Origin of the sequence: Deinococcus sp. (assembly GCF_025362455.1) — a bacterium.
GTDB lineage: Bacteria > Deinococcota > Deinococci > Deinococcales > Deinococcaceae > Deinococcus.
On the sequence record NZ_JANYGJ010000107.1, the window covers coordinates 1 to 51,016 of the forward strand.

At 66.6% G+C, this 51,016-nt stretch carries 52 protein-coding genes and 1 tRNA gene; 20 read left to right on the plus strand and 33 right to left on the minus strand.

From position 1 onward, the window contains the following. From Q0R23_RS08195 to Q0R23_RS08240, 10 genes are all read left to right on the plus strand, one after another. A partial coding sequence (locus tag Q0R23_RS08195; protein ID WP_293911998.1) for a methyl-accepting chemotaxis protein occupies positions 1–742 on the plus strand: 742 nt, incomplete at its 5' end. A gap of 95 nt (positions 743–837) precedes the next feature. Further along, positions 838–3,669 carry a response regulator gene (locus tag Q0R23_RS08200; protein WP_293911999.1) on the plus strand — a complete coding sequence of 944 codons (2,832 nt, stop codon included), beginning with the start codon at positions 838–840 and terminating at the stop codon, positions 3,667–3,669. Positions 3,670–3,880: 211 nt separating this feature from the next. After that, entirely contained in the window at positions 3,881–4,654 is a 774-nt protein-coding gene (locus Q0R23_RS08205; protein ID WP_293912000.1) for a response regulator, read from the plus strand. A gap of 62 nt (positions 4,655–4,716) precedes the next feature. Continuing rightward, positions 4,717–5,235, plus strand: a complete 519-nt coding sequence (locus tag Q0R23_RS08210; protein WP_293912001.1) for a hypothetical protein — start codon at positions 4,717–4,719, stop codon at positions 5,233–5,235. Between the two features lie 276 nt (positions 5,236–5,511). Next, positions 5,512–6,078 (plus strand): bifunctional pyr operon transcriptional regulator/uracil phosphoribosyltransferase PyrR, encoded by a 567-nt coding sequence (gene pyrR / locus Q0R23_RS08215; RefSeq protein WP_293912003.1) that lies wholly within the window; start codon positions 5,512–5,514, stop codon positions 6,076–6,078. Beyond that, on the plus strand, positions 6,075–7,010 hold the full coding sequence (locus Q0R23_RS08220; protein ID WP_293912005.1) for an aspartate carbamoyltransferase catalytic subunit: 936 nt from the start codon (positions 6,075–6,077) through the stop codon (positions 7,008–7,010). The genes pyrR and Q0R23_RS08220 overlap by 4 nt, the downstream gene beginning before the upstream one ends. 396 nt (positions 7,011–7,406) lie before the next feature. Then, positions 7,407–7,913 (plus strand): hypothetical protein, encoded by a 507-nt coding sequence (locus Q0R23_RS08225; protein WP_293912006.1) that lies wholly within the window; start codon positions 7,407–7,409, stop codon positions 7,911–7,913. Then, positions 7,910–8,587: a metallophosphoesterase gene (locus Q0R23_RS08230; protein WP_293912007.1), complete on the plus strand. Its 678-nt coding sequence runs from the start codon at positions 7,910–7,912 to the stop codon at positions 8,585–8,587. Before Q0R23_RS08225 ends, Q0R23_RS08230 begins: the two co-directional genes overlap by 4 nt. 31 nt (positions 8,588–8,618) lie before the next feature. Beyond that, a complete protein-coding gene (locus tag Q0R23_RS08235) occupies positions 8,619–9,872 on the plus strand; it encodes a dihydroorotase (RefSeq protein WP_293912008.1) in 1,254 nt (417 codons plus the stop codon). Positions 9,873–9,888: 16 nt separating this feature from the next. Continuing rightward, positions 9,889–10,377 (plus strand): DinB family protein, encoded by a 489-nt coding sequence (locus tag Q0R23_RS08240; RefSeq protein WP_293912010.1) that lies wholly within the window; start codon positions 9,889–9,891, stop codon positions 10,375–10,377. A gap of 271 nt (positions 10,378–10,648) precedes the next feature. On the opposite strand, the gene Q0R23_RS08245 is transcribed toward Q0R23_RS08240, so the two are convergent. From Q0R23_RS08245 to Q0R23_RS08295, 10 genes are all read right to left on the minus strand, one after another. Next, positions 10,649–11,938: an SPFH domain-containing protein gene (locus Q0R23_RS08245; RefSeq protein WP_293912012.1), complete on the minus strand. Its 1,290-nt coding sequence runs from the start codon at positions 11,936–11,938 to the stop codon at positions 10,649–10,651. 166 nt (positions 11,939–12,104) lie between these two features. Then, positions 12,105–12,617, minus strand: coding sequence for a hypothetical protein (locus Q0R23_RS08250; protein WP_293912013.1), 513 nt, complete (start codon positions 12,615–12,617; stop codon positions 12,105–12,107). A 225-nt stretch (positions 12,618–12,842) separates the two neighbouring features. Next, a complete protein-coding gene (gene pdxH, locus Q0R23_RS08255; protein WP_293912014.1) occupies positions 12,843–13,499 on the minus strand; it encodes a pyridoxamine 5'-phosphate oxidase in 657 nt (218 codons plus the stop codon). Positions 13,500–13,698: 199 nt separating this feature from the next. After that, positions 13,699–14,538: a DNA-formamidopyrimidine glycosylase gene (locus Q0R23_RS08260; protein ID WP_293912015.1), complete on the minus strand. Its 840-nt coding sequence runs from the start codon at positions 14,536–14,538 to the stop codon at positions 13,699–13,701. A 309-nt stretch (positions 14,539–14,847) separates the two neighbouring features. Then, a complete protein-coding gene (locus Q0R23_RS08270) occupies positions 14,848–15,255 on the minus strand; it encodes a hypothetical protein (RefSeq protein WP_293912017.1) in 408 nt (135 codons plus the stop codon). Positions 15,256–15,390: 135 nt separating this feature from the next. Continuing rightward, positions 15,391–15,873 carry a GNAT family N-acetyltransferase gene (locus tag Q0R23_RS08275; protein ID WP_293912019.1) on the minus strand — a complete coding sequence of 161 codons (483 nt, stop codon included), beginning with the start codon at positions 15,871–15,873 and terminating at the stop codon, positions 15,391–15,393. Positions 15,874–15,979: 106 nt separating this feature from the next. Further along, positions 15,980–18,937 carry a GAF domain-containing protein gene (locus Q0R23_RS08280; protein ID WP_293912021.1) on the minus strand — a complete coding sequence of 986 codons (2,958 nt, stop codon included), beginning with the start codon at positions 18,935–18,937 and terminating at the stop codon, positions 15,980–15,982. A 13-nt stretch (positions 18,938–18,950) separates the two neighbouring features. Further along, the gene (locus tag Q0R23_RS08285) at positions 18,951–19,196 is read right to left on the minus strand and encodes a hypothetical protein (protein WP_293912023.1); all 246 of its coding nucleotides are present in this window, start codon (positions 19,194–19,196) and stop codon (positions 18,951–18,953) included. Beyond that, on the minus strand, positions 19,196–19,888 hold the full coding sequence (locus Q0R23_RS08290; RefSeq protein ID WP_293912025.1) for a response regulator transcription factor: 693 nt from the start codon (positions 19,886–19,888) through the stop codon (positions 19,196–19,198). The genes Q0R23_RS08285 and Q0R23_RS08290 overlap by 1 nt, the downstream gene beginning before the upstream one ends. A 178-nt stretch (positions 19,889–20,066) precedes the next feature. Continuing rightward, positions 20,067–20,447, minus strand: a complete 381-nt coding sequence (locus Q0R23_RS08295) for a S1 RNA-binding domain-containing protein (protein ID WP_293912026.1) — start codon at positions 20,445–20,447, stop codon at positions 20,067–20,069. A 126-nt stretch (positions 20,448–20,573) separates the two neighbouring features. Here Q0R23_RS08295 and Q0R23_RS08300 point away from each other — a divergent pair, with 126 nt between their 5' ends. Beyond that, on the plus strand, positions 20,574–21,257 hold the full coding sequence (locus Q0R23_RS08300; RefSeq protein WP_293912027.1) for a septum site-determining protein MinC: 684 nt from the start codon (positions 20,574–20,576) through the stop codon (positions 21,255–21,257). Between the two features lie 332 nt (positions 21,258–21,589). On the opposite strand, the gene Q0R23_RS08305 is transcribed toward Q0R23_RS08300, so the two are convergent. After that, the gene (locus Q0R23_RS08305) at positions 21,590–22,351 is read right to left on the minus strand and encodes a DUF4388 domain-containing protein (RefSeq protein WP_293912068.1); all 762 of its coding nucleotides are present in this window, start codon (positions 22,349–22,351) and stop codon (positions 21,590–21,592) included. 305 nt (positions 22,352–22,656) lie between these two features. On the opposite strand from Q0R23_RS08305, the gene argC reads away from it, so the two are divergent. Next, complete coding sequence (gene argC / locus Q0R23_RS08310; protein ID WP_293912028.1) at positions 22,657–23,724, plus strand: N-acetyl-gamma-glutamyl-phosphate reductase; 1,068 nt, start codon at positions 22,657–22,659, stop codon at positions 23,722–23,724. A 12-nt stretch (positions 23,725–23,736) separates the two neighbouring features. On the opposite strand, the gene Q0R23_RS08315 is transcribed toward argC, so the two are convergent. The 3 genes from Q0R23_RS08315 to ilvD all read right to left on the minus strand — a co-directional run bounded on the left by Q0R23_RS08315 (position 23,737) and on the right by ilvD (position 27,326). Continuing rightward, positions 23,737–24,594 carry a hypothetical protein gene (locus tag Q0R23_RS08315; protein WP_293912030.1) on the minus strand — a complete coding sequence of 286 codons (858 nt, stop codon included), beginning with the start codon at positions 24,592–24,594 and terminating at the stop codon, positions 23,737–23,739. Positions 24,595–24,646: 52 nt separating this feature from the next. Continuing rightward, the gene (locus tag Q0R23_RS08320) at positions 24,647–25,564 is read right to left on the minus strand and encodes a restriction endonuclease (protein ID WP_293912031.1); all 918 of its coding nucleotides are present in this window, start codon (positions 25,562–25,564) and stop codon (positions 24,647–24,649) included. 67 nt (positions 25,565–25,631) lie between these two features. Continuing rightward, a complete protein-coding gene (gene ilvD / locus Q0R23_RS08325) occupies positions 25,632–27,326 on the minus strand; it encodes a dihydroxy-acid dehydratase (protein ID WP_293912032.1) in 1,695 nt (564 codons plus the stop codon). Positions 27,327–27,662: 336 nt separating this feature from the next. Between ilvD and Q0R23_RS08330 the strand changes: the two genes are divergently transcribed. Next, on the plus strand, positions 27,663–28,181 hold the full coding sequence (locus tag Q0R23_RS08330; RefSeq protein WP_293912033.1) for a hypothetical protein: 519 nt from the start codon (positions 27,663–27,665) through the stop codon (positions 28,179–28,181). 38 nt (positions 28,182–28,219) lie between these two features. Here Q0R23_RS08330 and Q0R23_RS08335 read toward each other — a convergent pair whose 3' ends face one another. After that, positions 28,220–29,452, minus strand: a complete 1,233-nt coding sequence (locus Q0R23_RS08335; RefSeq protein WP_293912035.1) for a cytochrome P450 — start codon at positions 29,450–29,452, stop codon at positions 28,220–28,222. 202 nt (positions 29,453–29,654) lie between these two features. Beyond that, complete coding sequence (locus Q0R23_RS08340) at positions 29,655–30,362, minus strand: aspartate/glutamate racemase family protein (protein ID WP_293912036.1); 708 nt, start codon at positions 30,360–30,362, stop codon at positions 29,655–29,657. A gap of 46 nt (positions 30,363–30,408) precedes the next feature. Here Q0R23_RS08340 and Q0R23_RS08345 point away from each other — a divergent pair, with 46 nt between their 5' ends. From Q0R23_RS08345 to Q0R23_RS08355, 3 genes are all read left to right on the plus strand, one after another. Next, the gene (locus Q0R23_RS08345) at positions 30,409–30,933 is read left to right on the plus strand and encodes a hypothetical protein (RefSeq protein ID WP_293912037.1); all 525 of its coding nucleotides are present in this window, start codon (positions 30,409–30,411) and stop codon (positions 30,931–30,933) included. 23 nt (positions 30,934–30,956) lie between these two features. Beyond that, positions 30,957–31,397 carry a hypothetical protein gene (locus Q0R23_RS08350; RefSeq protein ID WP_293912039.1) on the plus strand — a complete coding sequence of 147 codons (441 nt, stop codon included), beginning with the start codon at positions 30,957–30,959 and terminating at the stop codon, positions 31,395–31,397. 104 nt (positions 31,398–31,501) lie between these two features. Further along, the gene (locus tag Q0R23_RS08355; RefSeq protein ID WP_293912041.1) at positions 31,502–31,651 is read left to right on the plus strand and encodes a hypothetical protein; all 150 of its coding nucleotides are present in this window, start codon (positions 31,502–31,504) and stop codon (positions 31,649–31,651) included. 58 nt (positions 31,652–31,709) lie between these two features. Here Q0R23_RS08355 and Q0R23_RS08360 read toward each other — a convergent pair whose 3' ends face one another. The 14 genes from Q0R23_RS08360 to Q0R23_RS08425 all read right to left on the minus strand — a co-directional run bounded on the left by Q0R23_RS08360 (position 31,710) and on the right by Q0R23_RS08425 (position 42,669). Then, positions 31,710–32,708 carry a lipocalin family protein gene (locus Q0R23_RS08360; RefSeq protein ID WP_293912042.1) on the minus strand — a complete coding sequence of 333 codons (999 nt, stop codon included), beginning with the start codon at positions 32,706–32,708 and terminating at the stop codon, positions 31,710–31,712. A 69-nt stretch (positions 32,709–32,777) separates the two neighbouring features. Beyond that, positions 32,778–33,476: a metallophosphoesterase family protein gene (locus tag Q0R23_RS08365; protein WP_293912044.1), complete on the minus strand. Its 699-nt coding sequence runs from the start codon at positions 33,474–33,476 to the stop codon at positions 32,778–32,780. Positions 33,477–33,492: 16 nt separating this feature from the next. Next, the gene (locus Q0R23_RS08370; RefSeq protein WP_293912045.1) at positions 33,493–33,849 is read right to left on the minus strand and encodes a hypothetical protein; all 357 of its coding nucleotides are present in this window, start codon (positions 33,847–33,849) and stop codon (positions 33,493–33,495) included. A gap of 64 nt (positions 33,850–33,913) precedes the next feature. After that, entirely contained in the window at positions 33,914–34,276 is a 363-nt protein-coding gene (locus tag Q0R23_RS08375; RefSeq protein ID WP_293912046.1) for a phosphotyrosine protein phosphatase, read from the minus strand. Between the two features lie 2 nt (positions 34,277–34,278). After that, positions 34,279–34,566, minus strand: a complete 288-nt coding sequence (locus Q0R23_RS08380; RefSeq protein ID WP_293912047.1) for an antibiotic biosynthesis monooxygenase family protein — start codon at positions 34,564–34,566, stop codon at positions 34,279–34,281. After that, positions 34,563–34,964, minus strand: a complete 402-nt coding sequence (locus tag Q0R23_RS08385) for a hypothetical protein (protein WP_293912048.1) — start codon at positions 34,962–34,964, stop codon at positions 34,563–34,565. Before Q0R23_RS08385 ends, Q0R23_RS08380 begins: the two co-directional genes overlap by 4 nt. Before the next feature lie 102 nt (positions 34,965–35,066). Next, positions 35,067–35,636 carry a DUF5655 domain-containing protein gene (locus tag Q0R23_RS08390; RefSeq protein ID WP_293912049.1) on the minus strand — a complete coding sequence of 190 codons (570 nt, stop codon included), beginning with the start codon at positions 35,634–35,636 and terminating at the stop codon, positions 35,067–35,069. A gap of 302 nt (positions 35,637–35,938) precedes the next feature. After that, a complete protein-coding gene (locus Q0R23_RS08395) occupies positions 35,939–37,522 on the minus strand; it encodes a 2-isopropylmalate synthase (RefSeq protein WP_293912051.1) in 1,584 nt (527 codons plus the stop codon). A 189-nt stretch (positions 37,523–37,711) separates the two neighbouring features. Then, complete coding sequence (locus Q0R23_RS08400) at positions 37,712–38,227, minus strand: YsnF/AvaK domain-containing protein (RefSeq protein ID WP_293912053.1); 516 nt, start codon at positions 38,225–38,227, stop codon at positions 37,712–37,714. Between the two features lie 292 nt (positions 38,228–38,519). Further along, complete coding sequence (locus Q0R23_RS08405) at positions 38,520–39,398, minus strand: DUF2382 domain-containing protein (RefSeq protein WP_293912054.1); 879 nt, start codon at positions 39,396–39,398, stop codon at positions 38,520–38,522. Positions 39,399–40,141: 743 nt separating this feature from the next. After that, positions 40,142–40,867, minus strand: a complete 726-nt coding sequence (locus Q0R23_RS08410) for a DUF4388 domain-containing protein (protein WP_366520406.1) — start codon at positions 40,865–40,867, stop codon at positions 40,142–40,144. 134 nt (positions 40,868–41,001) lie between these two features. Further along, on the minus strand, positions 41,002–41,346 hold the full coding sequence (locus tag Q0R23_RS08415; RefSeq protein WP_293912055.1) for a hypothetical protein: 345 nt from the start codon (positions 41,344–41,346) through the stop codon (positions 41,002–41,004). Between the two features lie 5 nt (positions 41,347–41,351). Further along, positions 41,352–41,768: a YbjQ family protein gene (locus tag Q0R23_RS08420; RefSeq protein ID WP_293912057.1), complete on the minus strand. Its 417-nt coding sequence runs from the start codon at positions 41,766–41,768 to the stop codon at positions 41,352–41,354. A 97-nt stretch (positions 41,769–41,865) separates the two neighbouring features. Beyond that, complete coding sequence (locus tag Q0R23_RS08425; RefSeq protein WP_293912070.1) at positions 41,866–42,669, minus strand: [LysW]-aminoadipate kinase; 804 nt, start codon at positions 42,667–42,669, stop codon at positions 41,866–41,868. A gap of 182 nt (positions 42,670–42,851) precedes the next feature. On the opposite strand from Q0R23_RS08425, the gene Q0R23_RS08430 reads away from it, so the two are divergent. Next, positions 42,852–43,295 carry a response regulator gene (locus Q0R23_RS08430; RefSeq protein WP_293912058.1) on the plus strand — a complete coding sequence of 148 codons (444 nt, stop codon included), beginning with the start codon at positions 42,852–42,854 and terminating at the stop codon, positions 43,293–43,295. 24 nt (positions 43,296–43,319) lie between these two features. Here Q0R23_RS08430 and Q0R23_RS08435 read toward each other — a convergent pair whose 3' ends face one another. Further along, positions 43,320–44,183 (minus strand): hypothetical protein, encoded by an 864-nt coding sequence (locus tag Q0R23_RS08435; protein WP_293912059.1) that lies wholly within the window; start codon positions 44,181–44,183, stop codon positions 43,320–43,322. 182 nt (positions 44,184–44,365) lie between these two features. Here Q0R23_RS08435 and Q0R23_RS08440 point away from each other — a divergent pair, with 182 nt between their 5' ends. After that, complete coding sequence (locus tag Q0R23_RS08440) at positions 44,366–44,725, plus strand: helix-turn-helix domain-containing protein (RefSeq protein ID WP_293912060.1); 360 nt, start codon at positions 44,366–44,368, stop codon at positions 44,723–44,725. A 99-nt stretch (positions 44,726–44,824) separates the two neighbouring features. On the opposite strand, the gene Q0R23_RS08445 is transcribed toward Q0R23_RS08440, so the two are convergent. Both Q0R23_RS08445 and murJ read right to left on the minus strand, forming a co-directional pair. Then, positions 44,825–45,520, minus strand: coding sequence for a hypothetical protein (locus tag Q0R23_RS08445; RefSeq protein WP_293912062.1), 696 nt, complete (start codon positions 45,518–45,520; stop codon positions 44,825–44,827). Positions 45,521–45,639: 119 nt separating this feature from the next. Then, positions 45,640–47,241: a murein biosynthesis integral membrane protein MurJ gene (murJ, locus tag Q0R23_RS08450; protein ID WP_293912064.1), complete on the minus strand. Its 1,602-nt coding sequence runs from the start codon at positions 47,239–47,241 to the stop codon at positions 45,640–45,642. Between the two features lie 223 nt (positions 47,242–47,464). Between murJ and Q0R23_RS08455 the strand changes: the two genes are divergently transcribed. Both Q0R23_RS08455 and Q0R23_RS08460 read left to right on the plus strand, forming a co-directional pair. Next, positions 47,465–47,554: transfer RNA gene (locus Q0R23_RS08455), tRNA-Ser, on the plus strand. Positions 47,555–48,003: 449 nt separating this feature from the next. Next, a complete protein-coding gene (locus tag Q0R23_RS08460) occupies positions 48,004–50,724 on the plus strand; it encodes an EAL domain-containing protein (protein ID WP_293912066.1) in 2,721 nt (906 codons plus the stop codon). Positions 50,725–51,016 lie beyond the last annotated feature (292 nt).

Consider the following 51,016-nt stretch of genomic DNA (forward strand, 5'->3'; position numbering starts at 1 on the left):
AACCCGCCGCGTCGCCGCCCAGGTCCAGGGCGTCATCACCGGTATGCGCGAGATGAACACCGCCGCCCAGCAGAGCGCCGAGGTGGCCCGGCAGTCGCTGGCCGCCTCCCAGCAGGGCCGCGAAGCCGTGCTCGGCACCCTTGACGGCATGCAGAACATCCGCCGCGAGGTCCAGGGCGTGGCCCGGCGCATCAAGACCCTGGGTGAGAGATCGCTGGAAATTCAGGAGATCGTGGACACCATCTCGCGGCTCTCACGCCAGACCAACCTGCTGGCGCTCAACGCCTCGATCGAGGCGGCGGGCGCAGGCACGGCGGGCACCCGCTTCGCCATCGTCGCCGACGAGGTGCGCAAACTGGCCGACTCCTCCGCCGAGGCTACCGGGCGCATCGCCTCGCTGATCCGCACCGTCCAACTGGAGATCAGCGAGGTGGTCACCAGCGTGGAAGACGGCACCCGCGAGGTCGAGCAGGGCTACAAGGTCGCCAGCATGGCCGGAGAGCGTCTGGGTGAGCTGGGCCGCCTGTCCGCCGAGGCCGCCCAGTTCGCGCAGGCCATCAGCGCCGCCACCGGGCAACAGGTGAGCAGCATCGAGCAGATGGGCAGCGCGGTCTCGCAGATCGGTGAGGTCGCCGAACAGTCGCGTCTGAGCGTGCAGCAGGGCCGCGAAGCCGCCGAGCGCCTGTTGCCCCTGACCCGGCAGCTCGACGACAGCCTGGCCCGCTTCCAGCTCCCGACCTGAGCCGCACCGACCCCTGAGCCGCACTGACCTGAGCCGCACTGACCTGAGCCGCAGCAAGCCGTATCAAGCTGAGCCGCACCAAAAGGACACCGCCTATGACGCTCTTCCCCGACGCCAATCCGATGCACCCGGACGCCGAGATGCTGGCCACCTACCTGCAAGACGCCCGCGAGGTCGTATCTGGGCTCGAAGAGGGCGCCGTGGACCTGTGGCTGCCCGACACCCAGTCGCAGGCGATCTCGCACCTGTGGCTGCTGGCCCACCGCCTTCAGGGCACGGCGGGGCTCTACGGCCATCCGCAGACCGCCGCCCTGGCCGGACTGCTCGAACGGCTGCTTCAGGGCCGCAGCGAGCTGGCCGAGAGCGCCGTGGTGCTGGTCACTGAAATTACCGAGCGGGCCTGCACCTGCTTTCACGAGGCGCTCGCCCGCCTCTCGCACGGCAAAGACGAGGGCAACGTGGGCCTGACCTTCGCCGAGCTGGGTGGCCCGGCCTCGCTGCTGAAGCTGCTGCGCACTCACCCCCGGCCCCGCCAGGAGCGCCCGGCGGCAGTGCTCAGCCAGGAAGAAGCGCCTCAGGAGAGTTTCGCCCACGCCAACGCCGACATCTGGGAGGATTTCGGCCCGGAGGCCAGCGAGCTGGTCGCGCAGCTCAGCGACAACCTCAGCGCCAGCGAACCCGACCTCCAGACGCTGTTCCGGGCGGCCCACACCCTCAAAGGCAGCAGCGCCATGATCGGGCTCTCCAGCCTGGCCGACACCGGGCACGCCCTGGAGGATCTGCTGGCCAGCGTGCGCGAGGACGGGATGACCTTCGCGCGGGCGCTGCCGCTGCTGCGCGAGGGCCTGGCGACCGCCCAGGACGTGCTCTCCCACGCCGAGGGCCAACTGGAGGCCGAGCCCACCGCCCGCATCGCCTCGCTCAGAGGCAGCGTGGCGGCGCTGCTGAGCGGTCAGGTGGCCGAGCCGACGCTGAGTACGCCGGATACCCAGATGGCGGCCCCCACCCGCCTGAGCATCCGGGTAGGCAGCGAACAGCTCGACAGCATGCTCGGCCACGTGGCCGGACTGGTCTCGGCCCGGTCGCGCCTGAGCAGCTTCGGCGTGCGCCAGCAGGCCCTGGGCGTGAGCCTGGATGACGCCCACATCCGCGTGCAGGGGACCATTCGCAACTTCGAGGAACGCTACCTCAACCCCGACCTGATGCCCCAGAACGCCAACCAGCAGGGGAACAGTCAGCAGGAGACCAGTCAGCAGGCCAGCAGCACCGAGATGCCCGGCGAACTCGACAGCCGACTCTCGGACTTCGGGGCGCTGGAACTCGACACCTACACCGACCTGAACATCCTGGCCCGCGCCGTGACCGAGCTGAGCGCCGATTTGTCTGAAATTCGCGCCCAGAGCCTGGAAGCCAGAGCGACGTTTACCGAGGAACTCACCGCCCTGGAAAAGCTGATTCGCCAGCTCCGCGCCGATCTCAGCCGCGCCCGGCTGCTGCCGCTGACCCGCGTCCTCGCCCCGCTGCAACGCTGGGCCGAGCGCCGGGATGATCTGGAGCTGCACATTTCGGGCGAGGACAGTTTCATCGACGCCCAGCAGGCCGGGCCACTCGGCGAGGCGCTGCTGCACCTGCTGACCAACGCCGCCGTCCACGGTCAGCAGGGCGCCGAGGCCAGAGCCCACAGCGCTAAGCCCGCACCGCTCCAGATTCGCCTGGCCCTGCGCCTGAGCGGCGGCAGCCTGGACGTCAGCGTGGCCGACGACGGCGCGGGCCTGAACCTGGGTGCCCTGAAGGAACGCGCCCTCCAATCGGGCCACCTCAGCGCCGCCGAACTGGCGGTGGCCACGCCCGCGCAGCTCGCCGAACTGGTGTTTTTGCCGGGCCTGAGCACCGCCCAGTCGCTGACCCAGGAGGCCGGGCGCGGCGTGGGCATGGACGCCGTGCGGGCCGCTATCCGGCGCCTCGGCGGGCGCGTGAGCCTGGTCAGCGCTGCGGGCCAGGGCACCACGGTACATCTGCGCATTCCGCTCTCGCAGCAGATCGGCGACGTGCTGCTGATTCAGGTGGGCCGCCTCCAGGTCGCGGTGCTGGCCTCGCAGGTGACCAAGCTGAGCGCCGTGGTGGGCGGCGGGCCTCCGGGCGCGGTGGACCTGAATACCCTGTGGAACGAGCCCCCGGCCAGCGGCGAGCGCTACCTCGCCACGCTGAGCCTACCGGGCGTCGCGGACGAACACGGAGCACAGGAAACCCTCGACATCCTGGCGGACCGCTTTCTGAACATCGAGGAAGTGGTGCTCAGGCCCGCTGGCAGCCTGTTGGGCGCCCTGGGCTACCTGGGCGCCCTGAGCACCATCAACGACGCCGCCGGGCAAGCCGTGGCGGTGCCGGTGCTCGATCCGGTGGGCCTCTCGGCGCTGCGTGGGCAGCCGCTGCGCCCGGCCAGGCTCAGCCGCGCCGCCCCGGTGGGCGCCCGCATCCTGCTGGTCGACGACAGCCTGAGCGTGCGGCGCCACGTCAGCCGCTCGCTGGAACGCGCCGGGTTCACGGTGCTCACCGCCAGCGACGGCCAGGAAGCCCTGGAGAGGTTGCTGTCGGGCGAGGTCGCCGATCTGGTGCTGACCGACCTGGAAATGCCGCGCCTCAACGGCTTCGAGCTGATTCGGGCGCTGCGGGCCAGCCCGGTGACAACGGGCCTGCCGGTGGTGGTCATGTCGACCCGCGCCGGGGAAAAACATCAGCGACTGGCGCTGGACCTGGGCGCCAACGACTACCTGGCCAAACCCACCGGCGAGCGCGTGCTGGTGCGCCAGCTCAGCGCCCTGCTGAGTCAGGCCCTGCCGGGCGAGGCCGTCGCGGCACCGGCAGTCGCGGCGTCGGCAGTCACGGCGTCGGTGGTCGCCGCGCCGTTGACGGCAGGTGACGATTGACTGTGTTTATGTCAACGCCTGTGTTTACATCAACGCCTGTGTTCAAGTCAACGACTATGTTCATGTCAACGATGTCCTGGCCACCGTCGCGGGCTTTCGTCGTCGCCTGGCCACAAGGCGGGCCGATGATCGCCGAACCCCCCACCCCCAACACCGCTCATACTGACCAGACCGACACCGACTGGCCCGCACGCCTGGCCCTGGAGACCTCATGAATCCAACCGACGCTCACCTGACGCAGCCCCCCCACTTCACTACCGTGCTGGTGGTCGACGACAGCGTGAGCGTTCGCAAGGCGCTGGAGCGCATTCTGACGCCGCACGGCTACCACGTGCGCATGGCCGACAGCGCCGAGCAGGCCCTGACCATGCTCTCTCCGGTGCCGGACCTGGTGCTGGCCGATATTCTGATGCCGGGCCTGAGCGGCATAGACCTGGCCCGCAGGCTGCGCGACGAACGCCCGGAGGTGCCGGTGCTGCTGATGAGCGGCGTGGTCGATGAGATCACCCAGCAAGACGCCCGCCACGTCGGCGCCCATCAGGTGCTCAAAAAACCCTTCACGCCCAGCGAGCTGCTGCCCGCCATCGAGCCGTACAAGCGCGTGCCTGAGCAGCTTCAACCCAGCGAATTCGAGTACGGCGACGAACCGGTGCGCGTCACGCAGACCTCACACCTGGGCGGCCTGGACCGTCTGCCCGGCCTGCTCTCGGCGGCGCTCTACAGCTCAGACGGCGAGGAGCGCGAGTACCAGATTCGCCCGCTGGAGGCGGTTCTGGGCACCTACGCCCGCTTCTTCGTCACGGCGGGCATCACCGCCGCCAGCCACGTCGAGGCGGGCAAGATGCAGGCGGTGCATCTCCAGTTCGAGGAGGGCGTGCTGTCCTTTGTGCCGCACCAGCACGGGTATCTGTACTGCCTGTTCAACTCGCTGGAAGCCAGCAAGCAGCTTCTGGTCTGGCAGGCGTCGGGCGTCTGGCTGAATTGATGTGGCTCAGAAGGCGGTGGGCGACCCTCCCCGCCACGGCACTGAGTCTGAGTTTGGGGAGCATGAGTCTCGGCGCCCCGGTTGCCAGCCTGCCGGAGACGCTGCCGGGGTTCGTGCCCGCCCAGGCAGCAGGCACAGGCGGAATCCTCGATCTGGCCGCCAGGAGCGCTGACATGACGTGCCAGATCTACCGCAGCTTTCAGTACTCCAACCCGGCGGTAGCCAGCGCCTCGCTCAATACCTGGCTGGGCGGCCTGGGTATGGAGAGCCAAACCATCAAGAGCAGCGGCGCCGAGATTCTGTGGCTGGCCAGAGGAGAGCTGGGCCGTGTGTTCGGGCGCTGGCAGGCCGATCAAGGAGGCACCGGCTCCGGACAGTTAGACCTGTGCTCGGATCAGGCCCAGTTCGCCGTGGACACCAACCAGACTCAAACACTCTCGTCGGGCACGACCAGCACCACCCGCGTTCCCATCTTTCTGATCGCCGGGGCGATGGCGCTGCTGATTCGCTTTCTGAACAAGATCGTGGACGGGATTCGCTTTGTGGTGGGCGGAGCCATGCGGCTGTTCAAAAAAAGCTGAAACCGTCTGTCGATACGCACCCGCTCCCCGGAAGGCGGGTGTTGCGCCGCCGTTCTGACGCCTCACCTGCGCTATGCTACTGGTCGGTCTGAATGCGCCCACGCGACGCCGATGTCCAGGCTCCTCCACAACTCAGGCTCTTCCACAACTCAGCCCCTTCCCTGCGGCCCTGTGAGGCCACCCTGGTCCTGTGAGGCCCGAAAGGAGCACCATGAACGACGAACCTTCAACCTGCCGCCACGACGCCGTGGACGGCCCGTTTTTTTGGGTCACGGTATGAAAGCCTCGATTCTCAGTGCCGAGGAGATGCGCCGGGCGCTGACCCGCATCGCGCACGAGATTCTGGAACGCAACAAGGGCGCCCAGAACCTGGCGCTGATCGGCGTGCATACAAGGGGTATCCCGATTGCCGCCCGGCTGGCCGCCAAGTTGCAGGAACTCGAAGGCGTGGCCGTGCCGCTGGGCCGCCTGGACATCACGCTCTACCGCGATGATTTAAGCGAAATCGCCCGTCAGCCGATCATCCGCGAGACGGAGGTGCCGTTCGACCTGGCCCGTCGCCGGGTGATTCTGGTCGACGACGTGCTCTACACCGGGCGCACCGTGCGGGCCGCGCTGGACGCCCTGATCGACCTAGGCCGCCCGGAAGGCATTCAGCTCGCGGTGCTCATCGACCGGGGCCACCGCGAGCTGCCGATCCGCGCCGATTACGTGGGCAAGAACCTGCCGACGGCCAAGACCGAGCTGGTGAAAGTCAGGCTCGAAGAGACCGACGGCACCGACAGCGTGGAGCTGTGGGACATCGACGAGCTGAGAAATGACGGGCTGAGGGCCGAGCAATGACCGCCGCGACTGGACCCCGCCCCCGCCACCTGCTCGACTTTCAGGACTGGAGCGCCGAGCGCCTGAGTGCCCTGCTGGACAATGCCGACACCATGAGTCAGGTGCTGGACCGGCCCGTCAAAAAGGTGCCCGCGCTGCAAGGGCTGAGCGTCTGCACGGCCTTCTTTGAGAACTCGACGCGGACCCGCATCAGCTTCGAGCTGGCCGCCCGGCGAATGAGCGCGGACGTGGTGAGCTTCGCGGCAGGGGGCAGCAGCGTTTCCAAGGGCGAGAGCATCCGCGACACCATCGAGGTGCTCACCAGCTACAAGGTGGACGCCTTCGTGGTGCGGCACGCCTCAGCGGGCGCGGCGCATCTGGTGGCCCGCTACAGCGGCAAGCCGGTCATCAACGCGGGCGACGGACGCCGGGCGCACCCCACCCAGGCGCTGCTCGACGCCTACACCATCCGGCGCGAATTCGGCAGCCTGGAAGGCAAAACGGTGGCGATCATCGGGGACGTGCGCCACTCGCGGGTGGCCCGCAGCAACGCCGAGCTGTTGCCCAAGCTGGGCGCCAGGGTCGTGCTGTGCGGTCCAGCCACCCTGCTGCCCCGCGAGCTGGCAGCCGACGGCGTGACCCTGACCACCGACGCCCGCGAAGCCGTGCGGGGCGCCGACGCCGTGATGGCCCTGCGACTCCAGCAGGAGCGGATGGACGCCGGGTACGTCGGCAGCTTGCAGGACTACGCCGCGCAGTATCAGGTCAACGAGACGCTGCTGAGCTACGCCCCCGACCACGCCATCGTCATGCATCCGGGGCCGATGAACCGCGACGTGGAGATCAGCTCGGACGCCGCCGATGGGCCGCGCAGCCGCATTCTGCAACAGGTCGAAAACGGGCAGGCGGTGCGGATGAGCACCCTGTATCACCTGCTGGTAGGGCGGGCGTGATGGAGTGAGCAGCATGAAACGGGCACAGGTAGTGCTCACGGCGGTCCTGACTCTCCTCTGTTGGCAAGGAGCGAGTGGGTTTGCCGGGCCGGTGCTCAAACCGAACCGGGAAAGTGTGCTCGTCTCAAGGTACGTGACTGATCTCATTCGTGTGGCTGAACGGCACAGGCGCACCACCGGGCTCCGCCTCGTCCGGGTTGATTGCCGGGAGAGCCTGCTGGGCGCCTCACCGCCCTCCGGACTGGGCCTGAAGCGCTGCACGCTGACCCAGAGCAAGACGAGTATCAGCGTGGCGCTGGTGACTGGGCGACGAGCCGAAGTCAGTTTCACGTTTCCCAAAGATGACCTGTTTCTTCCGGTACCGCCCCTCCCAGCACTTCCAGTCGTGAACCCTTGATGGCCTCACCTGGCCCCCGTCCACGCGACGCCCTTCAGGTCGGTATCCGACTCTTCCGTGAGGCGGCGATGTCCACGCTCACGCTCGAACAGCTCGCGCTGAGGCATGGGTTCACGCCGGGCGTGCGGCAGGGTGAGTTCGCCCACTTCGCCCACGCCAACGTGCCCGACGCGGCGCTGCGGCCCTCGCGCAACTTCTTTCACTTCTTTCTGGAGTCGCAGCCGTACCGCGAGCCCGCTGACCGGAGCCGCTACTACTCGCTCTACACCCGCTTCGAGTCGCTGCACGCCGAGCTGGCGAGCGAACTGAGAGCCGAATTCGGCCTGCCACGTTTCTCCGGACGCTACGGTACGCCGGGCTATCCGCTGGCGCTGACCGGCAGCGACCATCTGGCGCTGTGGCACCTGGGCCGCTGCTACCTGAGCCTGGAAACCGACCTGGCGAGCTACCACGACGCCTTCAACGTGGAAGTGTTTATCGGGTTTGTAGAGGACGTGACATGGTGAGCGGGCCGCGTCCGTCTATCGTGGTGCCCGACCTGCACGGTTGTCCGCACTTTCTGGAGTGGATCGGCAGGGCGTTTCCGGAGCGTTCGTATATTGTTCTCGGCGATCTGATTCACCGGGGGCCGGACTCGCGGACGTGTCTGCAAGGCGTCCTGGCACTGGCCGAGGCAGGCCGGGCCGTGCTGCTGGAAGGCAACCATGAATTCTGGGTCCGTGACGAGGGCCTGAGTTTAGAAGCTAAGGCGCGTGAACTCTGGTTTCGTCAGCACGAGGCCAAAGTCGCCGCGCAGTACCGGGCGGCAGGCGAAAATCTGAATCACTTCATCGGCGATATGGAGCGCTTCGCCGCCCTGGCGCTGCCCTACCACACCGAGGGCCAGATGCTGTGCGCCCACGCCGCCCGCCCCAGCTTCGGCACGTCACCCGCGCCACTCGACAACGGCCACCTCTGGGACGACCCGGAACTGGGCGTGCATCCGCTGCCCACTAACCTGTTCCCCGATCTGACCTACTCGGTTCACGGGCACTCGATTCACCCGTTTCCACTCGTCGATCTGGCGGGCACGGGCACGGTCTACCTCGATCTGGGCGGCTATAGAACCGGCCAGTTCTGCGTCTGGGACGCCGAGCGCCGGGCCGTCGTGTTCTACCCGGAAACGCCGCATCAACGATAGCCAGAATGAATTCGACTTCCCAGGAGGCCCCATGCCCACACTCACCATCACCAATATCCGCCGCCCCGGTTCCGAGAAATCCGAAACGCTGACCGTCGAGAACGGTCTAATAAAGGGCTGGAATATCAAGCCAGAGGGCGAGATCATCGACGGCAACGGCGCCACGCTCGTTCCGGCCTTCATCGAGCCGCACGCCCACCTGCGCGAGCCGGGGCAGGAGCAGAAGGAAGACCTGGCCTCCGGCCTCGCGGCGGCGGCGGCGGGCGGCTACGGCACGGTGGTCAGCATGCCGAATACCTCGCCCGTGGTGGACGACCCGGCCATCGTGCGTGCCCTGATCGAGAAGGCCGGGCGACTGGGCTTTGCCAGATTGCGCCCCGCCGCTGCCCTGACACGCGGCCAGAACGGCGAGCAACTGGCCGAGCTGAGCTTACTGGCCGGAGCTGGAGCCGCCGTGTTCACCGACGACGGGCGCACCAACGAGAACGCCCGGACGCTGCGCCTGGGGCTGGAATACGCGCACTCGCTGGGCCTGGTGGTCAGCGTCCATGCCGAGGACGCTGGCCTGCGGGCGGGCGGCGTCATGAACGAGGGGGCCGTCAGCGAGGCGCTGGGCCTGCCCGGCAACCCGGCGGCGGCGGAGGCGGCCCGCGTCGCCCGCGACCTCGAAATCTGCGCCATGACCGGCGGACGGCTGCACATCCAGCACCTCAGCACGGCCCGCGCCCTGGACCTGGTGCGGGGGGCCAAGGCGCGGGGAGTCAACGTCACCTGCGAGGTCTGCCCCCACCACCTGCTGCTGACCGACGAGGCGCTGCGGAGCTTCGACGCCGTGTACAAAGTCGCCCCGCCGCTGCGAACCCAGGCCGACACCGAGTATCTGCTGGCCGGACTGGTGGACGGCTCGGTGGACTGCCTCGCCACCGACCACGCCCCGCACACCCGCGCCGAGAAGGAGCGCGACCTGCTCGAAGCGCCGTCGGGCATCGCCTATATCGAGATCGCCTTTCCGCTGCTTTGGACGCATTTCGGTAAAGGATTGGGCTTGCAGAAGCTGGTGGAGCTGCTGACGGTGGACGTAGCCCGCGTCCTCGGCTGGCCCGCGCCTGAGCTGGAAGTGGGTCAGGCAGCGGACTTCACCCTGCTCGACCTCGACACCGTGCGCCCGGTGCAGCCGGAGACCTTCAAGAGTAAAGCCAAGTTCAACCCCTGGACGGGGCAGGAGCTGCGCGGCTGGCCGGTGCTGACGGTGGTCGGCGGCGCCGTCGCCTTCCGGCGAGCCTGAACTCAAGGAGACGACAATGACTATACCCCTCGCTGACGATATGTATGCGCTGGCCGACGCCCTGCTGGGTCAGGTCATGGACACCGCCCGCGCCATCGGAGACGAGGGCCTGAACGTCCTGCCAGCCGGGCTCCAGAACACAGCCTACACCATCGTCTATCACCTGCTCGGCTCGGCGGGCTACTGGATCGGGGAGGTGGTGGGCGCTCAACCGACTGGGCGCGTCCGGGCCGAGGAATTCGGGACGCATGGCACCCTGCGCGAACTTGAAGACCGCTACGCCGACACGCGGGCGCGGGTGGACCCGGCGCTGCGGGGCCTGGACGCTTCAGCGCTCACGCCCCATCCCACCGACCTCAGCCGGGGCATGCTGAGCTGGGGCTTTCTGCCGCCGCAAGGCCGCAGCGACGTCTGGGTGGTCGCGCACGACCTGGCGCACATCGGCTATCACCTGGGGCAGCTCAAACTGATCGAGCAGTTGCTGGCGAACCATCCGGCTGGCTGACCCACTGCATAAATTTGACTCTCGGCTCATACCGAGCTATATTTTCCCAATCAGCGTCCGAGAGGGCGCGTTTTTTATTGTGTCCATCAGAGTCCAGTTCATGAAAAAGCCGGAGCCCACGCCCCGGCTTTCGTCTCCCCCGCCCTCATACGGGATTGCTCTGATTCCAGTCTATGTTGAAAAAGCGCCAACATAGACTTCCATCGCCGCCATCCCGTATTGCTTATACTCGCTCCGCTCGGATTCGTCTTCGACTCATCTTAAGTTGGTATCAGTCGTTGGCGGCGCTGACGGGGGGCGGCGTCACGGTGGCCGCGCCGCGCAGTTGCAGGGCAGAGAGCAGGTTCACGCCCGTGGCGTTCTCGACCTGCTCGATCAGCGAGATGATGTTGGCGGGCAGCGTCCCGATGGCGTTGCGGCTGGCCTGGCCCGACCCCGAATCGAGCACCGTCAGCTTGTCGATGTGCATGCCGCGCACGCTCTGGGCGAACTCGGAGACGATGCCGGGGAGCATGTTGAGCACGTAGGCCCGTTCGCCCTCGCTGCCCGCCTGACGAAAGGCCTCGGTCATCAGCCGGACGGCCTCGGCCTTGGCGCGGCCCTCCTCGATGATGGGCGCGGCGGCGGCCTGGGCTTCGAGCAACTTCGCCTCGCGCCGGGCACGCGCCGGGGCCACGATGTCGGCCTCGTAGCGCTTGGCGTTCAGAATCACGCGCTCCTGTTCGAGCTGCTGCTCGGCGACCACGCGGGCACGCTCGGCGGTCACCTGAGCCTCATTTTCCTTAGAGGCGGCCACGGCGCTCAGCTCGGCGGTGCGGATGCGCAACAGGTTTTGCTGCTCCAGCACCGTCTGCGAGCTGATGGCCTGGGCCACCTGGGCACGCTGCCGGGCCTGGGCCTCGGCCTGGGTGGCCTCCGCGTCGCGCTCGGCCTCGGCCACGCGGGCTTCCTTGAGCACCTCGGCGGTCTGGCGGCGCCCGATGCTGCCCAGATACCCGCTGGCGTCCGAGACGTTCTGGATTTTGAGCGTATCGAGCTTGATGCCCAGGTTGCCCAGGTCGTGCTCGGCCTCGACGATCAGCCCCTCGGCGAAACTCAGGCGGTCCTCGTTGATCTGCTCCGGGCTCAGGGTGGCGACCACGCCGCGCAGGTTGCCCTCCAGGGTGTCGCGCACGATGCTGGTCAGCGCCTTGCGGTCCACGTCCAGGAATCTCTCGATGGCGTTGGAGAGCTGCGGTTCCTGGGCATTGATCTTGACGTTGGCGACGGCGTGGATGCTCAGCGCGATGCCGCCCTTGCTGTAGGCGTTCTCGACGTGCAGGTCGAGCGGAATGGTGGTCAGGTCCATCCAGGCCACCCGTTCGAGCATGGGCACCCGGAAGGCCCGACCGCCGCGAATGACCCGGTAGCCCACCGAATCGCCTTCCTTGGTGGTGCGTGAGCGGCCTGAGATGACCAGCACCCGGTTGGGCGGCACGATCAGCAGCAGCGCCTGAATGGTCATCAGCACGATGACAAAACCGATGAGCACGATGGCGGCCAGCACAATAGTTCCAGTCATGAAAAGCCTCGAATAATCAGTTGAAGAGGAAGGTTCACCAGCGCCGCGCCAAGCCGGGCCTCAGCGGGCGGCGGCAGACCCCAGCACTCCCAGATCCAGTGCTCCCAGACCCAGCGCTCCCAGACGGGCTGCCGGGCATGTCGGGTAGCATCCGGACGAAACGTCCTCACGTCCCGCTCCAGGCCCGCACGTCCAGCAGACCGCCCTGGTCGCCGACGACGATGACCTGATCGCCGGGGCGCAGCACGTCCTCGCTGCGGACCAGTCGCTGCTGCAACTGGCCCTCGATGGTCAGCTCGACTTTGCCGGGCCGGTTGGCGGCGGGCGCGACCAGTACCTGAGCGACCCGGCCTTCCAGGGCGGCTGAGTGGGTGCCCAGGTTGCCGTGCCGACGCGCCAGCCGCAGCGCCACCGCCGCGAAGGTGCCGACCAGCAGGCCGCAGACGAGCGCGAAGGCCAACTGGGCCACGCCGCCTAGCCCCAGCCCCGCCGCCGCCAGGCCACCCAGCCCGAAAAAAGCCGCGAAACTGGTCAGCGACCGGAGCGAAAAGAAGCTGGCGATGTCGCTTGCCGGGTGGTCCACGCCCGCATGGTCCGCGCCGAGGTCGTGGTCATGACCACCGAAGACCGAGAGCGCCATCAAACCGCCGCCCACGATGAGACAAAACAGGTACAACATGCCGCCTCCTGAGCACTGATACGCGGCTCAGCGGCGATAAGTTGCGCGTCGGGGGATGGGGCGCCGGTGACCGCTTCGGCTTGCTCGCCCTTGTTCTGAACGCCCTGAGGGATCTGGCGTGGCAGGTCCGCCTTATGTCGTACCGAAACGCCTGATGTGCCGCTGCCGTCCGGCGCGAGGTCGGGAGGCCCTTCGGCGGCGCTCAGGGTGACAGCTCGTGTCGACTTACGGCATCAGGCGGGTGGTGGTCCAGTGCTCGCCGCCTCGCCGGTACACGAAGCGGTCGTGCATGCGGTTGGGTCGGCCCTGCCAGAATTCCCACTCCTGCGGCGCCAGACGGTAACCGCCCCAGAAGCCGGGCTTGGGGATGCTCGACCCTTCCGGAAACCGCGCTTCCAGAGCAGCGAATTTGGCTTCCAGCGCGGCGCGGCCCTCAATCGGGGCGCTCTGCGGGTCGCTGGCGTGGGCGGCGAGCTGCGATTCGCGGGGCCGGACGTGGAAATAGGCGGTGGATTCCTCGTCGCTGAGCCTCGCAACGGAGCCGTAGACCCGCACCTGGCGCTCGATATCCGGCCAGAAGAACAGCAGCTCGGCCTGCGGATTGGCGGCGAGGTCACGGCCCTTGTGCGAGTCGTAGTTGGAATAAAAGCTCAGCCCGCGCTCGTCCACGCCGCGCAACAGCACCGTCCGCACGCTGGGCCGCCCGGCGGCATTGGCCGTCGCCAGACTCAGGGCGTAGGGCTCGATCATCTGGCCTTCCAGCGCCCCGGCGAACCACTGCTGGAACTGCGCCAGCGGGTCGGCGTGCAGGTCACTGCGGCGCAACTCGCCCCGCGTGTACGAAATACGCTTCTCGGTCAGGTCGGGGATGGTGTCGGACATGTATTCAGGGTGGCACAGTGGGGGCCAGCACGGGAGGGAGATGGGCTACGAAGCGGGCAAGCTCAGGCCATCCCCGGCAAAACGATGTCCTGGGCGCGGCGGGGGCCACTTCGCCAGACCCTTCGGCTGCGCTCAGGGTGACTGTGTTTCGGTTGTCCACTTCTTCGGGCTGAACCTCTTCCCACCGCGCCCCACCTCCCTACCTCGCTTTCAAAACCTGACAATGTGGACAGAAATGCGTCCCCCGCTGCGCCAGCACGATCTTTTCTATCGTCACTCCGCAGCGGTCACACGGCGTTCCGTTCCGGGCGTAAGCGTGGTGCCGGAGCTGGAACAACCCGGCCTCACCGTCGTGCTGCTGGTAAGTGCCGTCACCTAAGGTGCTGCCGCCCGCCGCCACCGCCGCCGCCATGACCTCGCGGACGGCGGCATACAGCTTCCTCGCCTCGGCGGGCCTGAGCCTCGTCTGGGCCGGGTGCAACCGGCTCATCCACAGGCTCTCGTCGGCGTAGATGTTGCCCACGCCCGACACCGGCTTTTGCGACAACAGCCAGGGCTTGACCGCGCCTGCACTGGCGGCCAGCTTCACGAAGTCGGCCTCCCTGAAGTCGTCCGACAGCGGTTCCGGCCCCATGCCGTGCAGGGTCGGGAAGGCGGCGTACTCACCGGGCCGGACCACCGCCACCTTGCCGAATTTCCGGGCGTCGTTGAAGTAGACGGCGCCCTCGTCGGTGTGGAGCGTGACGCGGGTGTGCTTGCCGTGCTCCAGCCGGAAGCCGCCGGTCATGCCCAGGTGAACCAGCAGTTCCAGCGGGCCGCTATATTCAGCGTTGGTCTCATCCTCGGCGGCCTCGCTCGCCGCCAGTTGCAGCAGCAGGTACTTGCCCCGCCGCCCTATTCCGGTGACGGTGCGGCCCTCGGCGCGGTGGGTGCCCAGGTATTTGTGCGGCGCGTCGTGTTCGATACGGGTCAGGACACGGCCCACCAGCAGCGGCTCAATCTTGCGGCGGGTGGTTTCGACTTCCGGCAGTTCGGGCATGCGCTCAGGCTAGCGCCAGAGAAGGACGAACACCGTTACGGCCACCTGTCACGGGAAGGCGGCCTTGCCCGGCTGCCATGTCCCGTCCGGCCCACCAGCCCAGTAGTATTCACCGTCAGGGCGAGCGTCCAGACAGTGCCAGATTTGTTCCAGCGGCACACGGCGGGCGAAGCGGGTGCGGGCGTGCCACTCGGCCAGGGCGGCGGCGCGTCCGGCACTGGGTAGGCCGCGCAGCAGGTTAGCGGCCCGGTTGATGGCCAGATCGAACAGACCGTCTGGGACGCTCAGGAGGGGGCACCATGCCGGGGCTCAGGCATTCAGGCGGTACGTCTCGCCGTCCACGCTCAGGCGACCCTGGGCGCTCAGCGTGGCGACGGCGGCTCTGGCCTGTTCGGGGCTGAGCGGCGACTGCGTTTCCAGCTCCGGCAGCGTGAACTGCCCGCCCCGGCGGTGTGCGAAGCGCTCCACCATCCGCTCCTGAATGTCACTCCGGGCCGCCTGGGTCGCCCGCCCGCCGAACAGCCAATAGACCATCCAGCCGATGAGGGCGCCGCCCAGCAGCTCGACGGGAATCATGTTGAAAGCCAAAGCGGCGTCCGCGAAGCGGTGGTGATACGGAAAGGGCCTGCCGTCCGATAAAAACACGCCGTAGAGGATCAGCGCGGTGCCCAGACCCGCGACCAGAGCGGCGATGAAACGGGGAACCTTGGCGTTCATGAAAGCAGTTTAGCGCCGGGTGGGGGTGGCACATGGCTGATGGAGAGGAGGAGGGGGCAACGGACCTGGCAACTGCTGTGTTTCGGCGGTTCGCCCGTCCCACGCCCCACGCTACGCCCCTGGTACACGCCTCTCCTACAGCACCTTTTCCATGAACACATCGGCCCGCACATACGGTAGGTCGGGCCTCCGCTCAGGCGGGAAGTGCAAGAAGCCCAGCGACTCGTAAAGACGCACGGCGTTGGGGAGCTTGGTGCTGCTGCCCAGAAAGAGGCTGGCCGCGCCCAGCGCCGGGGCCTGAGCCATGACGTACTCCAGCAGCTTACGGCCCAGCCCCTGGCCGCGCAGGGTCGGGTCCACCGACATTTTCGATAGTTCGAACACGCCGCCCTGCACCGGCACCAGCGCTGCGCAGCCGACCACCCGTTCACCCAGACGCGCCAGATACACCTGACCACCCCGCCCGATGATGTGCGTCTGCGGATCGCCCAGCAGCCGGATGTCTTCGGGTTCCAGCGAAAAAATCTGGCTGATCCACTCTTCGTTGAGCGCCCGGAAGGCGGCAGCGTCCTGGGATGTCCGCATTGGACCGAAGGTCAGCGTTTCAGCAGGCGTCATAGCAGCGTCCCCATAGCGCAAGGGGAGCAGCTCGCCACCTTGCGGTGATGCCGCTCGGCTCACCCCACCATTCCCCTCACCCTTCACTTGCTACTTTCCGCTCCCCCTACCCCGGCAGCATGAATCTTACCTGCGTGCCCTGGCCCGGCTCACTGTCCAGGCTGAGCTGGCCGCCTGCCAGGGCCACCCGCTCGCGCAGACCGAGTAAGCCCATGTGCCCCTCCTGGGCGCGGCGCTCGGCAACACGCAGGTCCAGACCCTGCCCGTCGTCGCTGACGCTGATGTCGATTTGTTCGGGTAAAAACACCACCCGCACGGCGGCGCTGTGGGCCTGGGCGTGCTTATCCACGTTGCCCAGCGCCTCCTGCACGGCCCTGAACAGGGTCAGTTCGGTGGCGCCGCCCAGCCGCCGCTCGGCACCCTGGACTTCCAGGCGGGTGGGCGTGCTGACCTGCGACACCAGCCACTCCAGCGCCGGGAGCAGCCCCAGATCGTCGAGCACGCTGGGGCGCAGGTTGCGGGCAAATCTCCGCACCGAATCGGTAGCGGCGTTCAGCTCGCTTCTCAGTTCGGTGGCCTGGACGCGCTGCTCGCCGCTGAGGGTGCGGCTGAGCTTATCCAGGCGGCGGCCCAGCGCCACGAGCACCTGGGCCGTGTCGTCGTGCAGCTCGCGGCTGATGCGGCGGCGCTCCTCCTCCTGGGCCTGGGTAAACAGCGACAGGAATTGGCGCAGCTCGCCCTGCCGCCCCCGTGCGGCTTCGAGTTCCTGGCCCCGGCGCTGGATTTCCTCGGCCAGCGTTTGCAGTTCGCTGAGGTCGCGGGCGAGCAGCAGCAGGCCCTGGACCCGGCCCCCCGGCCCCGCCGAGACGGCAGACAGGCGGACTTCCAGGTGAAGGTCGCGCTCCAGGCCGCCCACCGTGACCTCGCAGCGGCCTCCAGATTCGGGCGCCTCCAGGCAGGCGTCCCAGGCGTCCTTGAAGTCCGGGCTGTGGATCAGGCTCCACAGCGGCAGGCCGTCGAGCGGCCCCAGGAGCCGCAGCGCGGCGGGGTTGGCGTAGGTGATGGTACCTGCCGTGTCGGCGGCGACAATCAGGTCGTGGGCGCTCTGGGCCAATAAACGGTAGCGGGCCTCCTCACGGGCCAGGGCACCGAGCAGGCGTTCGCGGCTCAGCGACACCGCCACCTGCTCGGTGAGTGAGCGGGCCAGGTGCAGGGCGCGTTCGCTGGGCGGATCGCCCTGCACCTGGTCGGCGTAGAACAGGCCCAGCAGGGTGCCCTGGTGGCGAATCGGGGCCAGCAGGCCGCTGCTGGCGCCTTCGAGCAGGTGCCGCCGGGTCAGCGGGCGCGGACCCCGGCCCAGTTGTGAGGACAGCACGCCCAGCCGCTCGGTGTCGGGCAGTTCGGGGAAGTTGTAGCCCGCCACCTCACTGTAAAGGTCGGTACTGTGTAGCTCAGCACTGTGTAGCTCAGCACTGTGTAGATCAGCACTGTGTAGCTCGGCACCCAGCCCATCACCCAGACTGTCAGGCAGGGTCACGATCAGGCCGCGATCGGCGCCCAGGGCCAGGGTCAGCTCGCGGGCCACCGCCCCCAGCGCCCCGGCAGCCAGCGGCGACTGGAGTCTGGCCGCCACGCTCAGCAGCACGGCGCCCTCGCGTTCGCGCCTCACCTCGTCCTCGTAGAGCCGGGCGTTGTCGATGGCCAGGGCCACCTGGGCGGCAAACACCTCGGTGAGCGCCAGGTCCTCGGCGTCGAGCGGCAGGACTTCGGTGTAGTACAGCGTCAGCGCCCCGAAGGCGTTTCCCCGCGCCGAGAGCGGCAAGGCGGCGACGCCCCGGTAGGGATACTGGCCCGCCGCCAGCAGTTGCCGGGTGTAGCGCGATCCGCCGCTCTGATGTTCAGCCGTGAGGTTGCGCGAGTACACCAGGGCGCCGCGCTCGATGGCCCGCCCGGTGACGCCCGCGCCGACCCTGGCCCTTGAGCGCAGCACGTATTCGCTGGGCAGTCCGATGGCGCTGCGAATACTGAGGGTCCGGCCATCCGGTTGCCGTTCGTGAATGGCGCAGGCGTCGGCGCCGAACAGGGTGCGGGCGTAGTTCAGTACGTTCTGGAAGGTGTCGGCCAGCTTCAGGCTGCGCGATAAGGTCACGCCCACTTCACGCAGCGACTCGGCCACATGGCGCTTGCGGGTCTCGTCGGCGTACAGCCGGGCGTTGTCGATGGCCAGGCTGGCCTGCTCGGCAAGCGCCAGCAGCAGCGCGTCGTCGCCCTCACTGAGCGGGCGGCGAATGCGCAGGTCGGCGTAGAGGATGCCCAGCGGCCTGCCACGGGCCTTGAGCGGCGCGATCAGGGCGATCAGCGGCGAGAATTCAGATAAGCCCACGCCCAGCGGCGTGGCATGGTCGCGCTCATGGTCGTAGACGATGACCTCGCCACGCGCCATCAGCCGCTCGAAGCTCTCCGGCCCGACGCCGACCTCACCGCGAAAGTCCGCGTCGAAGCCGTGGGTGAACACCTGGCTGGCCTGGGTCGCCGCGCTGCCAGTGCCCAGCTCGCCGAACAGCCCCACCAGCGCCCGCTCGAAGCCCAGCGAGTGTGCCGCGCTCTGGGCGGTGGCGGTCAGCACCTGCGCCAGGTCCAGACTGCCGCCGATGCGCTCGCTGAGCCCCGCCAGCGTCTCGGTGACGCGCCCGCGCCCGCGCCGCGCCTCACGGGCCAGCGTGCCCTCGAAGGCCAGGCCCAGCAGTGGCAGGGCGGCTTCCAGTTCGCCCAGCGCCTCCGGGTTGCCGCCGACCACCTCCAGCACGGCGCCAGGGCCAGCTCGCAGCGGCAGGGCGCACAGCATCCCGGCGTGCTGAACCTTGCCCGAATCGAGGGCCAGCCGGGCCAGCGCCGGGTCACTCAGGCCCAGGCCGCGCCCGGCGCAGCAGACCACGCTCAGGGCCTCGCCCAGCCGCGCCTGAGCGCCGTGCGCCCGGCACAGCTCGGCGGCCAGCGTGGCGAGCATGGTCAGGAACTCGCCCGCGTGCTGGGCCTCGCTGAGTTTGGAGAGGGCGGAAAGCATGAGAACTGGATTCTCAAGCCTTCTCAGGCGGAAGATCGGTGTTATTCACCGCTTTTTGCAAAAACTCTAGAAATACCTCGGCACTCGTAGTCAGTGGTCCCTCCCAGCCCTGGCTGAATATCGCTAACTCCCGGCGGCCCTTTTCGAGATAAATTTCAATGAATAATCGTTCGCCCAGCGTCAGTTCGGTGACAAGCGTTTCACGCTGAGGCTGACTGGCAATCACCAGTCTGTATTCCGCCCGCTCAATATGAGGCATCACTCGATGGTGCTCAGGTCGATCCAGCCGCGCTTGATGCCGTAGAGCACGGCCTCGGTGCGGCTGCCGACATCCAGCTTGGAGAAGATGTTGGCCAGGTGGACCTGCACCGTGCGCGGGGAGATATCCAGGTCGCGGGCGATCTCCTTGTTGGTGCGGCCCGTGGCGGCGATGCGCAGGACTTCCAGTTCACGCGGGGATAAGGTTTCGCCCACCGGGCTGGGGCTGCTCTGGGCGCTGAAACGGGTCAGCACCTTGCGGGCCACCGCCGGAGTCAGGGCGCTCTCGCCCGCCGCCACCGCCCGCACGGCGCCGAGCAGCTCGTCTTCACCGGCATTTTTCAGCAGGTAGCCTGCCGCGCCCGCCTCGATCAGCGCGAACACGTAGGCGTCGTCGTCGTAACTGGTCAGCACCAGCACGCCCACGCTGGGGCGCTCCGCCTTGATGAGCCTGGTGGCCTCGATGCCGTTCATGCCGGGCATCGACACGTCCATTAAAATCACGTCGGGTTGCAGCTCTCTGGCCTGCTCGACGGCCATCAAGCCGCTGTCGGCCTCGCCCACCACGCGCAGATCAGTCTGGCCTTCGAGCAGTTCACGGGTGCCTTTGCGGACCACCGGGTGATCGTCGACCAGCAGCAGTGAAATGGTGCGGCCCCGGAGGGCGGGTTGGGCCTCAGTTGAAACGTCCATGCGTCAGTGTAGCGTGGGGTGCGCGGGAGGCTGTGCGCGGGAGGCCGTGCGCGGCAGTAGGAAGTGGGCAGGTGGGAAGTGGGCTTGATCTTTTCCCACTTCCTACTGCCCACCTGCCCACTTCCCAACAGCAAAGAGCGGAGCCGTAGCAGACGGCCCCACTCTCCGGTTCCAGCTCTTACTTTTTGCGCTTGGTCGGCGTGGCGGGCTTTTTGCCGCCTGCGGTGGTGCGCTCCTTGGCGTCACGCATGAACGACCGGAGCTTGGCCTCGAACTGCGGGCTCTGGCGTCCGATGGCGCGGGGACGAGGAATCTCTTCGGGTTCCTCTAACAGCTCCTTGATCGAAAGATCGAGCCTGCCGCGTTCGTCGCGCCCCAGCACCTTGACTTCCACGCTGTCGCCCTCATGGACGTGATCGTGGATGTTGCGGACGAAGGAGTGGGCGATCTGGGAGATGTGAACAAGTCCCGTCTCGCCGTTCTCGAACTGTATAAACGCGCCGAAATCGGTGACGCGGGTGACGCGGCCTTCAGCGACCGCGCCGGAATCAAGTTGCACGAAGGGTGCCCTCCAAAAGAAGCATAAGGCTATGGTACACCATCGCCGCCGGAGGTGGATAGAGGCCGATCGTGAATGCGGCCCATTGCGGGCGCGGGCGCCCTGTGAGGCTGTAGAGTGAAGTTCATGAAGTTTCGCGGCACACTCGGCGGTCTGAACATCCAGCTCGGCGCCTCAGACACCCCAGATTCGGTGGCCGGGGCGCTGGCTTCGCGCGTGGCGCTGCTGGCCAGCGAGGTCACCCTCGACATCGACGGCGAGGCCCACATGGACACCTTCGACGCCGTGAGGGCGGCCATCACGGCGGCGGGCGGGCACATCTCGCGGATCAAGGCGCCGCGCCTGGTCACGCCACCGATGGTGGCCTCGGCCAGCGGCGAACTGGTCACCGCGCTGCCCACCGCCGCCGCCGCCCCGGCGCACCTGGAGGAGGGCGAAAAGCATACGGTGGTGTTGCCGGGCAGCGTCCGGGCGGGTTTTCGGGGCGAGTACGGCGGCAGCGTGGTGGTGCTGGGGGATGTCAACCCCGGCGCCGAGCTGGTCGCGGGCGGCGACGTGATCGTGCTGGGCGCCCTGCGCGGCGTGGTGCATGCCGGGGCCGACGGGATGGAGAGCGCCATCGTGTGGGCCAGGCCGATCGCCAGCGCCCAGATTCGCATCGCCGGAGCCGTGGCCCGCGCCCCGGAGACCAGCAGCCTGAGCAGCATGAAAAAACTCGCCAACACCGAATCCGAGGTCGCCCGCCTGGAGGGCGGTCAGATCGTGATCGTCTCCAGCCACTCGCCGAGGTCGCTGCCGGATCACCGCTGAGGGTATGGAGGTCAGGTGCGAACGGTTAACACCGGGCCTGACCGTCGGCAAAACGGACGAGGTACTGGCGATGGAGACGTCAGGCCGCCGAATCGCCTACTGGGTCATGGACGGCATCGTGGGCGGCATCGACGGAGCACCGACCCCGTATGAGCACTTCTATTTTGGAAGTCTGATCGCTGAGTTCCCGGAGCGATACCGCATCCGAATCTCGAAGGGACTCGATCCCTCCGCCATGCTGATCGCACCGGAGGAATGGACCTACAGCGACACCGAAGACCTCCCCGACGCCGTTCGCGGAGGCGACGGGGAGGCTGTGGAGATACTCGGTCTCAGCCGGGCCGCACCAGCACCGACTCGCCCGCTTTCAGGCCGGTGCGGATCATCAGTTCGGGGGGCAGCAAGATGAACGAGCCGATATTGGGCGCCGGGCGCACCGGCAACTGATGGACCTTGCCGCTTTGCTCGTGGCGGAGCTGCACCTGTTTGACGGGCGCGGCCTCGGTGTCGCGCCAGCGTTTGTAGATCGTCTCGTCGACGACCACCACGCCGGAGACCTGCTGGGTAACCTGCACCACCAGGCGGGCCACGCGGGTTTTGCGCTCGGTAATCAGGCGCAGTCGGCACAGCCGCCCCAGCAGCGCCGCCGCGTCAGGGTGGCGGGCCAGCTCCGAGAGCGGCTGCCCGGCGCCCACCGCCTGCACGATTTCGTGCTCGTGCAGGCTCAGGTTCAGCTCGGCAAAGCGCTCCGGGGCCTCCAGACGGCCAATGCCGGGGAATTTCAGCGGCGGCGGCGGCAGCAGCTTGAGCGCTTCGAGCGCAAAGGTTTCGTGCGCCAGGTCGAGGTCGGGGGCGGGCGCACGTTCATCGTTCTCGAAATGAAAGCGGCCACGCGGGTCGCGCAGAATCTCGGCCATCGCCGCCGGGCCGCTCAGCTCGCCGCCCTCCATCTGGCGCACCCGACCTTCCTTGAGGTAGACCGAGAACTCGCGCCGGTCGCGCTCGACGTGCAGCGCCCCGGTTTTGCCGCCTTTGCAGAGCATTGAAAGCAGTTCGACGAAATCAAACGTCTCCAGCGCGTTGGCCTGGGTCATGTTGGTCACGGGGTCACCGGAAACAGTCGGACTGAGGAGGTCGAGATTACCGGGCACAGGGGGCGAGAGGCGGGCACGGCTACAGGCTAGCGCAGCCAGCAGACCTGTGCGCCGAATGTCGACGCGGCGGCCTCCATATTGGTGGGGGCAGATCGGTGAGGGCCGCTGCCGCCGACCCCGAAGATAACAGGCGAACCTGAAGGCGCTCCCGACCACTCCTCCAGGTCCGCTTTTACTTAACGTTCGCCAATTTTAAGATGGCTTAACTTGCCTTCTGCATAGTGCCGATATGCTCTACTGGACGCATGACGGCTTCCTCTTCTCTGTCCAGTTCCGAACAGCTCTCCGTCGCCGTCGTGGGCGGCTCCGGCTACGCAGGCGGCGAATTCCTGCGCCTGGCGCTGGCGCACCCCAACCTGAAGGTCACCCAGGTCACCTCCGAGCGCAACGCCGGAATGCCGGTGCCAATGCTGCACCCCAATTTGCGCTCGCTGACCAACCTCAAATTTCGCAAGCTGGCCGAGCTGGAGGCCGCCGACGTGATCGTGCTAGCGCTGCCCCACAACTCGGCGGCGCGGCAGATCGGAACCTTCGAGGCGCTGGGCCAGGTCATCATCGACCTGTCCGCCGATTTTCGCCTCAAAGACCCGGAGGTGTACGCCAGATACTACGGCGAGGCCCACCCGGCGCCGGAGCGGCTAAGCGAGTGGGTCTACGGCAACCCAGAACTGCACCGCGCCGAACTGGTGGGCGCCACCCGCATCGCCTGCGCGGGCTGCTTCGCCACCAGCGTGATCCTGGGGCTGTATCCGCTGCTGAAACTCGGCACGGTGCTGCCCAAGGACATCATCGCCACCGGACTGGTCGGGTCCAGCGCGGCGGGGGCCAGCAGCAGTGATAGTTCGCACCACCCCGAACGGGAAGGCAGCTTGCGCGTCTACAAGCCGGTCGGGCACCGCCACACCGCCGAAGTCCAGCAGGAATTGCCCGGCAACTTTCCCATCCACCTGACCGCCATCAGCACGCCCAGGGTGCGCGGCATATTGACTACCATCCAGACCTGGCTGCCCGACGGCTACTCCGAGCGCGACGTGTGGGGCACCTTCCGCGAGGTCTACGCCGAGGAGCCGTTCATCCGCATCGTCAAGGTGCAAAAGGGCATTCACCGCTACCCCGACCCCAAGCTGCTCGACGGCACCAATTTCTGCGACATAGGTTTTGAAATGGACAATGAAACGGGCCGGGTGGTGGTCATGTCGGCCATCGACAACCTGGTGAAAGGCACGGCGGGGCACGCCGTCCAATGCCTGAACATCGCCCGTGGCTGGAACGAGCGCGCGGGGCTGGGCTTTGCGGGGCTGCACCCGGCGTGAGCGCCTGCTGACCTACCGGGCACGCAGCGCCAGCACCAGTTCCCTACACCACCGCTCGCGCATGGAGCGCTGGCCGCTCAGCAGGGCGGCGAATCTGGCCCGCTCGGCGAGGTCGGTGCCGCTGGTATACCGCTGGGCGGCGGCCTGAAGCGCTTCGAGGTGTTCCTCCTGACGCGGCGGACTCAGCAGCTCGCTCCTCCCCCACAGCCGGGGCGGGTTGGACGGCGTGACCTTCATCTGGGTATTGCCGAGGTAGTTCCACAGGGGTGAAGGCACCGAGACGTTGCAGGCCGTGCCCGGCGGATACCGGTCCAGCCAGGGCGCGTGCTGCTGCCAGCGGAAGGCGTTGGGGCTGTTCTTGCGCTGCCGGACGATGCCGACGAAGCGCAGCCGGGAGCGCCAGGCACGCAGATTGACGCCCAACTCGGCAGACCACGCCTCCAGGAAGTCGCTGAAGCCCTCGAACGTCCCGCCCTCGGCCACCAGATCGATAATGGCGACGGGCCGGGGCCGCGTCAGGAGTTGTGCCGGAGCCAGCCCCGCCTCGGTGAACTGTGCCCGCATGGCTTCGATGGCACCTGGATGGTCCCGGCGAATGGCGTCTACCCGGTTGCCACGGTTGGAGTAGAGCAGCAGATCGAGCCGCCCCTCCCAGGCGGTGCCGTGCAAAACGCCGCTGAGGTAATCAAACAGGCTTTCGGGTGAGCGGCCCAGGAAGATCAGGTCGCGCTCACCCGCCGCCCCGACGACCCGCGCAGCACACGAACGCAGCTCCGAGAACAAGTACAGCGGTGTGAGCGGCCCGCTGTCTGGTCGCCGCACCAGCCCTTCCGGGCGGCTCAGGGTCCAGCGGAATGGGCGAGAGGGCATGGGTGAAGTGTAGAGCGCAGGGTGGGAGCGGGGGTTTGCGGTCCGGCCCGGCTCAGATGTCCTCGAAGAAATCGCTGTCCACCTTGCGAATCAGGTAGGTGCTGCGCGTCACCACGCCGACGCTGTACTGAATCATCAGCTCGGCCAGCGTGTCACCGCCGATCAGGATGATGTTGCCGATCTGCCGGGCCGTGTCGCTGGCGCTGGAGCTGAAGCCTGCGGTGGTGATGAGCACGCCTTTGGTCGCTTTGTGGTAGCTGAGGCTCCCCGCAAAATTCCTCACTTCCTGGCTGCCGACATTGTTGGCCCACTGCTTGGCCTGGATGTAGACCTTATCGAGTCCCAGCGGGTCTTGTTTGACCACGCCGTCAATGCCGTTGTCGCCGCTGCGCCCCAGCGCCTGCCCAGCATCGCGCACGCTGCCACCGTAGCCCATTGCGACAAGAAGCTGGACCACCAGAACCTCAAATTGTTGCGGCGTGAGGGCACGAACTTGAGTTAAAAGATCATCGGCGAGGGCGGCGCTGAGTTCGGTGTAGAGGGCGTCGAGCTGCTCTTCCGGGGACACCTGGTTCTGGCTCGATTCCAGCGCCGATACAGGCAGTGCATTTGAAGCCTTCTCGCGCCCAGCTTCCTTGAATGATTGAAATTCTGGATAAACCATGAGATCGCTTTGCGTTATACGCTCTGGTAGACGTGTTAACAACTCCTGGCCGCGCGGAGTGATCTGAAGAATACCGCGCCCTACGCCCGTAACGGCCTGCGCTTTTGCAAGATACGTCTTAGCCCATCCCACCCTGTTAGCGTAGGTCGTCTGCCGTCCACTCGGAAGCAATACCTGTAAATCTTCAGCAGTTAGGGCAAAGTATGCCGATAACTCTTCTGAAACGTCCTTGATATTTCGTGGTTGTCCGTCACACAGGGTTTCAAGCAAGGGACGCAAGATCGACTGGTACGCAGGAATCGCCATTCCTCACTCTAACTCAACAAAGAAGCCGTCCATCCCTCAAGGCAGACGGCCCAGACGCACTCAATCCTTAATCTGTATACGCCCCCACCGCCGCGCTGCTGACCAGCTTGGCGTACTTGGCCAGCACGCCGCGCTTGTACCTCGGCTCCGGCTGGACCCACGCCTGACGGCGGCGCCCCAACTCGGCCTCGTCCACATGCAATGTCAGCTCGCAGGTTTCAGCGTTCAGCTCGATGGTGTCGCCCTCATGCACCAGGGCGATGGGGCCGCCCACGAAGGCTTCCGGCGCCACATGACCGACGACCAGCCCGAAGGTGCCGCCCGAAAAGCGTCCGTCGGTAATCAGGCCCACGCTGTCGCCCAGGCCCTTGCCGATGATGGCCGAGGTCGGCGAGAGCATTTCGCGCATGCCCGGCCCGCCTTTCGGCCCCTCGTAGCGGATGACCAGCACGTCGCCGGGGTTGATCTGACCGGCCATGATGGCGTGCATGCTCTCTTCTTCGGATTCGAAGACGCGGGCCGGGCCGGTGATCTTGATGCTTTTCAGGCCGCTGATCTTGGCCACGCTGCCGTCTGGGGCGAGGTTGCCGCGCAGGATGGCCAGGTGCCCCTGGGCATACAGCGGCTGATCGTAGGGCCGGATCACGTCCTGGCCGGGGTTGGGCGTGTCCAACTCGCCCTCCAGATTCTCGGCAATCGTCTTGCCCGTCACCGTCAGGCAGTCGCCGTGGAGCAGGCCCGCTTTCAGCAGCATCTTCATGACGCGGGGAATGCCGCCGACGTCGTGCAGATCGGTGGCCACGTACTTGCCGCTGGGCTTGAGGTCACAGAAGACCGGGGTGGCCTCGCGGATGCGCTCGAAGTCGGCCAGTTCGAGGGGCACGTCGCAGGCGTGGGCAATCGCCATCAGGTGCAGCACGGCGTTGGTGCTGCCGCCCACAGCCATGATGACGGTGATGGCGTTCTCGAAGGCTTGCTTGGTCAGAATGTCGAGCGGCCTGACGTTGTGCTCGATCATGCGCAGCAGGGCGCGGGCGCTGTCGGCGCTGGAGACGGCCTTCTCGGCGTCCACGGCGCTCATGGTGCTGGAAAACGGCAGGCTCATACCCAGGGCCTCGAAGGCGCTGCTCATGGTGTTGGCGGTGTACATGCCGCCGCAACTGCCGTTGCCGGGGCAGGCGCGGCGCTCGATCTCGTCGAAATCAACGCGGCTCATCTTACCCGCGCTCAGCGCACCGACGGCCTCGAAGACGCTCACCAGAGTCAGGTCTTTGCCGTCGTAACTCCCCGGCTTGATGGTGCCGCCATACACGAAGATGGCCGGGATGTTCAGCCGGGCGATGCCGATCATGGCGCCGGGCATGTTCTTGTCGCAGCCGCCCACCACGATCACGCCGTCGTGCGACATGCCCCGGCTGACGGTCTCGATGCTGTCGGCGATGACCTCGCGGCTGACCAGGCTGCACTTCATGCCCTCGGTGCCCATGCTGATGCCGTCGGACATGGTGATGGTGCCGTAGATGTGCGGCATCCCACCGCCCTCACGGATGGCGCCCTCGATGTGCCCGGCCAGCTCGCCCAGGCCGTTGTTGCAGGGCGTGATGTTGCTCTGCGCGTGCGCCACGCCGATGATCGGCTTCTCGAAATCGCCGTCCTGGAAGCCCACCGCCCGCATCATCGAGCGGTTGGGGGCACGTTCGTCGCCCTGGGTGACCTGATGGGAGTTCCAGTTCAGCTTGGCCTTGGGGGTTGTGTCGGTCATGGGGTGAGTTTATCCCGATTTGGACACCGTTCTGTGCGCCTGTACTGGATCAGGTCAGGCAAGCTGATCGGTGGCCCCGTCCTCAGTATGTCCCTGCTAACGTTTCGGGCTTCCGCAAACAGCGCTCCATCCCTCCACTCCCGCCAGGACATACTCTCTTCCTCACTCGCTCTTCGTCGTGAACGGACGCGCCTGGGCACGCCACTCCTCCCGCTCGGTAAAGCTAAAGCTTTACAAGGAGATACTTAGGAACGAGCCGTCCAGCAACCAGCCAGGCGATCAGCTTGTCGAGACCGGGCCGCCCGCACCACGCTGGAGCCTGGTTAACATGAACCCGTGAGCCGCGTCCGAGTGCTGTACCGAAATGCCGCCCTGTTGTACTGCGCGGCGCTGGCCTTCGCCAGTTCGTGGATGCTGGTGTTTTTCATCCAGGGCTGGCACAAAAAACTGAGTTATTTCAGGGATATCGGTGGCGTCTACACCCAGGCTGATTACGGTTCCATCGTCGTGGTCAGCGCCCGCGTGACGGACGGCAGGTACTTCTCCGCTTTCGGCACCTGCGTCCTGGCCTTCCTGCTATGCGCCCTGTGCGCCTGGGCGGTCCTCAAGCGGCGGCGCTGGACCGGCTGGCTGCTGTGGACGCTGTGGCTGGGCGGGGTGGGCGGAACGGTGCTGGGCTACAACGTGCTCCGCGTCACCGAGGGCGTCTACTGGCGGCGCTCACCGTTCATGAATCAGTTCTACGTGGCTGCCGTTCCGCTGCAACTCGCCGCCGTGATCCTGCTGTGCGCCGCTGTGGGCTACACGCTGGTCGGCTCTGGGCAGAACGAAAAAAACGACCACCTGGGTCGTTGATTTCCAAAAAATAGCGCGGTATTCCACCGGTGTCAAATTTATGCACCCGATGTCCTCACCTCCAGCCGCCGTAGCCCGCGAATGACGAAGCCGCCGCCGTACTGGGGCTCGGCGCCGGGGTCGCCCAGGCGCAAATCGGGGAAGCGGCGCAGCAGGGCACGCAGGCTCAGGCCGAGTTCCAGCCGGGCCAGCATGGCGCCCACGCAGTAATGGCGGCCCAGCCCGAAGCTCAGGTGCGGATTGGGGTCACGCTCCAGGCGTAGTTGATCGGGCGCGTCGAACTTGCGCGGGTCGCGGTTGCCGCTGGCGTAGAGCAGCGCCACCTTGTCACCCGTCTTCAGCGGCGTGCCGTTCCAGTCCAGGTCTTGCAGCACGTAGCGCTCGAACATCGGCAGCGGCGTATCGAAGCGCAGCAGTTCTTCCACCGCCGTCTGGAAGCGGGGCAGGCTGTCCTCTGATGGCGCGGTCTGGACGAGCATGTCCAGGTGCTCCGGGCGGCGCAGCAGGGCCAGCACGCCCGCTGATAAGCCGTTGACGCTCGCCTCGTGCCCGGCGTTGAGCAGCAGGATGACGGTGTGGATCAGCTCGGATTCGCTCAGGCGCCCGCCGCCGTCTTCCACCTCCACCAGCGCGGTGATGAGGTCACCCTGCGGCACGGCGCGGCGCCGGGCAGCCAGGTCGCGGATCAGGGCGCTGAACTCGGTGACGGCGGTTTCGGCCTCGGCTTGCTGGGCGGCGGAGTAGCTCGGCTCGTACAGCCTGACGATGGACGCGCTCCAGGGGCGCAATTTGTGGCGCTCGGTGCGCGGCACGCCCAGCAGCTCGGCGATGATCGCCACCGGCAGCGGCGCGGCGTAATCTTCCACCAGATCGAAGGTGCTGCCCAGGCCGCTCAATTGCTCCTCTAGCAGAGATTCTATGCGGGGCGTCAGCGTCTGAATCCGGCGCGGGGTGAACGCCTTGCCCACCAGCGAACGTAACCGGGTGTGCTTCTCGCCCTCCGAGTCGAGCAGATGACCTTGGTTGAAGGCGTCGAAAGCCGCCTGAGCCGGGTCCGGCGGCGGCCAGCCGAGTTCGTCGCGCGAGTACAGGTGCGTCAGCGTGCGCCCGAAACGCGGGTCTTTCAACACGGCGGAAATGTCGTCGTAGCGGGTGAAGACGGTCTTGTTCAGCGCCGCGTCGTGGAAAATGGGCGACTCCTCTCGCAGCCGCTCCAGCAACGGATAAGGGTCGCGGATGAAGGCCGGGTCGGTCAGCGGGAGGTGGGGCATGGGGGGATGATAAGGCGGGGGAAGTAGGCAGTGGGGAGTGGGAACCGATGAAGGGCCTGTTATTGCGTTCAGATCGGCGCGGCGTGCTCAAACAGGCCGGGCCATTCATTCCGCTCAGGCGCTGACAACGCAGGATCAAGTAAAGACCCTGCCCCACTCCCCACCTCCCACTTCCTACCTCCCACTTCCTACTCTCCCCCGCTCAGCTCAGCAAAAAACTCACCGCTTCCTCGGCGTGAATGGCCGTCGTGTCGAACAACGGCACGCTGGCGTCGGCCTGGCTCACCAGCAGCGTGATCTCGGTGCAGCCGAGGATGATGGCCTGGGCGCCGCGTGCCGCGAGGTCCGCCATGACGCGGCGGTAGCGGTCACGGGACTCGTCCAGAATGACGTTCCGGCACAGTTCGTCGTAGATGATGCGGTGGATGTCGGCCCGGCCCACGGCACCCGGCACGATCACGTCCAGCCCGAAGCGCTCCGAGAGGCGACCGGTATAAAAATCCTGCTCCATCGTGAAGGCGGTGGCGATCAGACCGACCCGCGTGAAACCGGCAGCCTGCAACCTGGCCCCGGTGGCGTCGGCGATGTGCAGCAGCGGCAGCGCCGTAGCGGCCTCGATCTGCGGCGCGAGCTTGTGCATGGTGTTGGTGGCGAGCAGCAGACCTTCCGCGCCGCCCGCTGCGAGTTGCCGGGCTACGCCCGCCAGCAGTTCGCCCGCCGCGTCCCACTCACCGGCACGCTGCATGGCCGCCACCTCGGCGAAATCGACGCTGTGAATCAGCAGCCGCGCCGAGTGGAGGCCGCCCAGACCCAGATGACTCAGGCGCCCAGCGACCTCCAGGTTGATTCGCCGGTAGTACTCCGCCGTGGAGGTCCACGACATCCCGCCGATGACACCGAGAAGCTTCATGTCTCAACCCTAGCACTGGAGCTGGTTTGTGGTGCAAACTACAGGTATGCGCCGAAACAATTCACTGCCCATCATCCTGCTGTTTGCCGTGCTGATCGTGCTGGCAGGCTACCTGCTGCTCAGGAAACCGGCCAGCAGCGTGCCCGACACGGTGACGGGCCGGGTTCCGGCGGGCAGCCTGCCCAATCCGGCCCTGACGCCCGGCGCCGTGCTCACCACCGACTCAGCCGTCATCTGCGTTCCCGGCTACACCCAGACGGTCCGCAACGTACCCAGCAGCCTCAAGGCTCAGGTCTACAAATCGTATGGAATTACCAGCCGCCAGCCGGGCGAGTACGAGGTCGATCACCTGATCAGCCTGGAACTCGGCGGCAGCAACTCGATTCGCAACTTGTGGCCGGAAAGTTACGTCACCCACCCGCTCAACGCCCACGTCAAGGACGCGCTGGAGAACAAGCTGCACAGCCTGGCCTGCAAAGGCACCATCAGCATGGAGGACGCCCAGAAGGCCGTCGCCGGTGACTGGACCGCCGCTTACGTCAAGTACGTCGGACCGCTGCCCCGCCAGTGAAGCGCACCCAGCCAGGGAGAATCATGAACGAACGAGGCAAAGCCGCGCCGGGAGCAGTCCCCAAACCAACGCCTGAGCCCGGACCGGCAGCCGGGAGCCCTCCCGATCTGGCCGTCACCCACAGCGCGGCGCCGGAGACGGACGCGCTGCTCTCACAGGCCGAACTCTACGTCACGGGTGCTCAGGGCCAGCCGGTCAGCCGCGCCCTGAGTGAGCGCGAGCGCTGGCTGGCGACCCAGGCCGACGCGGCGCTCAGAAACGGCCAGGCCGTGACGCCCGGCGCGGTGCTGGTGCGCCTGGAGGTCAACGGCCTGCTGCCCGACAGCGACGCCTCGTACCTGTATCTGTGCTACCAGCCGCCCGGCGCGGCGGCGCTGGAATTCTGGGCAGGATTCCGGCGCACAGCCAGCCTCGACCTTGGGCGCGGGCTGGTCGGCGTGGCCTCGGCGGGCGCCCCGGCCTGAGCGGTTCAGGCTTGAGCGGCCTTGGCTCGCAACGATTCAGGTCGGGGTCGGTGTCATGAGGCCGACACGAGGCCGAGCAGAGCGCCCGTGACATACTGGGGGCCATGAAGCGCGACACCAATTTCTGGCTCCGGCTGCTGCTGCTGGGGTTACTGGTGCTGCTCGGCTACCTCCAGACTTACCACTCGCCGCAGCGTTCGCCCGCCTCGACTCCCCAGAGCCAGAGCGTCCAGACGGGCGGCGCAGACGAGTAGCGCAGACGAGTAGCGCAGACGGGTAGCGCAGACGGGTAGCGTGAGCTGAGTCCCAGCTCTACTTCGCGCCGAAGGTGCCGCCCTCAGCCTTGCTGAGCACGCCGCCGACGAATTCGCCCATGCCCTCGACTTTGACCGCCGCGCCGCCCCAGGTACCGTCTCCGCTGACCGGTCCCTCCCAGTACGCCACCGAGGTCGTTTTGGACAGCAGCTCCTGCTCGTCGCGCACGGCTTTCAGGGTCAAATCGCCGCGCTCGGAGCTGACCTTCCAGTCGAGGACGTACTTGCGCCCGGAAGGCGAGGTCCACTCGCGCTGGGGCGTCATGGTGACGTTCTTCACCTCTCTCGCCACGCCGTCGGCGCCGACCTCCGATCCGGCCAGCTGCACCACCTTGCCGCCTTGGGTCTTGACCCGGTAGAGCATCAGGTCCGAGCCGTCCGACAGATGCACCCCGAACCAGTCCCACAGCGCGGCGCGGCCCGGCTGCTGGTCGCCCCACTGGTGGTCGAACCAGGCCGTGCCGGTAGCAGCCTGACCGTTGATGGTGCCCGCCACACTCAGCCGGGTCACGCTCTGGTAGTAGAGCTGACCGGTCTCAGGCGTGCCGGAGTAGCCGGGCGGATGCACCACCGGCCCCTTTTGCGGCGTGAGGGTCAGTTGCAGTGGCCCGGCCTTGAGGTCAAAGGGCGCCGTGTTGCCAGGCGCGGTCTGGGTCAGGCTCCAGTCGCCCTGCCGGACTTTGAGCGGCGGAAAGGCGAACGCCGCGTCCTGGCGGCCCTCTTCCAGAAAATCGAGCTTGCCGGTCTTGAGATCGGCCACCGCGATATGCGAGGCGAAGTAGGGAATGCCCTTGTAATTGACCTTGAACTGCGCCCAGTGAAACGCCTGGCCGGTTGCTGGGAGGTAGCCGGAGACGTACCACCATTCAGTTGCGGCGTTGTTCGGCCCCAGCGCGGCGGGGTCGAGCATGCGGGCCGGGTCGAAAGCCGTAGCGCGGGGCAGACAGGCGCTCAGCAGTGGGATCAGCAGCAAGGCGGCAGCATTCAGGCGGGGCATGAGTCACTGTAGGCGGGCAGCGGGCAGAACTCTGCGCCGTCGCCTACGCTCGCAGGCGCGGTCAGGCAGTCACCGCCGCCCGGTTCGCAGCATCCGGGCTTCCTGCACGCCGTCCAGGCCATGCCACTCGGCCCAGTGGGCGGCGGCCTCGATGTCGTATTCCACGCGCCGGAAGCTGACCGTCCAGCCGCCGCTGCCCTTGTCGAGCAGCACCCAGCGGGCGGCAGGATCACCGTACTTCTGCCGCGACACAGAGCCCGCATTGACGACGCTGATGCCCAGCCGGGTATCGAGCAGTTCGGTGTGCGAGTGGCCCACCACCACGACCTTCGCCGCCGCGCCGTGCAGCCGCTCGCGCATCTGCGCCGGAGTCGCCAGCACCTCGCCGCTGAACATCAGGTACTCCCAGGGGTCGCGGGGCGAGCCGTGTGAGAGCAGCACCTCACCGTTCGCCACGCTCAGCGAGACGGGCAGGCGAGCGAGTTCGGGGGGCACGCCGCCGAGCTGGCCTTCCAGAAACTCGCGGTAAAGCCGGGTGGACGGCTCAAGCTCAGCCACTGCCGAGAGCATGAACTCGTCGGTGTTGCCGCGCACGCTGGGCGGCGCGTGTTCGAGTTGCATTTCCCAGGCCCGGCCCGGATCGGCAGCGCCCCAGACGCTGTCGCCCAGGTTGTAGATGGCGTCGGGCGCGGCGGCTTGGATGTCGGCCAGCACCGCCTCCAGGGCGAAGGCGTTGCCGTGGACGTCGCTCAGAACCGCCAGTCTCATCTCAGCGCCCGCATACTCAGCGCCGCCGCAGGTAGGCCATCAGCACGCCGAACAGGGCGCAGGTGACGACCAGCGAAATCAGGCTGGCGCCCAGGCTGAAGGCGGGCGAGAGCAAATCCTGGCTGAGCTTGTAGACGCTGAACGGCAGCGCCCAGCCGAGCGCGTATAGCCCGGCGCGCACGGCGAACTGGGGCGCCGAGTTGGCGCGGGGAAACAGTTGCACGTTCAGGATAAAGGCCGGAATCAGGAACATCTGGGCGAGGTAAAACCAGCCGGGTAAGGCACTCAGGCCGTACTGGCCCGCCGAAAACGCGACATTGAGCGCAGCCATGATGACGGCGGCGACCAACGCGAAGAGGAAAAAACGGTTCATGGCCTGAGTGTAGAGAAATCCGGTCGGCGATTTCGGAAAGCAAAAGAGTTGGGTGCGGTCATTCTCACTCCGTTGACATACGCGGCGTCGCCCTCGCCAGCCGCCCCGGCACCAGCTTCTCCAGCAGCGCCACCAGAGCGGCGTCCATGAACTCGTAGTCGTCGGGAATGCCCAGGGTCAAAAGGCGCTCGGCGGGCAGGACGCCTCTGAATCTGGTGCGAATCTCGTCCCTGTGGCGCTTCTGCATGCACACCGCCACGTCAGCCCACTCCAGCAGGTCGCGGGTCAGCGGCGTGGTGGCCCGCTCATCGGTGCCCGCCGAGGCGACTTCCCAGCCGGGCGTGTCACGGAACACCACTTCGGCGCTCAGGCTCCGCAGCTTGTTGTGGGTGCAGACGAACACGACGCGCAGGGGACGCGTGGTCAAGGTCAGTATACCTGATGCGTATGCACCAGCGCGGCGCTCTCCAACAGGTGGCCCCAGACCGCTCGCCAGGCCGGGAACTTGTCGGACTCGCGGAAGCCGACCATGTGGGCCTCCAGGCTTTCCCACCAGATGAACAGCGTGAAGATATCGGGCGATTCGACGCCCTGGTGCAGCTCGTGGCGGATGTAGCCGGGCGAGCTGGCCACGATGGGGAAAGCGTCCGGCATGACGGAGATGAAGGCGTCGGCACTGCCGGGCTTGAGGGTCAACGTGGCGATTTCGAGGATCACTGAAGCTCACCCGGCGAGGTGGAGAGCAACCTACCTTTGCGTTGCACCGCCAGCACGATGCCGGACAGCAGGCCACCGAGCACGCCGGTCACGAGGACGTCCGCCCATGCTACCTGCGGGTCCAGGGCGCTGCCGCTCAGCGCAAACAGGAAAAAGAAGACTGCGAAGTGGCTCCCCCATGCCGCGCCGTAGCGCCACAGGTTTTTCTCGTTCTGAGTAGCCTTGAGCCACACTGTCGCCAGCAGAACTTCGGCGCACATCAGGAACGGCAAGGCCCAGAACCAGATGGGCAGGGCCTGATAGCGGCTCGGTTGAAAGTGTGTTGCGCTCAGCACCGTCATACACACGAAAACGAGAAATATCGCAGTCCAAATCAGAGCAGGCTTGATAATGTTCATAGCCTCACCATACATCTGCTCATGAGCGAGCCATGATGTTTTCACCCGTTCACAGCGTCTGAGCCGTGACCTCCGACCTCTGCGCCTCTGCGCTTTTGTGAGTCAGCTCCGCTCATACGCCTGCCGCAGCCAGCCGAGCAGTTCGGCGTCCACATCAGCCGCGTCGCTGAGCTGGACCCGGTGAGTGACCACCCTGTTCCAGCTTCCCGCCGCTTCCAGTCGGCCCCCCGCCTCCACGCCCGGCAGCTTGAGCCCGATGTCGAAGCGCCCCGCCGTGCTGGGATGCAGGTCCACGAAGCGTCCAGGCCGGAAAAAGCCCACCGCGCTCTTGCCGATGCGCGTCTCCACATCCGGCCCGAAGCTGAGCAGGTGTGCGGCCAGATCGTCGTAGACCGCCCGCCAGTGCGCCTTCTTGCCGGTGAACAGCGGCGCGAGCTGGTCATCCACGCTCTGCGTTCCCGCCGCCGGACGATTCAGCAGATGAATCACGGCGCTGGCGTGCCCATGCCCCAGCTCGAAGTCGTTCTTGAGCCAAGCCATCAGGTCGGCGTGCTTGGTGAGCTGTTGCTCCGCCGCCAGCGCCCGGAAATCGTCAACCGTCTTGCCGATCTGGGCGTGGATGGAGGCCAGGTAGCCTTGGATGATGCGGGCGTCTTTTTCGGCTCTGGTCATGACTCCTCCAGTTCTTCGAGTGAGGCGGCGAGTGCATAACCGCCCACGATCAGATACCGGGCTTCACGGGCGCCCAGTGATTGACAGAACTCTTTGAAGTCGCGGTTCAGTGCCATATTTCCAGGTGTGGTACTCGCGCCGCAGAGCTTCGAGCGCGTCCAGACGTTCCGAAATCGGGCGTGAGCGCCAGTGGGCGGTGGTGCTGGGCGCACTTCGCATTGACGTGACCTTGACCCCTGTGCGCTCCGGTTCGCCTTTCATATCGCTATTTTACCTTCCCTCGCTTGCGCCTTCAAACATCTTCAAGGTGTCTCAGCCGTCACCGTCTGCCGCTCCTTGGTCTGCCCGGCGACGATGTGGTTGATGACTTTGAGCCAGGCGCGGGCGCTGGCCTCCACCACGTCGGAGGCGACGCCGCTGCCGCTGACGCTCATCTCGCCGTAGCGGGCGTTGACACTGACCTCACCCAGCGCCTCGGCGCCCTTGGTGACGGCCTGCACCCGGTAGACCTCCAGGGTCGGGGCCAGGCCGGTGGCGGTGTTGATCGCGTGAAAAATCGCCTCCACCGAGCCGTCACCCGTCGCGGTGGCCTCGCGCACGCCGTCCGGAGTCGCCAGGCGGACGTAGGCCAGCGGCTGCATGTCGGTGCCCATGGCGATCTGAAACCGCTCCAGCGTGAACGTCTCGCTCGCCTCCACGCCGCTGCCGACCAGGGCGTGCAGGTCGTCGGCGTAAATTTGCCCCTTGCGGTCCGCCAGCTCCTTGAAGCGCACGAACAGGGCGTTGAGGGCCTCGTCGTTGAGGCCACCGTCGTTGCTGCCGTCAATGTCGTAGCCCAGGTCGCTGAGCGCCTTGCGAAAAGCCGCCCGGCCCGAATGCTTGCCCATAACCATCACGGCAGCCTCGCGGCCCACCAGCTCGGCGTTCATGATCTCGTAGGTTTCCTTGTGCTTCAGAACTCCGTCCTGGTGAATACCCGACTCGTGCGCGAAGGCGTTGTCGCCGACGATGGCCTTGTTGGGCGGCACCGGCATGCCGGTCAGGCGGCTGACCAGCTTGGAGACCCGGTTGATCTCGCGGGTCCGGATACCCGTCTCGGCCAGGTAATGATCGCGCCGGGTGTGCATCGCCATCACGACCTCTTCCAGCGCGGTGTTTCCGGCCCGCTCACCGATGCCGTTGAGGGTGCATTCGATCTGCCCGGCCCCGTTCTCGACGGCGGCTAAACTATTGGCGGTGGCCATGCCCAGGTCGTCGTGACAGTGGGTGCTGATCTCCACGTGGCGCCCGGCCACGATCTCGCCTTTGACACGAGCGATCAGGGCGCCGTACTCATTGGGCGTGCCGTAGCCCACGGTATCGGGAATGTTGATGACGGTGGCCCCCGCCTCGATGGCGGCGCGGTACAGCCGGATCACAAATTCGAAGTCGGCCCGCATCACGTCCTGGCCGGAGAATTCCACGTCGTCGGTGAACTGCCGGGCGAGCTGCACGGCTTTGATGGATGATTCAATCACCTCTTCGGGCGTCTTGCGGAGCATGTACTGCATCTGCACGGCGCTGGCGCTGGTGAACACGTGGATGCGGCTGCGGTCAGCGGCCTCCAACGCGGCGGCGGCGCGTTCGATGTCGGCGCGGGCGGTGCGGGCCAGCGCACAGATGACCGGCCCCCGGACTTCCCGTGAGATGCGCGAAACACACTCGAAATCCCCGTCCGAGGTGATGGGAAAACCCGCCTCAATGATGTCCACGTTCAGCCGCGCCAGCGCGTGCGCGATCTCGATCTTCTGGCCGTGATTCAGCGCCACGCCGGGCGACTGCTCGCCGTCACGCAGGGTGGTATCGAAGATGTGAATACGGCGCAATGCGGGCTGGATGGTGGTCATAGCGGGTCTCCTTGAGCAGTGGAGCAGATGGAGGTCGAGTTGAATTCAGTATGGCAGACACGAAAAAACGCCCCCAGAAGTGAAGTTCACTCCGGGGGGCGCACTCAGGCCGACTTCAGCGCAGCGTTCCCACCGGAAGCGCACCGAGAAGAAGTCGGGTCTGAACTGAATTTCGCATTGGGGCCAATGTTACACGCTGGGCGGCGGGGAAGCAACCGGCTCGCCTGCCTCGCGAATCAGATGCTCAGGCCCGCTCACGTCCAGCACCTCGCGGCCCAGCGTCACGGTTTCCTGATGCACCTGGCTGATCCATTCCTTGCGCACATTGATCTGCTGCACCGGGAAGACCTGCTTGCCGATGACGGGGCGCTCCTCGGTCAGCGTGATCTGGTAGACCCGGCCCGGCTCCAGCAGTTGCCCGTCGAGCATGACGCTGCCGCCTTCGGGTGAGGTGATCAGTTCGAGCACCTCGCGCTGAAGCGTGACCGGCACCTGCACTTCCTCCTCCACGATGCGTTTTTGCAGCGTCACCTGAGCGACCAGGCCACCCGTGACGGCGATCTGGGCGCGTTCCTCGTAGAGCGTGATGGTGCCCTGGTCTTTCGGCGCCCGAATCTCGCGGATATTGACGGTCTCCTCGGCGGCGGGCGCCACTGACTCAGCCTGCCCGGCTCTGACTTCCCTGATCCTGATCTGCTTGTCCATACGGTCCTCCCCGGCGTGCTGGGTGATGCACGCAAGTCTCTCATCTTCGTCCTTGCGCCGACTTTCGCCAGATGTCTTTTTCCTTGAACCGCGCTGGGAGAACGTTCGCGCTACCCCTCTCCCGCAGGGGGAGAGAAGCCAAAAACGCTGTGTTCACCGGTATCGCTGAGTTTATGAAAGATACGTGCATCACCGAGCCCTGGCGTGTCATACGAAAAACAGGAGCAGGGAACGCCGTCCCCACCCCTGTCTTCTGCTCCGGCGCCGCCCCGCTCAGAGCGCCGGAAACAGCTCACCTCTTGCTGTTCTTGGTCTCGGTGCTCATGGTGTCGGTGGTCATGTTGTCGCCTTCCAGGCGCACGTCGCCGGTCTTGGTCACGTCCAGCACCTCGCGGCCCACGGTTTCGGTGATGGTCTGGTTGTCGGTGACGGTGCGCTTGCCGACGGCGATTTCCTCGGTGACATACGCCTGCTTGCTGACCCTGGCCCGCTCGGCTTCCAGGTCCACGGTCATGGTCTGGCTGCCCGCGCCCAGCACGGCGCCTTCGACGGGGCTGGCGCCGCTGACGGCAGTGCGCTCGATGACGACTTCCTCGCGCTGCAAGGCCACGCTGACCTGCTCCTGGCGGCTCTCGACGCGCTTGCCGATCTCGACGCTGCCCGCCTTGAAACGGTCCTTGTCGACCACCAGACGCTCTTCGAGGAGCTGGAGCTTGTCGGGGGTCTTGTACGCCTTGTCCTGGTAGGCGGTGCGGGCGCTGGTGTCGGTGGCCACCGCCGCATCCTTGCCCACGCCGCGCAGCACGCGCTCGTCGGCTTCCTGGGCGTCGTCAGTGTACATTTCGCTGACGTTGTAGCTCCGCAGGTCGCGCACCTGATCCTTGCTCAGATCGTCGAAGTAGACGCCGTTGTCGTCCAGGCGGCTGTGGCCCACCGGCACCAGCACTTCCTTGGCGCTGAACCAGCCGCCCGCATCGACCACGAAGTAGCGCATCTTGCCGCTATCGGAAGACACCAGCGCGTCGCGGATGGTGCCGATCTTCTCGCCGTTCATGCCGTAGGCGGTATGGCCGGTAGGATCGTAGATGCCCTGGCCGCTGAAGTTGTAGTTCTGGTCACGTGAAACATCGGACAGGCGGACAAGGTTGGCGGTCATGTTGGTCTGAGTCATATGCATCTCCTGAGAGCCGTGCGTCTGTGCGCGGCAGGTTGAGGTCATGGTGCTGAACAACAGTCTGGCGAGCGCCCCAGGCCGAAGGCTGAGACGAAACCCAAGCCGCGCTGGGCCAATCTTGAGCAGGTGCTGAGCTGGCCTTGAGCTGAAGGTCTGCTGACCATCAGGTCTGTTCACAGTGTAGGAACCGTTGTATTTCGGTGGTGCAGTCTGGACATAACAAAAAAACGCCCCCGAATGGAAGCGCCCGCTGGTAGGCAAACTTTGTCGAATAGATTAAAGGGAATCGCGTGTATATATTGGGAACGCCGTTCGGTGGCCCCCTCACCCCGCTGCTGCGCGGCTCCCCTCTGCAAGCACTCGTCGTGAACGGACTGTCGTCATGAGCGGACACCCATGAGGGTGCCATTCCTCCCCATGAGGGCGCCACTCCTCAGGTCTTCGACTCTCCCGCAAGGGGCGAGGGGTCAGAAACACACGACCAAGATGGCCAAGACTCATTTTAGTTCCGTATGGAGTGCTTTTGGAAGTGACCAGCTCCGAATTTGTCACCCTGAGCCGTGCGAAGGGTCTAACGAAATGGACTCCCCGACGAAACTGAGAACCGGACTGACCCTCAATAGCGACACGCTCGGCTGCTTGAAATTCCTATGAAGACAGATTTCCGTAATCCTCGGCGCTCGCTGCAAGTCAGCCCGGCATTCTCTCCAGATACGCGCCGGTTTTATCGCTCCGCCCGGTCACAGCAAAAACTCCTCGCTCTGGCGCTGCTCGTGGCGGGCTTCCCAGACCAGGTCGCGCAGCACCCAGCCGCTTCCGGCAAAGCGCAGGCCCTGGCGCACCTCGGTCATCAGGTACTCGCGCACCTCCGAGGGCGCAAAGCCGCGCTCGACGATCTCACCGAGGTTGAGTTCGCCGTCGAGGATGCGCGAGAGTTCGCTCAGGCGCTGGCCCCGGTGGCTGAGCTTGAGGCCGTACCAGGCGTAGCGCCCGGTGGGGGTCAGCTTGCCCGCCTGCACGGCGTCTGCGGCGCGGGCGGCGACCTCGAACAGCGGCAGTCCGGCGTCGCGGGCGGCGGCGCGGACGCTGCGGCCCTTCTCCTGGTCGAACAGCGGCATCGGGCCGCTGAGGACCACGCTGGGGCTGCTGATGACCTGCCCGATCTGCTCCCACTCGTCGGTAATCCGCGCCCAGTCGGTGGTGAACTGCTCGAAGGGCGAGATCACGCTGCCGGTCACCGGACGGCGGGCATACGAAAAGCTGCCGCTGGCGGGCAACATCGGGCTGGCGTGCAGCGCGTCGAGACCGGTCCAGTCGAGAATGCCGCCCTCGACGATCTCGCCGCGCGCGAAGGCCACCGCGAACGGCACGTCCGCGTCCACATCGAGCACGCCGGTCTGACCGGTCTCGTGCAGGAGCGAGAGCACGCCTATGAGTGGTATGTCTGAAAAAAGTCCCTGCATCATGCTGGCTTCACCTGGAAGAGCAGATTAACATTCTTTGGCGCTTTATGTCGAATCCAGACTCCAGACTGGATACAAAGCGGGAAATCTCACGTTTTGACGGCATGAATTGGCAGCGTGAATCGATGGTGTGAACTTTACGACATTCCAAATAACGGCCCCAGGTCACTGAGTTGGCCGGTGGGCGTCAGTTCGGCAAAGCGGTACGACGCGAAAACGCTCAGAAACTCGCTCGCCTCCAGCAGCCGGGTCTGGCCGGAGGGACCGGTGGCCTGCACCGCCGCGCCGCGCAGGGTCAGCCGGTAGCGGGGGCGCGGGGCGGGCACAGACGGCACAGTTGCAGCTAAGGCCGCTTTCTTACGGCGCCCTCCCCCACCGCCCTGCCCCGGCACGATCAGCTCGGCGGCGTACTCCTGCCCGCCGCGTGGCCGCAAAAACGCCAGCAGTTCACCCGGCGTGAGCGCCGCTGCCAGGGTCGGCACTGGCGTCAGGGTCGGCCTGTCTGGTCCGTTCTGGGCTGCTCTGGTCTGGGCTGCTCTGGTCTGAGCTGCTCGGTTCTGCTCTGGTCCGTTCTGGGCTCCACCACCACCGCCGTACCGTAGGCCAGCACTTCCGTCACACCGTCGGTGATCTCGTTGGCGTCGTAGCGCATCGCCAGAATGGCGTTGGCGCCGCGTTCGCGGGCGTGCTGGACCATCAGCTCGTAGGCTTCCTGGCGGGCCTTCTCGGCCAGTTCGGAGTAGAGGGTGATGTTGCCGCCCAGGATGGTTTGCAGCGAGGCACCGATCTGCCCCAGCACGCTGCGGGAGCGCACGGTCAGGCCGCGCACCATGCCCAGGTGCCGCGCCACCCGAAAGCCTTCGAGGTCGTTGGTGGTGGTGACGATCAACTCAGGCACGGGCATTCACCGGAAAAAATGACGTGGACATACCGGTCAGTATGGCGCAGCCAGAGCAGGGTTCCGCTCCCTTTGCTGGACCCCTCACTGATTGCTGGACCCCTCACTGAACGACCGTGCCCGCACCTGCCAGCGCGGCACTGACTGGCTCACCGGCCCTGGCGTCCCCGAAGATGACGCGGCCCACGCCGCCCGCCACCGCCTCCGCCGCGCCGAGCACCTTCTTTTTCATGCGGTCCTGGGCGAATTCCATATACGTCTCCACGTCGGCGGCGGGAATTCGGCGAATCAGGCTGGCCTCGTCGGGAAAGTCGCGCAGCAGGCCCGGCACGTTGCTCAGCAGCAGCAGCGCCTCGGCCTTCAGGGCCACGGCCAGGGCGGCGGCGGCGCGGTCGCCGTCCACGTTGATGGCCACGCCCTCGTAACTGGCGGCGGGCGGGCTCAGCACCGGCAGGTAACCGGCATTCAGCAGCAGCTCGATCAGACCCACGTTGACCTTCTCGACGGTGCCGGTGTGGTCGCCGCGCAGCACCAGCGTCTTGCCGTTTTCGACCACCCGCACGCTGCCTTTGTGGCGACCCTCGAAGATGCGCCCGTCGAGGCCCGATAAGCCCACGGCGTTGACGTTCAGGCGCTGGAGCCGCTCCACGATGCCCTTGTTCATCTTGCCGCAGTAGACCATCTCGAAGATTTCGAGCGTTTCCCGGTCCGTGAAGCGCGAGGTGTAGCCGCTGGGGCTGGTGACGAAGCGGGGCGGGTGACCCAGCGCCTGTGCCACCCGGTTGGTCTCGCCGCTGCCGCCGTGGACCAGCACCAACTTTTGCCCTGAGCGCCACAGCCGGGCGATATCGGCGCACACCGCGTCGTAGTCGATGCCCAGACTGCCGCCCACCTTGACCACGATCATCCGTTTACCAGCCAGGAGTTGAAGGTCAGCATCTGAGGGCGAGGCTAGCATGGGCCTGCGCCGACGCGGGCGCGGTGAGCAGACAGGCCGGGCCTCAGCGGACACCTGGCCATACCCGCTTCATGAAACCCCGGCTTCATGAAACCTTGAACGCCGCCGCCGATCCTCTAGACTGCTCGGCAATGCCACCCGCTCAGGCCATCATTCAGATTCTGCTTGTCGAGGACAACGAGCCCGACGTGATCTTGACCCAGGAAGCCTTTCTGGACGCCGGGCTGCCGATCACCCTGCACGTGGCCCGCGACGGCGTGGAGGCCATGCAGTTTCTGCGCCGCGAGCCGCCCTACAGCGGCGCGGTGCGCCCGGACGTGATCTTGCTCGATATCAACATGCCCCGCAAAAACGGCCTGGAAGTGCTGGCCGACCTCAAGGCCGATGTCAAGCTGCGCACCATTCCGGTGGTGGTGCTGACCACCTCGCAGGCCGACGAGGACATTTTGCGCAGCTACCAGAGCCACGCCAGCAGTTACGTCGTCAAGCCGGTGGAGTTCAGCGAGTTTCACAGCGCTATCCAGGCGCTCGGCCAGTACATGCTCAGCACCGTGAAGTTGCCGCCGCGCTCGTAAGGCGAAGCCGTCAGGTCCGGCCTCTCAGGTCTGGTAGGTCAGCAGCGCCTCGCCGGGCTCAGCGGGCAGGCGGCGCAACACAGCCAGCGACTCCGGACTGGTCGAATCGAGTTCAAAGTTCAGGCTCGGCAAACCTTCCTCGCGGGCCTGAGCGACTTCGGAGTATTTCAGGGCCGCGTTCAGCATCTCGGCGTCGTGATCAAACTCAGGCAGCGTGCCGAACCAGTAGACCTCGCCGCCCCCACGTAAGCTGGCGAAGGCGGCCAGGCGACCAGAGCGCCTCGCCGTCCAGATGGCATCCAGATCGTCCAGAAAGATGTTCTCCCACTTGCTCAGCGGGAGATTGCCCGGCGGATTGACCGTGTGGGTCGCCCGGTAATGCTCCAGGTGCGCCAGGGTCAGCTCGGCACGGAACTCCGGCGTGATGACGCGCTCACCCTGGATGGTGTAGCCCAGTGCCCCGACCTGAGACCATTCTGCTCGCCCCCAGTCGGCGGGAAAGGCGCTCAGCGGCACTTCGGGCGTCCAGGTGCGGCGAACGAGGGTGAAGCCCTGTGCCCCCAGAAACGTCCGGACAGCCTGCTGATGCTCCAGCACCTGCACCCGCCAGGGCGTCCCGGCTGGATACGCCGTCTGGAGGTGCGCGAGCAGGAGCGCCGCTTCCCCGCTGAGGGAGGCCGCGCCAGTCAGGCACAGCTTGATGGTCATGCGGTGGGGGTGAACGGTGTTCACGGGTGCCAGGTATCCGGCGCCCAGCAGCGCACCCTCAGCTTCCAGCAGCCAGGCCCAATCGCGGACACGGCCCGGATCATCTTGCCGCACCGTCTTGAGCAGCGCCTTCACAGCGGCCTGATCGGACCTGCGGGCGGCGCGGACGTTCAGGGACATGACCTCACTGTACGGCACTGACTGTACGGCACTGATTGTACGGCACTGACTGTACGGCCTGAAACCGACCCGCGCCCTGTGCCGGGCTAAGGGTAATAAAGCAGTTTCATCAATCCATTTGAAATACAAATCGGTGTGATGTCTCTAGCAATGTGCCCAGAGCAGCGGAGTATACTTGTGACATGATTCAGGAGCAGACGTCTACCTTTTGTCCGGTGTACCGGGCCATCGGGGTGTTGCAGGAGAAATGGGTGCTGCACATCGTGCGCTCCTTGCTGGGCAGCCCCAAGGGCTTCAACGAACTTTCGAGGGCCATCGGCGGCTGCAACAGCGCCACGCTGACTCAGCGCCTGGAGGGCCTGGAGGGCCTGGGCGTCATCAGTAAGGCCACCGATCAGGAAGCCCACGGCAAGCTGGCCCGCAGCATCTACGCCCTGACGCCTGCCGGGCGCGAGCTGCAACTGGTCATCGACGCCATCAGCACCTGGGCGGATGTCCACCTCAGCGAGCCCTTCGGGGACGAGCAACCCTGCGCGAGCTGAGCATCCAGACCGTCGACCGCCCCCGCCGCGCTGCCGGGGCGGTTTTTGTTTTATTTAATTCGGGGTCCAGTTCAGTGCTGCGTTCTCAAGTCTGCGCTCTCAAGTGTGCGGGCCGAACTCGCTGCGAACGTGCCAGTGGCTCTCCCCTTCCGGCTTGACGCACAGGGCCAGCGCGGCGAAGTGCATCTGGTGGTGGGGCCGGGTGAGGGCTTCCAGGCGCTGGCGCAGGCCCGCCGGATCGCCGCCATACGGCTGAATCAGGGTAAAGTGAGGCTGGTAGCTGTCCAGGCCGCGTGGGGTGCGCAGCAGTTGCAGCCGGGCACGCTCATGCGGCGTGTTCCAGCGCCCCTGCGCCGCAGCCGCACTGAACGGCGAGGCGGTCACGAAGGGGGATAGCCGGGCCAGCAGCAGCGTCTGGATGACCGACAGGGCCAGGCTGGGCGTAAACAGGTGGACCCAGGTTTCGCCGCCGTCCCACTCGGCGATGCATCCGCCATGAAGTGACATGACCGCGCCGGGTGACAGGCAGTTCAGGCAGGCCCGCGCCTCGGCCTCGATGGCGCCCAGGTGTTCGGGGCCGGTATAAAAGCCCTCCACGACGGTCAGGTGCAGGCCGTAGGGTCCGGCGTCGCGCTGCCATTCGGGGCGCAGGAAGTCGGGCAATGCCACGTGTTGCCGGGCACGCAGATCGTAGCCGAGCAGCCGGGTGCCGAGCCGGTAGTACTCGCCGCCCGCTGGCGGCACGGCGTAGACGGCGAAGCGGGTGCCGTGTCGGGGGTCAGGGCCGTCACTCATAGACCTAGGCTAGGACAAGGACGTCAGACGGGCGTGCGGGCAGCCTTGAGGATGGTCAGTGAGCGGCCTTCATGCCGGGTTCATGCTGAGGGTAGTGCAGGTTCTGGCAGGCAACTCCCCTACCGCCCCAGCCGCCGCCTCACCGCGCCCAGGTAGCGTCTGGCGTCGCCGACGTTCAACGCGGCGGCCAGGCCGAAGTAGGTCAGCACTCCGGCGCCTCCGGCCAGCGCCAGCACCAGCAGGCTCAGCAGCAGGTGGCCGGGACCGGGGGCCGGGAACGGAGCAGCGACCAGGCGGGCGACGATGCCAGCGATAACGGCCAGGCCGGTGACGCGGCCCACATGCAGCGCCAGCGGGGGCACCGCAAAGCCGAGCTGGCGGCCATACAGGTACAGCAGCGCCACACCGACCAGAAGGCCCGCGAGGGTGGTCGCCAGGCCGAAGCCGAACAGGCCCAGGGCGGGCACCAGCAGGCGGTAGAGGCCGACCTCGAACAAAAAGCCCACGGCGCTGACCACCACAGCCTCGCGGGTGCGCTGGCGGGCGTAGAACGTCCGCAGCAGCACGGTGTTGATGGCCCAGGGAATCAGCGCCAGCGCCCAGCCTCCGAGGATCAGCGTGCCCGCCTCAAAGCGGTCGGGGGGCATGTTGCCTCGCAGATCGAAAATGCCGATGGCGTAGCCGGACAGCGCCAGCAGCAACGCACTGGCCGGGGCCGCCAGGAACGTCACCGTCCGCAGGGTGCTGTAGGTCAGGGCCTTGAAGCCGTCCCAGTCGCTCTCGGCGGCGCGCTGGGAAAAACGTGGAAACAGCGCCAGCGCCGGGCTGATGACGAACAGGCCGTTGACCATGCTAAACAGCGTCTCGGCGTTGGCGTAGGCCGACACCGCGCCGGGCGAGAACAGGGCGCCGTTGGAGAGCAGGCGCTGCACATACAGGTTCAGAACCTGCCGCGCCCCGGTGGTCAGGGTGAACGGCGCCATCTGGATCAGCACCCGTCCCAGCGCCGGGTGGCGCATCAGTTGCGGCGTGGGCAGCAGCCCGTAGCGGCCCAGCGCAGGCAGTTGCACCAGCAGTTGCGCCAGCCCGCCCAGCAGCCAGCTCAGAGAGAGCCAGGTCGCCGAATGCGGAAACAGCACGGTGGCGATCAGCAAAATGACGATGGACACGGCGTTGAAGGCCACCGGGGCGAAACTCGACTCGCGGAAATGCTCGTCGGCGTTGAGCAGGCCCATGGCGATGGAGGCCAGGCTGATCAGCGTCAGGAACGGCATCACCAGCCGGGTCATGTAGATGGCCAGCCCGGTATCGACGTTCGAGTTGCTTGAGAGCAGCAGGCCCACCAGAAACGGCGCCGCCAGGATACCCAGCACCATCAGCACCAGATTCAGGCCGATCAGGGCGCCGGAAAAGGCGCGGGCCAAGGCGCGGCGATCTGTCTCGCCCAGCGATTTATAGATGGGAATGAACGAGTTGACCAGGGCGCCCTCGGCCAGCAGTTCGCGCAGCAGGTTGGGGATGCGCGAGGCGATCGTAAACGCGTCCAGCAATTCGTTGCCGAAGCCGTTGATGAGCTGCTGGCGAAACACGCCCGACAGGCGAGAGCCGAGCGTTCCGGCCATCACGATCAGGGTGTTGCGGGCGGCTGAGCGCGGCGGCGTTGGAACTTCGGAAGGAGCGCGGCCCTCGGCATTGGCCCCTTCCAGGTCGGGCGCGGTCATGGTGCGGGGCGGCGCGGCGGGTAGGAACCCAGCGGCGAGGAATACCCCGGCAACGGGCCAGGGCGGGGGCAGTCAAGGCGGGGGCAAGGGAGGCGGGGCATTGTCAGTACTGTACCCCCACGCCTTCTGAGATGGGACGAGGCGGGGGCGGCACGTGCAAACCCCGGATCAGCGCTTGAAGCCCGCTGCCGGGGGTGCTACACTCCGCTTCGCCAAGGGGTGCGGAGAGGTGCCAGAGCGGTTGAATGGGTCAGTCTCGAAAACTGAAGTATGGGCAACTGTACCGTGGGTTCGAATCCCACCCTCTCCGCCACAAAAAAAGCGCCGCGCATTCGCCTGCGCGGTTTTTTATTGTCGTCGTCGCAAGAAGAATTATTTGTCAGTCTTGTTAGTTGTCAGTCTTGCGCCAAATCAGTTGTCAACGCCGCCGACACGGAATCCTCAGCGCTGGAGTCTCGACTTAACATAGTGTTCCAGAGAGCATTTCCGTGTCCAGCTTTGACCCTGGGAACGCCGATGCGATAGGGTGGCGCGGCCCGTCGTCGTCGTCTCAGAGTTTGCAATCGCCAGATCTAGATCAGCAGTGTACAGCATATGAAAACTTTAGTCCAACTGTAATTCACTGACAGTAAAATAGACTTATTAAAGTACGCACTGGGCTGAATCGACGCCAGCGCACTGCGCCCCGCTCAGGCCGGTTTCTGCATGGAGGTTGTAAGAGATTCTGAGGACAATGAAGGGTGAAAAAAGGACGCCGCATTCATGACCTTAACCGTCAACACCACCCTGCCTGACACCCTCAAAGAACTCCTGCGCAGCCACGCGCCGGGCGCCACACTGCTGGCCTGCGTGGGCAAGGAGACGTTCTCGCTGGGCGCCGACAGCCCGGTGGCGAGCGCTGCCGACCTGACCCCGCCCGACGAGTGGTTCGAGAGCGGCGAACTGGTCTGGATCACCCGTGACGGCGCCCTGCTGGGGCTGCTGTGGTCGGCCCAGGTGGTGCCGGAGGGCACCGTGCAGATGCTGACGCTGTTGCTGGCCGCCGCCCAGAACGACACCGCCCGCCGCGAGGCCGACGTGCTGATTACCCAGCTCCCCGAAGGCGCGGCCTGGCTGAGCGAGGATCTGGTGTTTATGCAGGTCAGCCGAAGGTTTCTGGAGCTGCATCACCTCAACACCGCCCAGATTATCGGCAAGCCGTACAGCACGGTGTTTCCTCTGCGCGAGGTGACCGGGCAACTGCTGGCACAGGCGGCGGCGGGCCGGGCCGTCTTTCAGGACCGCGAGTTGCTGGTTACCCCGGCCCCGCAGCGCCCCACCTGGCTCAGATCCCAGATGCGCCCCTACTACGGCGGCGCGGCGGCGGGCGTGCTGTGGACCATGCAGGACATCAGCCAGGAGGTTTCGCTGGCGTACCGGGTCCAGGCGCTGCTGCTGGGCGCCCGGCTGCCCACGGCGGTCCTGAGCGCCAGCGGCGAGGTGCTGGAGAGAAGCGAGAGCTTGCGCCTGAAGGTACCCGACGCCAGCGAAGCGCCGAGCCATCTGCTGTGGAGCTGGCCGATCTGGCACGACAGCGCCCACGCCGAGGCCCAGCTCAAAGCTGCGCTGGAGCAGGCGCTGGCTGCGCCGCAGCAGCGTTTCGAGCGCCGCCTTCAGGTCCAGGGCGGCCAGGACGCCACCGTCTCGCTGCGCTGGGGCGAGGAGCCGGGCGGCCCCACCGAGCCAGGCAACGCCCTGCTGGTCGCCGAATTCTCCTTTGAGCAAGGCCCAGGTGCGGGCGCGGCCCAGAACTCGCTGCTGGCCGGGGTCATCGCCCACAGCCCGCAGGCCACCCTGCTGCTGGGCAGCGCCGACGACAGCGGTGAGCGCCCGCTGTGGCTGGCCAGCGAGGCCGCCGCCCGGCTCCTGGGCGTCGAGAGCGCGGCCCTGAACGTGCCCGGCGCCGCGCCGCTGAGCAGTGTGCTGAAATCGCTGGGCGTGCAGCTCTCGCGCCCGGACCTGTCGCCGCTCTCGACCATCACGCTGACCACCCAGGCCAGTCTGGACGAGGCCGAGCTGGCCGCCGTGCTGACCCGGCCCGACGGCCTGCGCCGACATCTGCAAATCACGGCGGCCCGGCTGGCCTCCGGCGACGGTGCGGGGCGCCGCGACGAGGCGCTGGCGCTGTATCTGCACGACGTCACGGCGGTCAGGCACCTGGAGAACCGCCTCAAGCACGACGCCGGGCACGACCCGCTGACCGGCCTGCCCAACTGGACCGGGCTGCGCGCCCGCCTGAGTGCCGCCGAGGGCAGCGCCGCCACCAGTGCCACCGAGCTGAGCCTGCTGGCCCTGAGCCTGGACGATTTCAGCGTGCTTCAGGCCGCGCTGGGCCGCCAGGCCGGGGATCACCTGCTGATTCAGGTCGCCGCCCGGCTGCACCACTGGCGCAAGGACACCCAGGTGGCCCGGCTCGAAGGCGAGGAGTTCGTGCTGGTGATGCCGGGCGTGAACATGGCCGCCGCCCTGGAGCGTGCCCGCGAGGTCCAGCACCTGATGACGGCGCCGCTGAAGGTCTCAGGCCGCGAGATGCTGGTCAGCGCCAGCGTGGGGGTCGCCTGCGGCGCGTCCGGCGCCGACACCCTGCTGGAGCAGTCGCGCACCGCCCTGCTGGCCGCCGCCCGCACCGGACGCGCCGGAAGGGCGGCCTACACGCCGGGCCTGATGAGCCGCGAGGCCGGAATGATCGAGCTGGAGCACGACCTGCACGCCGCCGTGCCGGGCCAGTTCACCCTGCTGTTTCAGCCGATGGTCAACTTCGAGTCGGGCCGGGTCCAGGGCGCCGAGGTGCTGCTGAGATGGCAACATCCCACGCGGGGGCTGCTGACGCCGGGCCAGTTTTTGCCGCTGGCCGCCCGCGCCGGGCTGCTGCCGACCCTGGGGCGCTGGGTGGTGGCGCAGGTCAGCGCCCAACGCTCCGAGTGGCAGCGACTTCACGCCAAGCTGCGCCTGAGCATCAATCTGTCCGCCCCGGAGCTGCTGGATCCCGACTTTCTGGCCCACATCGGCGAGCAGGTGCGATTGGTCGGCGGCCTGGACATCGAGCTGAGCGCCGCGAGTCTGATCGGGCAAAACGCCTCGGAGCACACGGCAGCGGCCCTGCGCGAGCTGCGCGACCTCGGCGCCCAGGTCTGGGTCGACGATTTCGGTGACGGGGCGTCGAGTCTGACCGCCCTGGAGCGCTTTGCCCTCAGCGGCGTCAAACTCCACCCCTCCTTCGTCGCCAACGTTCTGGCGGGTCCGCGCCCGCTGGCGTTGCTGGAAGGCACGGTGCAACTGGCCCGCAAACTGAATCTGCACGTCATCGCCGTCGGTGTCGAGACCCAGACGCAGGCCGCCGTGCTGCACGCCGCCGGTTGCCACGCCGCGCAGGGCTTTTTGTACTCCCCGCCGATGGCCCTGGCCGAATTCGAGCGCTGGCTGGGCACGCAGGTGTTGGACTGAAGGGAGGGGGCTTGTGGCGCGTGGCCTGTGGCTTGTGGGAACAGCAGGCGGCTGGACGGGCTCGGGGCGGGTCTGTTGCGTTGGTGGAGCTTCAGCTCGTTGCCAATGCGTCGGCTCCCCCACCCCCCAGCGGGCAGGCCCTTCGTCGTGGACGGACTGTCGTCATGAGCGGACACCCATGAGGGTGCCATTCCTCCCCATGAGGACGCCACTCCTCCCATACGGGTGCCGTTCTGCCCAAGCGGTCAGGCCCCGATGGGGCGCAACTGGCCACAGGTTCGGGGACGGCGTC

What these genes read in the sequence shown, in the direction of transcription:
- Q0R23_RS08200 (WP_293911999.1), top strand. Translation starts at nt 838, where the DNA reads ATGACGCTCTTCCCCGACGCCAATCCGATGCACCCGGACGCCGAGATG.
- Q0R23_RS08205 (WP_293912000.1), top strand. Translation starts at nt 3,881, where the DNA reads ATGAATCCAACCGACGCTCACCTGACGCAGCCCCCCCACTTCACTACC.
- Q0R23_RS08210 (WP_293912001.1), top strand. Translation starts at nt 4,717, where the DNA reads ATGAGTCTCGGCGCCCCGGTTGCCAGCCTGCCGGAGACGCTGCCGGGG.
- pyrR (WP_293912003.1), top strand. Translation starts at nt 5,512, where the DNA reads ATGAAAGCCTCGATTCTCAGTGCCGAGGAGATGCGCCGGGCGCTGACC.
- Q0R23_RS08220 (WP_293912005.1), top strand. Translation starts at nt 6,075, where the DNA reads ATGACCGCCGCGACTGGACCCCGCCCCCGCCACCTGCTCGACTTTCAG.
- Q0R23_RS08225 (WP_293912006.1), top strand. Translation starts at nt 7,407, where the DNA reads ATGGCCTCACCTGGCCCCCGTCCACGCGACGCCCTTCAGGTCGGTATC.
- Q0R23_RS08235 (WP_293912008.1), top strand. Translation starts at nt 8,619, where the DNA reads ATGCCCACACTCACCATCACCAATATCCGCCGCCCCGGTTCCGAGAAA.
- Q0R23_RS08240 (WP_293912010.1), top strand. Translation starts at nt 9,889, where the DNA reads ATGACTATACCCCTCGCTGACGATATGTATGCGCTGGCCGACGCCCTG.
- Q0R23_RS08245 (WP_293912012.1), bottom strand. Translation starts at nt 11,938, where the DNA reads ATGACTGGAACTATTGTGCTGGCCGCCATCGTGCTCATCGGTTTTGTC.
- Q0R23_RS08250 (WP_293912013.1), bottom strand. Translation starts at nt 12,617, where the DNA reads ATGTTGTACCTGTTTTGTCTCATCGTGGGCGGCGGTTTGATGGCGCTC.
- pdxH (WP_293912014.1), bottom strand. Translation starts at nt 13,499, where the DNA reads ATGTCCGACACCATCCCCGACCTGACCGAGAAGCGTATTTCGTACACG.
- Q0R23_RS08260 (WP_293912015.1), bottom strand. Translation starts at nt 14,538, where the DNA reads ATGCCCGAACTGCCGGAAGTCGAAACCACCCGCCGCAAGATTGAGCCG.
- Q0R23_RS08270 (WP_293912017.1), bottom strand. Translation starts at nt 15,255, where the DNA reads ATGAACGCCAAGGTTCCCCGTTTCATCGCCGCTCTGGTCGCGGGTCTG.
- Q0R23_RS08275 (WP_293912019.1), bottom strand. Translation starts at nt 15,873, where the DNA reads ATGACGCCTGCTGAAACGCTGACCTTCGGTCCAATGCGGACATCCCAG.
- Q0R23_RS08280 (WP_293912021.1), bottom strand. Translation starts at nt 18,937, where the DNA reads ATGCTTTCCGCCCTCTCCAAACTCAGCGAGGCCCAGCACGCGGGCGAG.
- Q0R23_RS08285 (WP_293912023.1), bottom strand. Translation starts at nt 19,196, where the DNA reads ATGCCTCATATTGAGCGGGCGGAATACAGACTGGTGATTGCCAGTCAG.
- Q0R23_RS08290 (WP_293912025.1), bottom strand. Translation starts at nt 19,888, where the DNA reads ATGGACGTTTCAACTGAGGCCCAACCCGCCCTCCGGGGCCGCACCATT.
- Q0R23_RS08300 (WP_293912027.1), top strand. Translation starts at nt 20,574, where the DNA reads ATGAAGTTTCGCGGCACACTCGGCGGTCTGAACATCCAGCTCGGCGCC.
- Q0R23_RS08305 (WP_293912068.1), bottom strand. Translation starts at nt 22,351, where the DNA reads ATGACCCAGGCCAACGCGCTGGAGACGTTTGATTTCGTCGAACTGCTT.
- argC (WP_293912028.1), top strand. Translation starts at nt 22,657, where the DNA reads ATGACGGCTTCCTCTTCTCTGTCCAGTTCCGAACAGCTCTCCGTCGCC.
- Q0R23_RS08315 (WP_293912030.1), bottom strand. Translation starts at nt 24,594, where the DNA reads ATGCCCTCTCGCCCATTCCGCTGGACCCTGAGCCGCCCGGAAGGGCTG.
- Q0R23_RS08320 (WP_293912031.1), bottom strand. Translation starts at nt 25,564, where the DNA reads ATGGCGATTCCTGCGTACCAGTCGATCTTGCGTCCCTTGCTTGAAACC.
- ilvD (WP_293912032.1), bottom strand. Translation starts at nt 27,326, where the DNA reads ATGACCGACACAACCCCCAAGGCCAAGCTGAACTGGAACTCCCATCAG.
- Q0R23_RS08335 (WP_293912035.1), bottom strand. Translation starts at nt 29,452, where the DNA reads ATGCCCCACCTCCCGCTGACCGACCCGGCCTTCATCCGCGACCCTTAT.
- Q0R23_RS08340 (WP_293912036.1), bottom strand. Translation starts at nt 30,362, where the DNA reads ATGAAGCTTCTCGGTGTCATCGGCGGGATGTCGTGGACCTCCACGGCG.
- Q0R23_RS08345 (WP_293912037.1), top strand. Translation starts at nt 30,409, where the DNA reads ATGCGCCGAAACAATTCACTGCCCATCATCCTGCTGTTTGCCGTGCTG.
- Q0R23_RS08350 (WP_293912039.1), top strand. Translation starts at nt 30,957, where the DNA reads ATGAACGAACGAGGCAAAGCCGCGCCGGGAGCAGTCCCCAAACCAACG.
- Q0R23_RS08355 (WP_293912041.1), top strand. Translation starts at nt 31,502, where the DNA reads ATGAAGCGCGACACCAATTTCTGGCTCCGGCTGCTGCTGCTGGGGTTA.
- Q0R23_RS08360 (WP_293912042.1), bottom strand. Translation starts at nt 32,708, where the DNA reads ATGCCCCGCCTGAATGCTGCCGCCTTGCTGCTGATCCCACTGCTGAGC.
- Q0R23_RS08365 (WP_293912044.1), bottom strand. Translation starts at nt 33,476, where the DNA reads ATGAGACTGGCGGTTCTGAGCGACGTCCACGGCAACGCCTTCGCCCTG.
- Q0R23_RS08370 (WP_293912045.1), bottom strand. Translation starts at nt 33,849, where the DNA reads ATGAACCGTTTTTTCCTCTTCGCGTTGGTCGCCGCCGTCATCATGGCT.
- Q0R23_RS08385 (WP_293912048.1), bottom strand. Translation starts at nt 34,964, where the DNA reads ATGAACATTATCAAGCCTGCTCTGATTTGGACTGCGATATTTCTCGTT.
- Q0R23_RS08390 (WP_293912049.1), bottom strand. Translation starts at nt 35,636, where the DNA reads ATGACCAGAGCCGAAAAAGACGCCCGCATCATCCAAGGCTACCTGGCC.
- Q0R23_RS08395 (WP_293912051.1), bottom strand. Translation starts at nt 37,522, where the DNA reads ATGACCACCATCCAGCCCGCATTGCGCCGTATTCACATCTTCGATACC.
- Q0R23_RS08400 (WP_293912053.1), bottom strand. Translation starts at nt 38,227, where the DNA reads ATGGACAAGCAGATCAGGATCAGGGAAGTCAGAGCCGGGCAGGCTGAG.
- Q0R23_RS08405 (WP_293912054.1), bottom strand. Translation starts at nt 39,398, where the DNA reads ATGACTCAGACCAACATGACCGCCAACCTTGTCCGCCTGTCCGATGTT.
- Q0R23_RS08410 (WP_366520406.1), bottom strand. Translation starts at nt 40,867, where the DNA reads ATGATGCAGGGACTTTTTTCAGACATACCACTCATAGGCGTGCTCTCG.
- Q0R23_RS08420 (WP_293912057.1), bottom strand. Translation starts at nt 41,768, where the DNA reads ATGCCCGTGCCTGAGTTGATCGTCACCACCACCAACGACCTCGAAGGC.
- Q0R23_RS08425 (WP_293912070.1), bottom strand. Translation starts at nt 42,669, where the DNA reads ATGATCGTGGTCAAGGTGGGCGGCAGTCTGGGCATCGACTACGACGCG.
- Q0R23_RS08430 (WP_293912058.1), top strand. Translation starts at nt 42,852, where the DNA reads ATGCCACCCGCTCAGGCCATCATTCAGATTCTGCTTGTCGAGGACAAC.
- Q0R23_RS08435 (WP_293912059.1), bottom strand. Translation starts at nt 44,183, where the DNA reads ATGTCCCTGAACGTCCGCGCCGCCCGCAGGTCCGATCAGGCCGCTGTG.
- Q0R23_RS08440 (WP_293912060.1), top strand. Translation starts at nt 44,366, where the DNA reads ATGATTCAGGAGCAGACGTCTACCTTTTGTCCGGTGTACCGGGCCATC.
- Q0R23_RS08445 (WP_293912062.1), bottom strand. Translation starts at nt 45,520, where the DNA reads ATGAGTGACGGCCCTGACCCCCGACACGGCACCCGCTTCGCCGTCTAC.
- murJ (WP_293912064.1), bottom strand. Translation starts at nt 47,241, where the DNA reads ATGACCGCGCCCGACCTGGAAGGGGCCAATGCCGAGGGCCGCGCTCCT.
- Q0R23_RS08460 (WP_293912066.1), top strand. Translation starts at nt 48,004, where the DNA reads ATGACCTTAACCGTCAACACCACCCTGCCTGACACCCTCAAAGAACTC.